This is a genomic window from Citrobacter sp. GW821-FHT02E08, assembly GCF_059421685.1.
This window is the reverse complement of the sequence record NZ_JBWKVL010000022.1, coordinates 1-42,541: the sequence shown is the minus strand read 5'-3', so window position 1 is coordinate 42,541 and position 42,541 is coordinate 1. Positions and strand designations below refer to the sequence as shown.

At 52.8% G+C, this 42,541-nt stretch carries 36 protein-coding genes, 2 tRNA genes and 4 pseudogenes; 27 read left to right on the top strand and 15 right to left on the bottom strand.

Going from position 1 to position 42,541, the window contains the following annotated elements:
- Position 1: 1 nt before the first annotated feature.
- Together AC07UY_RS20735 and orn are read right to left on the bottom strand one after the other, a co-directional pair.
- Positions 2-77: transfer RNA gene (locus AC07UY_RS20735), tRNA-Gly, on the bottom strand.
- A gap of 207 nt (positions 78-284) precedes the next feature.
- Entirely contained in the window at positions 285-830 is a 546-nt protein-coding gene (gene orn, locus AC07UY_RS20730; RefSeq protein ID WP_192610815.1) for an oligoribonuclease, read from the bottom strand.
- A 106-nt stretch (positions 831-936) separates the two neighbouring features.
- Between orn and rsgA the strand changes: the two genes are divergently transcribed.
- The 3 genes from rsgA (at position 937) to mscM (ending at position 6,398) form a co-directional block, all read left to right on the top strand.
- Positions 937-1,989 carry a small ribosomal subunit biogenesis GTPase RsgA gene (rsgA, locus tag AC07UY_RS20725; RefSeq protein WP_494661657.1) on the top strand — a complete coding sequence of 351 codons (1,053 nt, stop codon included), beginning with the start codon at positions 937-939 and terminating at the stop codon, positions 1,987-1,989.
- Between the two features lie 95 nt (positions 1,990-2,084).
- Positions 2,085-3,053 carry an archaetidylserine decarboxylase gene (gene asd, locus AC07UY_RS20720; protein ID WP_192610813.1) on the top strand — a complete coding sequence of 323 codons (969 nt, stop codon included), beginning with the start codon at positions 2,085-2,087 and terminating at the stop codon, positions 3,051-3,053.
- 18 nt (positions 3,054-3,071) lie between these two features.
- Positions 3,072-6,398, top strand: a complete 3,327-nt coding sequence (gene mscM, locus AC07UY_RS20715) for a miniconductance mechanosensitive channel MscM (protein WP_494661658.1) — start codon at positions 3,072-3,074, stop codon at positions 6,396-6,398.
- A 45-nt stretch (positions 6,399-6,443) separates the two neighbouring features.
- On the opposite strand, the gene yjeM is transcribed toward mscM, so the two are convergent.
- A complete protein-coding gene (gene yjeM / locus AC07UY_RS20710) occupies positions 6,444-7,946 on the bottom strand; it encodes a glutamate/gamma-aminobutyrate family transporter YjeM (protein WP_494661659.1) in 1,503 nt (500 codons plus the stop codon).
- Between the two features lie 207 nt (positions 7,947-8,153).
- The gene (gene epmA / locus AC07UY_RS20705; protein ID WP_494661660.1) at positions 8,154-9,131 is read right to left on the bottom strand and encodes an elongation factor P--(R)-beta-lysine ligase; all 978 of its coding nucleotides are present in this window, start codon (positions 9,129-9,131) and stop codon (positions 8,154-8,156) included.
- Between the two features lie 322 nt (positions 9,132-9,453).
- Between epmA and frdA the strand changes: the two genes are divergently transcribed.
- The 6 genes from frdA (at position 9,454) to AC07UY_RS20675 (ending at position 14,632) form a co-directional block, all read left to right on the top strand.
- Positions 9,454-11,244: a fumarate reductase (quinol) flavoprotein subunit gene (gene frdA / locus AC07UY_RS20700; protein WP_494661661.1), complete on the top strand. Its 1,791-nt coding sequence runs from the start codon at positions 9,454-9,456 to the stop codon at positions 11,242-11,244.
- A complete protein-coding gene (frdB, locus tag AC07UY_RS20695) occupies positions 11,237-11,971 on the top strand; it encodes a fumarate reductase iron-sulfur protein (RefSeq protein WP_203359186.1) in 735 nt (244 codons plus the stop codon). The genes frdA and frdB overlap by 8 nt, the downstream gene beginning before the upstream one ends.
- 10 nt (positions 11,972-11,981) lie before the next feature.
- Positions 11,982-12,377, top strand: a complete 396-nt coding sequence (gene frdC, locus AC07UY_RS20690) for a fumarate reductase subunit FrdC (RefSeq protein WP_203359187.1) — start codon at positions 11,982-11,984, stop codon at positions 12,375-12,377.
- 10 nt (positions 12,378-12,387) lie between these two features.
- Positions 12,388-12,747 carry a fumarate reductase subunit FrdD gene (gene frdD, locus AC07UY_RS20685; RefSeq protein WP_271445162.1) on the top strand — a complete coding sequence of 120 codons (360 nt, stop codon included), beginning with the start codon at positions 12,388-12,390 and terminating at the stop codon, positions 12,745-12,747.
- Positions 12,748-12,890: 143 nt separating this feature from the next.
- Complete coding sequence (gene ampC, locus AC07UY_RS20680; protein WP_494701860.1) at positions 12,891-14,036, top strand: CMY2/MIR/ACT/EC family class C beta-lactamase; 1,146 nt, start codon at positions 12,891-12,893, stop codon at positions 14,034-14,036.
- A 65-nt stretch (positions 14,037-14,101) separates the two neighbouring features.
- Positions 14,102-14,632 (top strand): lipocalin family protein, encoded by a 531-nt coding sequence (locus AC07UY_RS20675; RefSeq protein ID WP_494661663.1) that lies wholly within the window; start codon positions 14,102-14,104, stop codon positions 14,630-14,632.
- On the opposite strand, the gene sugE is transcribed toward AC07UY_RS20675, so the two are convergent.
- On the bottom strand, positions 14,629-14,946 hold the full coding sequence (gene sugE / locus AC07UY_RS20670; protein WP_494661664.1) for a quaternary ammonium compound efflux SMR transporter SugE: 318 nt from the start codon (positions 14,944-14,946) through the stop codon (positions 14,629-14,631). The genes AC07UY_RS20675 and sugE overlap by 4 nt on opposite strands.
- 255 nt (positions 14,947-15,201) lie before the next feature.
- Between sugE and AC07UY_RS20665 the strand changes: the two genes are divergently transcribed.
- A complete protein-coding gene (locus AC07UY_RS20665) occupies positions 15,202-15,795 on the top strand; it encodes a LuxR C-terminal-related transcriptional regulator (RefSeq protein WP_494661665.1) in 594 nt (197 codons plus the stop codon).
- Between the two features lie 41 nt (positions 15,796-15,836).
- Here AC07UY_RS20665 and ecnB read toward each other — a convergent pair whose 3' ends face one another.
- From ecnB to efp, 3 genes are all read right to left on the bottom strand, one after another.
- Positions 15,837-15,983, bottom strand: a complete 147-nt coding sequence (ecnB, locus tag AC07UY_RS20660) for a lipoprotein toxin entericidin B (RefSeq protein WP_192610802.1) — start codon at positions 15,981-15,983, stop codon at positions 15,837-15,839.
- A 105-nt stretch (positions 15,984-16,088) separates the two neighbouring features.
- Positions 16,089-16,223 (bottom strand): lipoprotein antitoxin entericidin A, encoded by a 135-nt coding sequence (gene ecnA / locus AC07UY_RS20655; protein WP_192610801.1) that lies wholly within the window; start codon positions 16,221-16,223, stop codon positions 16,089-16,091.
- Positions 16,224-16,284: 61 nt separating this feature from the next.
- Positions 16,285-16,851 carry an elongation factor P gene (gene efp / locus AC07UY_RS20650; protein WP_203359193.1) on the bottom strand — a complete coding sequence of 189 codons (567 nt, stop codon included), beginning with the start codon at positions 16,849-16,851 and terminating at the stop codon, positions 16,285-16,287.
- 40 nt (positions 16,852-16,891) lie between these two features.
- On the opposite strand from efp, the gene epmB reads away from it, so the two are divergent.
- Both epmB and yjeJ read left to right on the top strand, forming a co-directional pair.
- Positions 16,892-17,920, top strand: a complete 1,029-nt coding sequence (gene epmB, locus AC07UY_RS20645; protein ID WP_494661666.1) for an EF-P beta-lysylation protein EpmB — start codon at positions 16,892-16,894, stop codon at positions 17,918-17,920.
- Between the two features lie 136 nt (positions 17,921-18,056).
- Positions 18,057-18,914 carry a YjeJ family protein gene (gene yjeJ / locus AC07UY_RS20640; RefSeq protein ID WP_494701859.1) on the top strand — a complete coding sequence of 286 codons (858 nt, stop codon included), beginning with the start codon at positions 18,057-18,059 and terminating at the stop codon, positions 18,912-18,914.
- A 46-nt stretch (positions 18,915-18,960) separates the two neighbouring features.
- Here the strand turns inward: yjeJ and AC07UY_RS20635 are convergent, their stop codons facing one another.
- From AC07UY_RS20635 to AC07UY_RS20625, 3 genes are all read right to left on the bottom strand, one after another.
- Positions 18,961-19,314 carry a DUF4156 domain-containing protein gene (locus tag AC07UY_RS20635; protein WP_203359196.1) on the bottom strand — a complete coding sequence of 118 codons (354 nt, stop codon included), beginning with the start codon at positions 19,312-19,314 and terminating at the stop codon, positions 18,961-18,963.
- Positions 19,315-19,447: 133 nt separating this feature from the next.
- Entirely contained in the window at positions 19,448-21,091 is a 1,644-nt protein-coding gene (groL, locus tag AC07UY_RS20630; RefSeq protein ID WP_494701858.1) for a chaperonin GroEL, read from the bottom strand.
- Between the two features lie 43 nt (positions 21,092-21,134).
- A complete protein-coding gene (locus AC07UY_RS20625) occupies positions 21,135-21,428 on the bottom strand; it encodes a co-chaperone GroES (RefSeq protein ID WP_203359198.1) in 294 nt (97 codons plus the stop codon).
- Between the two features lie 276 nt (positions 21,429-21,704).
- On the opposite strand from AC07UY_RS20625, the gene yjeH reads away from it, so the two are divergent.
- Positions 21,705-22,955, top strand: a complete 1,251-nt coding sequence (gene yjeH / locus AC07UY_RS20620; protein WP_494661668.1) for an L-methionine/branched-chain amino acid transporter — start codon at positions 21,705-21,707, stop codon at positions 22,953-22,955.
- A gap of 70 nt (positions 22,956-23,025) precedes the next feature.
- On the opposite strand, the gene AC07UY_RS20615 is transcribed toward yjeH, so the two are convergent.
- Complete coding sequence (locus AC07UY_RS20615) at positions 23,026-23,502, bottom strand: FxsA family protein (RefSeq protein ID WP_203359200.1); 477 nt, start codon at positions 23,500-23,502, stop codon at positions 23,026-23,028.
- 338 nt (positions 23,503-23,840) lie between these two features.
- Between AC07UY_RS20615 and aspA the strand changes: the two genes are divergently transcribed.
- From aspA to AC07UY_RS20580, 7 genes and pseudogenes are all read left to right on the top strand, one after another.
- Complete coding sequence (gene aspA, locus AC07UY_RS20610) at positions 23,841-25,277, top strand: aspartate ammonia-lyase (protein ID WP_203359201.1); 1,437 nt, start codon at positions 23,841-23,843, stop codon at positions 25,275-25,277.
- A 114-nt stretch (positions 25,278-25,391) separates the two neighbouring features.
- Positions 25,392-26,693, top strand: coding sequence for an anaerobic C4-dicarboxylate transporter DcuA (gene dcuA, locus AC07UY_RS20605; protein ID WP_203359202.1), 1,302 nt, complete (start codon positions 25,392-25,394; stop codon positions 26,691-26,693).
- Positions 26,694-26,814: 121 nt separating this feature from the next.
- Complete coding sequence (gene cutA / locus AC07UY_RS20600) at positions 26,815-27,162, top strand: divalent cation tolerance protein CutA (protein ID WP_192610792.1); 348 nt, start codon at positions 26,815-26,817, stop codon at positions 27,160-27,162.
- Positions 27,138-28,847, top strand: coding sequence for a protein-disulfide reductase DsbD (locus AC07UY_RS20595; RefSeq protein ID WP_494701857.1), 1,710 nt, complete (start codon positions 27,138-27,140; stop codon positions 28,845-28,847). The genes cutA and AC07UY_RS20595 overlap by 25 nt, the downstream gene beginning before the upstream one ends.
- A 36-nt stretch (positions 28,848-28,883) precedes the next feature.
- Entirely contained in the window at positions 28,884-29,459 is a 576-nt protein-coding gene (locus AC07UY_RS20590; protein WP_203359205.1) for a transcriptional regulator, read from the top strand.
- 66 nt (positions 29,460-29,525) lie between these two features.
- Positions 29,526-30,563: pseudogene (locus AC07UY_RS20585) on the top strand (DUF1176 domain-containing protein); the annotation flags it as partial.
- A gap of 124 nt (positions 30,564-30,687) precedes the next feature.
- Positions 30,688-30,763 (top strand) — tRNA-Phe (locus tag AC07UY_RS20580).
- A 544-nt stretch (positions 30,764-31,307) separates the two neighbouring features.
- Here AC07UY_RS20580 and AC07UY_RS20575 read toward each other — a convergent pair.
- Both AC07UY_RS20575 and lpxA read right to left on the bottom strand, forming a co-directional pair.
- A pseudogene (locus AC07UY_RS20575) lies at positions 31,308-31,494 on the bottom strand (IS1 family transposase); the annotation flags it as partial.
- A gap of 51 nt (positions 31,495-31,545) precedes the next feature.
- On the bottom strand, positions 31,546-32,337 hold the full coding sequence (gene lpxA, locus AC07UY_RS20570) for an acyl-ACP--UDP-N-acetylglucosamine O-acyltransferase (RefSeq protein WP_494661670.1): 792 nt from the start codon (positions 32,335-32,337) through the stop codon (positions 31,546-31,548).
- A gap of 288 nt (positions 32,338-32,625) precedes the next feature.
- Here lpxA and AC07UY_RS20565 point away from each other — a divergent pair.
- Positions 32,626-33,025 (top strand): annotated as a pseudogene (locus AC07UY_RS20565) (transposase); the annotation flags it as partial.
- Between the two features lie 89 nt (positions 33,026-33,114).
- Positions 33,115-33,263: pseudogene (locus tag AC07UY_RS20560) on the top strand (transposase domain-containing protein); the annotation flags it as partial.
- 1,301 nt (positions 33,264-34,564) lie between these two features.
- On the opposite strand, the gene AC07UY_RS20555 reads toward AC07UY_RS20560, so the two are convergent.
- The gene (locus tag AC07UY_RS20555; RefSeq protein WP_494701856.1) at positions 34,565-36,190 is read right to left on the bottom strand and encodes an MltF family protein; all 1,626 of its coding nucleotides are present in this window, start codon (positions 36,188-36,190) and stop codon (positions 34,565-34,567) included.
- A gap of 334 nt (positions 36,191-36,524) precedes the next feature.
- Here AC07UY_RS20555 and AC07UY_RS20550 point away from each other — a divergent pair, with 334 nt between their 5' ends.
- From AC07UY_RS20550 to AC07UY_RS20530, 5 genes are all read left to right on the top strand, one after another.
- Positions 36,525-38,012, top strand: a complete 1,488-nt coding sequence (locus tag AC07UY_RS20550; RefSeq protein ID WP_494661672.1) for a sugar ABC transporter ATP-binding protein — start codon at positions 36,525-36,527, stop codon at positions 38,010-38,012.
- Positions 37,993-38,976 carry an ABC transporter permease gene (locus AC07UY_RS20545; protein ID WP_494661673.1) on the top strand — a complete coding sequence of 328 codons (984 nt, stop codon included), beginning with the start codon at positions 37,993-37,995 and terminating at the stop codon, positions 38,974-38,976. The genes AC07UY_RS20550 and AC07UY_RS20545 overlap by 20 nt, the downstream gene beginning before the upstream one ends.
- 66 nt (positions 38,977-39,042) lie before the next feature.
- Positions 39,043-39,996, top strand: coding sequence for a substrate-binding domain-containing protein (locus AC07UY_RS20540; RefSeq protein ID WP_494661674.1), 954 nt, complete (start codon positions 39,043-39,045; stop codon positions 39,994-39,996).
- A 71-nt stretch (positions 39,997-40,067) separates the two neighbouring features.
- Positions 40,068-41,132, top strand: coding sequence for a sugar phosphate isomerase/epimerase family protein (locus AC07UY_RS20535; RefSeq protein ID WP_494701855.1), 1,065 nt, complete (start codon positions 40,068-40,070; stop codon positions 41,130-41,132).
- The gene (locus AC07UY_RS20530; protein ID WP_494701854.1) at positions 41,129-42,265 is read left to right on the top strand and encodes a Gfo/Idh/MocA family protein; all 1,137 of its coding nucleotides are present in this window, start codon (positions 41,129-41,131) and stop codon (positions 42,263-42,265) included. Before AC07UY_RS20535 ends, AC07UY_RS20530 begins: the two co-directional genes overlap by 4 nt.
- Positions 42,266-42,541 lie beyond the last annotated feature (276 nt).

Genomic DNA, 42,541 nt, shown 5'->3' with positions numbered 1-42,541 from the left:
TTGGAGCGGGAAACGAGACTCGAACTCGCGACCCCGACCTTGGCAAGGTCGTGCTCTACCAACTGAGCTATTCCCGCAAATTTGTTGCTGTCGTAATTTGCATTTCTGCGTCGTTACGGGAGGCGCATTATACGAGAAATCCTTCCAGCTGCAACCCCCCTAAAAGCGATTTTTTTATTTTTTTGTTCAAGTGCCGAATTATTCACCAAAGCGCACAATTTAGCGGCAAAACAGCCATGACGCAAGTTCGTTGGCCGGATATCTGCGTTATCCGGCCCACACAATTACAGCTTAATAAAATGCTCGCGGTAGTACGCCAGTTCCGCCACCGACTCACGGATATCATCCATCGCCTGGTGTGTGCCCTGCTTGGTAAAGCCATCCAGAATTTCCGGCTTCCAGCGGCGCGCCAGCTCTTTCAACGTACTCACATCCAGGTAGCGGTAGTGGAAGTACGCCTCCAGTTCCGGCATGTATTTAAACAGGAAGCGACGATCCTGTCCGATACTGTTACCGCAAATGGGTGATTTTCCGGCGGGGACCCACTCTTTCAAAAATTCAATCGTCGCCAGTTCCGCTTCACGGTCGCCCACGGTACTTGCCTTCACACGATCTACCAGACCACTTCCGGTATGGGTACGCACGTTCCAGTCATCCATCAACGCCAGTTGTTCATCGGACTGATGCACTGCAATCGTCGGCCCTTCCGCCAGGATGTTCAGGTTGGCATCGGTCACCAGTGTCGCGATCTCAATGATGCGATCGCGCTCGGGATCCAGCCCCGTCATTTCAAGATCTATCCAAATGAGGTTGTTTTCATTGGCACTCATGCTATTTTCCACCCTTCAGAGGTCACGTTCAGTGTGACTATATTCATCTAAAATAGCGTGTATCATAGATGTTTTGCCCACAATGGGCGACCAGGAGCCAGTACGATTGAGTAAAAATAAACTCTCCAAAGGCCAACAGCGCCGCGTGAACGCCAATCACCAGCGTCGTCTTAAAACGTCCACGGAGAAGGCCGATTACGATGACAATCTGTTTGGCGAAACTGCTGAAGGCATTGTCATCAGCCGTTTTGGTATGCATGCCGACGTCGAATCCGCCAACGGTGAAGTACACCGTTGTAATATTCGTCGAACCATCCGTTCGCTGGTCACTGGCGATCGCGTAGTCTGGCGTCCAGGAAAAGCGGCGGCGGAAGGCGTAAACGTCAAAGGCATTGTCGAAGCAGTGCATGAACGTACCTCGGTGCTGACGCGCCCTGACTTTTATGACGGCGTAAAACCGATTGCCGCCAACATCGACCAAATCGTCATTGTCTCCGCCATTTTGCCGGAGCTGTCGCTTAATATTATCGACCGTTATCTGGTGGCTTGCGAAACGCTGCAGGTTGAACCGATTATCGTGCTCAACAAGATCGATCTGCTGGACGATGAAGGCATGGCCTTCGTTAACGAACAGATGGATATCTATCGCAACATTGGCTATCGCGTATTGATGGTATCAAGCCATACGAAAAATGGGCTGGAACCGCTTGAAGAGGCATTGACCGATCGTATTAGCATTTTTGCCGGTCAATCGGGCGTAGGAAAATCCAGTCTGCTCAATAACCTGCTCGGCCTGCAAAAAGAGATCCTGACCAACGATGTCTCCGACAACTCCGGTCTTGGACAGCACACGACCACCGCTTCTCGCTTGTACCACTTCCCGCACGGCGGTGATGTCATCGACTCCCCCGGCGTACGTGAGTTTGGGCTGTGGCATCTTGAGCCGGAACAAATCACGCACGGCTTTGTCGAATTTCATGACTATTTAGGGCATTGCAAATATCGCGACTGCAAACATGACGCGGATCCAGGCTGTGCTATCCGTGAGGCCGTAGAGAAAGGGACAATCGCCGAGACCCGCTTCGAAAATTATCATCGGATTCTGGAAAGCATGGCGCAGGTAAAAACGCGTAAAAACTTTTCTGATTCGGATAACTGACAACTAAGCTAAGCGTCGCTAGAATCGTCCCCCTTTTTCAGGATCCGGCGCGTATGCCGGATCAGGAACGACAAAACAATGGCCTGGAGGCTACCTTGTTAAACTCATTTAAACTTTCGCTACAGTACATTCTGCCGAAACTATGGCTCACTCGCCTGGCGGGTTGGGGCGCAAGCAAACGGGCGGGATGGCTGACCAAATTGGTTATCGACCTGTTCGTGAAGTACTACAAGGTCGATATGAATGAAGCACAGAAGCCGGACACCGCCAGCTATCGCACGTTTAACGACTTCTTTGTACGTCCGCTGCGTGACGATGTGCGCCCGGTAGATACTGACCCGAATATTCTGGTGATGCCGGCAGACGGCGTGATCAGCCAGTTAGGTCGCATCGAAGAAGACAAAATTCTGCAGGCCAAAGGACATAACTACAGCCTCGAGGCGCTGCTGGCCGGTAACTATCTGATGGCAGACCTGTTTCGCAACGGTTCGTTTGTCACCACTTACCTCTCCCCGCGTGACTATCACCGCGTACACATGCCGTGTAACGGTATTCTGCGTGAAATGATTTACGTGCCGGGCGATCTGTTCTCCGTCAACCATCTGACCGCGCAAAACGTCCCGAACCTGTTTGCCCGTAACGAGCGTGTCATTTGTCTGTTTGATACCGAATTTGGCCCGATGGCGCAGATCCTGGTCGGCGCAACCATCGTCGGTAGCATTGAAACCGTGTGGGCCGGAACCATCACACCACCACGTGAAGGCGTAATCAAACGCTGGACCTGGCCTGCGGGTGAAAGCGAAGGTTCTGTTGCGCTGTTGAAAGGCCAGGAAATGGGTCGCTTTAAGCTGGGCTCCACCGTCATCAACTTGTTTGCGCCAGGTAAAGTGAATCTGGTAGAGCAACTGCAAAGTCTGTCTGCGACCAAAATTGGTCAACCGCTGGCCACATCTACCGAGATGTTCACGCCGTCAGACGCGGCAACTGCGCCGGTTGCACAAGCGGAGATCGCCGCAGAACACGACGCCAACCCGCCAGTTGACGACAAAACAGAACAAAGCTAACAACAAAGGTAGACTGACGTGCGCCTGATTATCACTTTTCTGATGGCCTGGTGCCTCAGCCAGGGGGCGTACGCCGCGACGGCCCCCGACGCCAAACAAATCACCCAGGAACTGGAGCAGGCAAAAGCGGCGAAACCCGCCCAGCCAGAGGCCGTCGAGGCACTCCAGTCTGCGCTGAACGCGCTTGAGGAACGTAAAGGCTCCCTCGAGCGCGCCCAGCAATACCAGCAAGTCATCGACAATTTCCCAAAGCTGTCTGCGACATTACGCGCCCAGCTTAATAACCTGCGCGACGAACCACGCAACGTCCCACCGGGGATGTCCAGCGAGGCGCTGAACCAGGAGATCCTCCAGGTCAGCAGTCAATTGCTGGATAAAAGCCGCCAGGCTCAGCAGGAGCAGGAACGTGCCCGGGAAATTGCCGACTCACTGAGTCAACTTCCGCAGCAACAAACCGATGCCCGTCGCCAGTTGAATGATATTGAACGGCGACTCGGCACCGTTAGCGGCAACACCCCGCTAAATCAGGCGCAAAATTTTGGCATGCAGGCCGAATCCGCCAAACTGAAAGCCCTGGTGGATGAACTCGAGCTGGCGCAGCTTTCAGCAAATAATCGTCAGGAACTGGCGCGTATGCGCTCTGAATTGGCGGAAAAGCAGAGCCAACAGCTTGACGCTTATCTGCAAGCCTTACGCAATCAATTAAACAGCCAGCGCCAACGCGAAGCCGAACGCGCGCTGGAGAGTACCGAACTGCTGGCGGAAAACAGCGATGGTCTGCCCACAGGTATCGTCGATCAGTTCAAAGTAAACCGGGAACTGTCGCAGGCGCTCAACCAGCAAGCGCAGCGCATGGATCTGGTGGCCTCACAGCAGCGTCAGGCCACCAGTCAGACCCTGCAGGTACGCCAGGCGCTCAATACACTGCGGGAACAGGCACAATGGCTGGGCGTTTCCAATATGCTTGGCGAAGCGCTACGCGCCCAGGTTTCACGCCTGCCGGAAATGCCCAAACCGCAGCAGTTAGATACGGAAATGGCGCAGCTACGTGTGCACCGTATGCGCTATGAAGACCTGCTCAATAAGCAGCCTCAGTTGCGTCAGATCCATCAGGCTGACGGCAAGCCGCTCACCGCTGAACAAAACCGGATTCTGGACGCGCAGCTGCGCACCCAGCGCGAGCTGCTGAATTCCCTGCTACAGGGGGGAGACACGCTGATCCTTGAGTTGACCAAGCTGAAAGTCTCCAATAGCCAACTGGAAGATGCGCTCAAAGAGGTCAACGAAGCGACGCACCGCTATCTGTTCTGGACTTCCGATGTGAGTCCGATGTCACTCTCCTGGCCAATTGAGCTTGTTCAGGATCTGCGTCGGCTGATTTCACTGGATACCTTTAACCAACTTGGCAAGGCCAGCATCATGATGCTGACCAGTAAAGAGACGCTGCTGCCGTTGTTTGGCGCGCTGATCCTGGTCGGTTTTAGTCTTTACTCGCGTAAGCACTTCACCCGTTTTCTGGAACGTTCATCCGCCCGCGTTGGAAAAGTCACGCAGGATCACTTCTGGCTAACACTGCGCACCGTGTTCTGGTCAATACTGGTCGCCTCGCCGCTTCCGGTTCTGTGGGCCACGTTAGGGTTTGGACTGCGGGAAGCGTGGCCTTACCCGCTGGCCGTTGCGATAGGCGATGGCGTCACCGCTACAGTCCCTCTGCTGTGGGTGGTGATGATTTGCGCCGCCTTCGCGCGTCCAAACGGGTTGTTTGTGGCGCACTTTGGCTGGCCACGTCACCGTGTGGCGCGTGCGATGCGCTATTACCTGATGAGCATCGGCTTCATCGTGCCGCTCATTATGGCATTGATTATGTTTGATAATCTCAATGACCGGGAGTTCTCCGCCTCGTTGGGACGCCTCTGCTTCATGCTCATTTGCGGAGCACTGGCAATAGTGACCCTCAGCCTGAAACGTGCCGGTATCCCGCTGTATCTCGATAAAGAGGGCAGCGGCGAAAACATGGTCAACAGAATGCTGTGGAACCTGCTGATGGGCGCGCCGCTCGTCGCGATTTTTGCTGCCGTCGTGGGCTATCTGGCAACCGCGCAGGCGCTGCTGGCGCGACTGGAAACGTCGGTTGCCATCTGGTTCTTGCTGCTGGTGATATATCACGTCATCCGCCGCTGGATGCTGATTCAGCGGCGCCGGTTAGCGTTTGATCGCGCCAAACACCGCCGCGCCGAAATGCTGGCGCAGCGTGCGCGGGGTGAAGAAGAACAAGCACATTCGACCAGCCTTGAGGGAACCGTGGAGGTCGATGAAAGCGAAGTGGATCTCGACACCATCAGCGCCCAGTCACTGCGCCTGGTGCGTTCTATTCTGATGCTCATCGCGCTGTTATCGGTCATCGTGCTGTGGTCGGAAATCCATTCCGCCTTTGGCTTCCTTGAGAACATCTCGCTGTGGGATGTCACTTCTACGGTGCAGGGCGTAGAGAGCCTGGAGCCGATCACGCTGGGCGCCGTATTAATTTCGATTCTGGTGTTTATCATCACCACGCAGTTGGTTCGTAATTTGCCCGCGCTGCTGGAACTGGCGCTGCTCCAGCATCTGGATTTAACGCCAGGTACAGGCTATGCCATCACCACCATAACCAAATATCTGCTGATGCTGATTGGCGGACTGGTCGGTTTCTCAATGATTGGGATTGAGTGGTCAAAATTGCAGTGGCTGGTTGCGGCGCTCGGTGTTGGTCTGGGTTTTGGTTTGCAGGAAATCTTCGCCAACTTTATCTCAGGCCTGATCATTTTGTTCGAAAAACCGATTCGTATTGGCGATACGGTAACCATTCGCGACCTGACGGGCAGCGTGACGAAAATCAATACCCGCGCGACCACCATCAGCGACTGGGACCGTAAAGAGATCATCGTGCCCAACAAAGCGTTTATCACCGAGCAGTTTATTAACTGGTCACTCTCTGACTCTGTGACGCGTGTGGTGTTGACCATTCCGGCGCCTTCCAGCGCGAACAGCGAAGAGGTCACGCAAATTCTGCTGACGGCGGCACAGCGCTGCTCGTTGGTGATCGACAATCCGGCGCCGGAAGTGTTCCTGGTCGATCTCCAACAAGGGATTCAGATCTTCGAGCTGCGTATCTATGCCGCAGAGATGGGGCACCGTATGCCGCTGCGCCATGAAATCCACCAACTCATTCTGGCGGGCTTCCATGAACACGGTATTGATATGCCATTCCCACCATTCCAGATGCGTCTGGAAAGTTTGAACGGTACGAGGACAGGTAAAACGCTGACGTCTGCGGGTAAAAAGGGTCGTCCGGCGGGGAGTTTGTAAGCGTTAACTATGCCGGGCGGCGCTAATGCTGGCCCGGCATCCCTATTACTCCGTCACCCACTGCGGCAATTTTTCCATCCGACGGGTGTAGTTCTGGTAAATTATCATCGCCAGTAACGAGAAGAACACCGGACCGCCTGTCATCCATAAGGCGCTATTCCAGTCCCCTGCTTCAATCACTGGCTGAATGATGGTGAACACATTGGCAAACGCCACCACCAGCACAACCGTCCCGGTTGCCAGTAGTGTAGAAACCTTCGTTTTGAAGATCACAAACGGTCGTTCCAGCCCCTCACGAAACTTGAAGAAGGGAAACGCCAGCGCGAGGAACAGATACGGCAGCGTCATCGATACGTTGGCCATCAGCGTCAGTTTGTTATAAAACGCCGACGCGGTATCGCCGCCAAAAGAGACCAGCAGAATAAACAGGCTGACCAACAGACACTGCGCCCACATCGCATTGGCGGGCATCCCTGTCGAATTCAATTTCGTGACGGACGCAGGCCACAGCGCTTTCGGCGTCCCCTGAATAATCGCTTTCAGCGGTGAATAACTCAATGTGAAGAAGGCGCCGGTATAGGCAAGAAACATCGAGAGCCCGGTAATGCGTGCAAACCAGACGCCCAGCGTCATCGCCGCCTCGGGTGAAAGATTCAGCGCATTGCCCAACGTCATCCCCAGGCTTTCCATCAGAATGTAAGTGATGTTGCCGAGGTTCACAGAACCATTACTTAATACCTGCTGCCAGTTCGTACTGGCACCCCACAAGAATATCGCCAGAGAATAGCCGATTGAAATCACAATGGCCGCAAAGATAATTCCTTTGGCAAAGTTTTTTTCCGGTTTTTCTGTTTTATCGACCAGACCACCAACGGCTTCAATACCGCCGTAAGCGAAAATAGCGAAAACAACAAACGACAACATTGCCAGACCGGACTGATATCCAGGATTCGGTGAGGCGACAAAATTAATATCTTGCGCAAAATGCCCACCATTTAATAACAAAATAGCGACACTCACCAACAGAAAAACTAAATTAAGGCACATCACGGCAATACCGCCTACTGCGGTAATACGCGCAATTTTGTTAATCCCTCTGGCGGCAATGCCCGTCACCAGAATCATCCATCCCACGGCGAGCAGCCCAACAACCTGTGTTGGTTCAAGCCCGGCAAACTGCCAGTGCTGCGTCATGTCTGCGCCAAACAAGAATGTCGAGAAAGGAACCCAAATTTTAGCTGCGGTACTCACCATCCAGATAATATAGGAGGAGAACCACATAAAGGTACCGATAAATGCGTAGCGTGGCCCAACGCTATTATTCATCCACGAGTATATTCCGCCCTCTTCTTTTCGATAAGCGGAACCCATCTCGGCCATCATTAATGCAAAGGGAATAAAGAATAAGAGTGCAGAAAAAATATACCACGGGATGGCGCTATACCCCATTAAATAAAAAGCGGAGGGGCTATTTGCGAAACCAAAAACTGACGTAAATATCATCAGAATGAGGCCAATCAGGCTCATTTTTTTTATTGTTTGGGGCATTAAAATCTTCCTCACCGGGGAGAACGTTTTTCAAACGTCGCTCACCCATTTGCGCTGCCCCCTGTAGAGGTCAGCAATACGTAAATCAAAACAGGATTAAGGCCGGAACAATAGCAGATATCCAGAACCAAATTGTGGCTATTAGAGGTAAAAATGAACGTAGAGGCTGCAAAGCGGCGATTTAACCGCCGCCTTGCAGAAAGGCCGTTATGCGCGGTCGACGGTGAAAGCAATCACGTCTGCAAGGCTTTCAGCCCCTAATGCCAGCATCACCAGACGATCCACACCCAACGCCACACCGGAGCAATCCGGCATACCCACTTTTAAGGCTTCGAGTAAGTGAGTGTCGATAGGCTGCTGCGGCAGGCCGCGCGCCGCGCGCTTACGGTTGTCTTGTTCAAAGCGTTGCTGCTGCTCGCGAGCGTCCGTCAACTCATGAAAACCATTCGCCAGCTCAATACCTTTGAAATACACCTCAAAACGTTCAGCCACGCGGTGATCTTCAGTGCTGATTTGCGCCAGAGATGCCTGACTTGCCGGGAAATGGTACACAAACGTGGGCTTATCTTTACCAATATGCGGCTCGACGCCCATGGCAAACAGCAGTTGCAGCAACGTGTCCCTGTCTTCTTCTGTATCCGCGATATTGCTTAAATCCAGTTTGGCCGCGACTTCACGCAACTGGGTTTTATCGGCTGACAGTGGGTCAATTTCGAGATGGCGTTGAAACGCCTGCTGGTAAGAGAGGCTTTCTGCGGGCTGGCAATCAAGCACCTGTTGCAGCAGGTCATCCACTTCATTCATCAGGCGGTACATATCGTAGTGAGGACGATACCACTCAAGCATGGTGAATTCCGGGTTATGGTGACGTCCCATCTCTTCATTACGAAAACTACGGCATAGCTGAAAGACCGGACCGCATCCCGCCACCAGCAGGCGTTTCATGTGGTATTCCGGGCTGGTCATCAGGTAGAGGTTCATCCCCTGCGAATGACCAGGTCCAACGAAACGCGTCTCAAACGGGAACAAATGAATGTCTGTTACCGTCGCCTGACTCATGCAAGGCGTCTCAACCTCAAGCACTCCGCGATCGGCAAAGAAACGACGAATTTCCGTCATAATTGCCGCACGTTTCAACAGATTGGGGATGGACGCGCTCGGCTGCCAGGTGGCCGTTTCGCTCATGGTTCTTTCTCCGATATATGACAAGGGCACGAAGTCTACTCGTAACCTGTCAGGGAGACAAATTTAGTGCGGGAGCGCCTTATGTGGAATCGAGGGTTAAAAAACTGAAGATGGGTGCTTTAGTAATTAAATTAATCAGAATCAATGATAATTAGCGCCACTGATACGCTAAAAAAATCGAACACGTCAAATTTCCCTTCTATACCTGCGACTATACTACTGTACCTATAAAGGAGCAGTGGAATCGCATTCGCCATCCGCATATATCAGAGACTAAACTGACTGCGTGGTGGGCGAAATAACAACAATCTGGAGGAATGTCGTGCAAACCTTTCAAGCCGATCTTGCCATTATAGGCGCCGGTGGCGCGGGATTACGTGCTGCAATTGCTGCCGCACAAGCAAATCCCAACGCTAAAATCGCACTGATCTCAAAAGTGTACCCAATGCGCAGCCATACCGTTGCTGCCGAAGGTGGCTCTGCTGCTGTCGCGCAGGATCATGACAGCTTTGACTACCATTTTCACGATACGGTAGCGGGCGGAGACTGGCTGTGTGAGCAGGATGTCGTGGACTACTTTGTTCACCACTGCCCAACTGAAATGACGCAACTGGAGCAATGGGGTTGCCCGTGGAGCCGCCGTGAAGACGGAAGCGTCAACGTACGTCGCTTCGGCGGGATGAAAATTGAGCGTACCTGGTTCGCCGCGGATAAAACCGGCTTCCATATGCTCCACACCCTGTTCCAGACTTCCCTGCAGTTCCCACAAATTCAGCGTTTTGACGAACACTTCGTTCTGGACATCCTGGTAGACGACGGCCATGCCCGTGGTCTGGTCGCGATGAACATGATGGAAGGCACGCTGATGCAAATCCGTGCTAACGCGGTGGTGATGGCAACGGGCGGCGCTGGCCGTGTATACCGTTACAACACCAACGGCGGCATCGTAACCGGTGACGGTATGGGCATGGCGCTGAGCCACGGCGTTCCGCTGCGTGATATGGAGTTCGTTCAGTATCACCCGACCGGTTTGCCAGGCTCTGGTATCCTGATGACCGAAGGTTGCCGTGGTGAAGGCGGTATTCTGGTCAACAAAAACGGCTACCGTTATCTGCAAGACTACGGCATGGGTCCGGAAACCCCGCTGGGTGAGCCGAAGAACAAATACATGGAACTGGGTCCGCGCGACAAAGTTTCTCAGGCGTTCTGGCACGAATGGCGTAAAGGCAACACCATCTCCACTCCGCGTGGCGATGTGGTTCACCTCGACCTGCGTCACCTCGGCGAGAAAAAACTGCTCGAACGTTTACCGTTCATCTGCGAACTGGCAAAAGCCTATGTCGGCGTCGATCCGGTTAAAGAGCCAATTCCGGTTCGTCCGACCGCGCACTACACCATGGGTGGTATCGAAACCGATCAAAACTGCGAAAGCCGCATCAAAGGTCTGTTTGCCGTTGGCGAATGTTCCTCTGTGGGTCTGCATGGCGCCAACCGTCTGGGCTCTAACTCCCTGGCTGAACTGGTGGTCTTTGGCCGTCTGGCTGGTGAGCAAGCGATGGAACGTGCCTCTACGGCAGGTACCGCCAACAGCGCCGCGCTCGATGCGCAGGTTGCAGGCGTTGAACAGCGTCTGAAAGATCTGGTGAACCAGGAAGGTAACGAAAACTGGTCGAAGATCCGTGATGAAATGGGTCTGTCCATGGAAGAAGGTTGCGGTATCTACCGTACACCAGAACTCATGCAGAAAACGGTTGATAAGTTGGCTGAACTGCAGGAACGCTTCAAGCGCGTGCGTATTACCGACACCTCCAGCGTCTTCAATACCGACCTGCTGTACACCATCGAACTGGGCCACGGTCTGAATGTTGCTGAATGTATGGCGCACTCCGCTCTGGCGCGTAAAGAATCGCGCGGCGCGCATCAGCGTCTGGACGAAGGTTGCACCGAGCGTGACGACGTCAACTTCCTCAAACACACCCTCGCCTTCCGCGATGCTGATGGCACCACACGCCTGGACTACAGCGACGTGAAAATCACCACTCTGCCGCCAGCGAAACGTGTATATGGTGGCGAAGCGGAAGCAGCCGATAAGAAGGAGAAGGCGAATGGCTGAGATGAAAAACCTGAAAGTTGAGGTGGTGCGCTATAACCCGGAAGTGGATACCGCACCGCACAGTGCTTTCTATGATGTACCTTATGATGAAACAACGTCGCTGCTGGATGCGCTGGGCTACATCAAAGATAACCTGGCGCCAGATCTGAGCTACCGCTGGTCTTGCCGTATGGCGATCTGTGGCTCTTGCGGCATGATGGTCAACAACGTACCAAAACTGGCGTGCAAAACCTTCCTGCGTGAATACACCAACGGCATGAAGGTTGAAGCGCTGGGCAACTTCCCGATTGAGCGCGATCTGGTCGTCGACATGACGCACTTTATCGAAAGCCTGGAAGCCATCAAACCGTACATCATCGGTAACCCGCGCACACCGGATCAGGGTCCTAATACCCAGACTCCGGCGCAAATGGCGAAGTATCACCAGTTCTCAGGTTGCATCAACTGTGGTCTGTGTTACGCCGCGTGCCCGCAGTTCGGACTGAACCCTGAGTTCATCGGTCCGGCGGCGATTACGCTGGCGCATCGTTACAACGAAGATAGCCGTGACCACGGTAAGAAAGAGCGTATGGCTCAGTTGAATAGCCCGAACGGCGTTTGGTCCTGTACTTTCGTGGGCTACTGCTCCGAAGTTTGTCCGAAACACGTCGATCCGGCTGCGGCCATCCAGCAGGGTAAAGTAGAAAGTTCGAAAGACTTTCTTATCGCGACCCTGAAACCACGCTAAGGAGTGCAACATGACGACTAAACGCAAAGCCTATGTGCGGCCAATGACGTCCACCTGGTGGAAAAAGCTGCCGTTTTATCGCTTTTACATGCTGCGCGAAGGCACAGCAGTGCCGGCAGTCTGGTTCAGCATTGAACTGATTTTCGGCCTGTTTGCCCTCAAACACGGCGCAGAATCCTGGATGGGATTCGTTGGTTTTCTGCAAAATCCAGTGGTGGTGATCCTCAACCTGATCGCCCTGGCTGCAGCCTTGCTGCATACCAAGACCTGGTTTGAGCTGGCGCCTAAAGCTGCCAATATCATCGTAAAAGACGAAAAAATGGGGCCAGAGCCGATCATCAAAGGTCTCTGGGCGGTTACTGCAGTTGCGACTGTAGTTATTCTGTATGTTGCCCTGTACTGGTAAGGAGTCCGGGATGATTAATCCAAATCCAAAACGCTCTGACGAACCCGTATTCTGGGGACTGTTTGGTGCAGGTGGTATGTGGGGCGCGATCATTGCGCCGGTCATGGTTCTGCTGGTCGGCATTATGCTGCCACTGGGACTCTTCCCGGGCGATGCCCTGAGCTACGAACGTGTACTGGCCTTTGCACAAAGCTTTATTGGCCGCGCGTTCATGTTCCTGATGATCGTTCTGCCGCTGTGGTGTGGTTTACACCGTATGCACCACGCAATGCATGACCTGAAAATCCACGTGCCGGCTGGCAAGTGGGTGTTTTACGGTCTGGCTGCTATTCTGACCGTTGTGACACTGATTGCTATCGTCACGCTCTAATTAGCACCATCGTTATTCCGGCCCGCCACTGGCGGGCCGTTTTATTTCTACCGTCTCTTCTCCCTGCCATCATCGCAAATAGTGTAACCTACTGCCGCACTCTTCCCGGACATCCCCAGGGTCCTCTGTTACGGAAATACGCCATGATGAACAAAATCCTCTGCAGTGTGTTACTCCTTACTGCCTCCAGTTCAGTGCTTGCCACACCGCACACTGAGCAACACATCGCTGATGTTGTAAACCGCACCATTGCACCATTAATGAAAGAGCAGGCGATTCCGGGCATGGCCGTTGCGGTGATTTACCAGGGCAAGCCGAGGTACTTTACCTGGGGTAATGCCGACATCGCCAAAAACCGGCCCGTCACCCCACAAACCCTGTTTGAACTCGGTTCGGTGAGTAAAACATTCACCGGCGTGCTGGCGGGCGATGCTGTCGCTCGCGGTGAAATAAAACTCAGCGATCCGGCAACAAAATATTGGCCTGCGCTGAACGGTAAACAGTGGCAAGGCATCAGCCTGCTACATCTGGCAACCTATACCGCAGGGGGCTTACCGCTTCAGGTGCCGGATAGCGTGACGGATGAAGCCTCACTGCTTCACTACTATCAAACCTGGCTGCCGGAGTGGGCACCGGGCAACAAACGTCTGTATGCCAATGCCAGCATCGGCTTGTTTGGCGCGCTGGCGGTTAAACCTTCCGGAATGAGTTACGAAGAAGCGATAACCACGCGCGTCTTCAAACCGCTAAAACTCGCACACACCTGGATTACCGTCCCCACGTCAGAACAGAAAGATTACGCCTGGGGTTATCGCGAGGGTAAGCCAGTCCATGTTTCACCCGGTCCGCTGGATGCAGAGGCGTATGGTGTTAAATCCAGCATTGAAGATATGGCAAGCTGGGTGCTGGCCAACATGGACGCCTCCCACATTCAGGACAAAACGCTGCAGCAAGGCGTGGCGTTAGCCCAGTCGCGCTATTGGCGTATTGGCGAGATGTATCAGGGGTTAGGCTGGGAAATGCTGAACTGGCCGGTAGAGGGCGAAACCGTCATCAAGGGTAGCGATAATAAGATCGCGCTGGCAGCGCTGACAGCCGTGGAAATTAACCCGCCCGCGCCTGCAGTCAAATCCTCCTGGGTACATAAGACGGGGTCTACCGGCGGCTTTGGCAGTTACGTTGCTTTTATTCCAGAGAAAAACCTCGGTATCGTGATGCTGGCGAATAAAAGCTATCCTAATCCGGCACGTGTCGCGGCCGCCTACCGGATTCTGGCGTCTCTGCAGTAACTGTTGCTGCCCACCGTTTCCTTGCTGTCATCTACACTTAACAGAAAACCAGCAAGGAAACTCCCATGCGTATCCTGCCTGTTATCACCGCAGTGACAGCCGCGTTTTTAGTGGTTGCTTGCAGCTCACCCACGCCGCCGAAGGGTGTTACAGTCGTCAATAACTTTGATGTGAAACGCTATCTCGGCACCTGGTATGAAATTGCACGCTTTGATCATCGCTTCGAAAGAGGACTGGAAAAAGTCACCGCCACTTACAGCCTTCGCGATGACGGCGGCCTTAATGTGACCAACAAGGGCTACAATCCGGATCGGGAAATGTGGCAAAAAACGGAAGGAAAGGCCTGGTTTACTGGCGATCCCAGTCGGGCCGCGCTGAAAGTCTCGTTTTTTGGTCCGTTCTATGGCGGTTACAACGTCATCGCGCTTGACAGAGAATACCAGCACGCGCTGGTGTGCGGCCCGGATCGCGACTATTTGTGGATACTCGCGCGCACGCCGACCATCTCTGACGAAATGAAGCAGCAAATACTCGCCGTCGCGACCCGGGAAGGGTTTGATGTCAGTAAGTTAATCTGGGTGAAACAACCCCATTAATGGGTGCTGAGCTTCAGACCAATAATTCCCGCAACGATCAGCGTCAGGCTGGCCAGACGCATCGGGCTGGCGGACTCACCCAGTAAGATAATCCCGGTGATGGCCGCACCAACGGCGCCGATACCGGTCCAGATAGCATACGCAGTCCCAACGGGTAGGGTTTTCATTGCCCAGGAGAGCATCGCAATACTGACAACCATGGCGACGATGGTAATGACGCTCGGCGTCAGGCGGGTAAATCCGTGGGTATATTTGAGGCCAATCGCCCAGACAACTTCGAGCAGGCCAGCAATGAATAAAACGATCCAGGACATTTTAGGCTCCAGAGAGATGGGGCCGTCCCCGGTGAAAGATACGTTTGCAGGTCGTCCCACAAGCCGATGAATGAAAGGGTATTTTTGCCCGACAAAAAGTGAATTTCAATCTTTTTATTTCAGATCGCCTAAAAGCCTGAATTGGGTGCAATAAGCAACGCAGTTCCGGCATTTAGTACTCATCGGACGTCTCTATGATGAAACGCTTTCTGAAGTCAGGAAGCCTTTGGCCTCATTTTTGAATGCGATAATTTTATGTTGAAAATATTAGTGATTGACCGATGCCACTTTACCCGCACGGGGATAGAGGCCTGGCTTAATCATTCTGGTTTGTTTAATGGTTCGTTCCTGGTGTCAGGGTTAAATAATCTCTTGCTGGCAAAAGAACATATTCTGCAGTGGAAGCCTCATTTGATAATCGCTGATTTATATAGCTTTCTTAACGATTCTCATCCATTTCAGTCGATTGACCCCTTCTTTATGGCCTGCGGGATGGCGCCGCTGATCTTGCTGCAATCAGGCGGCGAATACCGAGCTTCAGCGTTCAGCGCGCGATATTCTGTCCATACCGTGTTATCAAAAAAAGCCACGCTGTATGCGCTCTCAAAAACGATTCACGCGGCGTTACGCGTGAGGCCGCTTTTAGACACGCCCAAAACGGCGACATCACTGCTGACGCCACAGGAAGAGAAAGTGTTAACGATGTGGATGGAAGGCGTGGGAAATAACGCGATTGCCAGTGCGCTCGGGATTCATGGCAAAACGGTATACACCTACAAACGCAACATTCGCATGAAACTGCACATGGATAATCGCTATTCGCCGTTTTTATCATTGCCAGAACGGTAAGATTAACGGCACGACACGCACAGCGGTCGTACCGTTCATGATTAATCCTGAGCTTTTGCCGCAGCCCCCGAGATAGCCTGGCCACCCTCGGAAATATCCTGACCAACGCCGCGCGTCGTATTACAGGCGGTTAATACAGAGGAAAGTACCAGAACAGAAAAGATTGCTGCAATTGTCTTCTTAACCATAGCGTCTTCCTTTTTAGCCAATGTTGTACGTATAGCTACTTAATAATAGACAACATCCCGTAACTTGACGGGAAACAGACTGTTTTTCAGACGAAGCGAAAAGACTTAGCTGGCAGCGTGGGAGATGGAATTGCCGAGATGTTTGATATCTTCGCCAAAGCCACGTGCGGTATTGCACCCTGTCAACAAGGTTGCGGTCAGTAAGACGAGTGTTACAAGACTGAGAAGACGTTTCATCATTCCTGCCCTGGAAAAATGTATGGCGCAGCAAACGCTGCACCATGAGATCAAGTAAGGCGTATTACTTCACGCGGGATACGTATTCACCAGAACGGGTATCCACTTTGATCACTTCGCCGATCTGAACGAACAGCGGAACTTTAACCACTGCGCCAGTAGACAGCGTTGCCGGTTTGCCGCCAGTACCTGCGGTATCACCTTTCAGGCCAGGGTCAGTTTCAATGATTTCCAGTTCAACAAAGTTCGGCGGGGTCACGGAGATAGGCTGGCCGTTCCACAGGGTCACGATGCACTCAGCCTGATCCAGCAGCCACTTGGCGCTGTCGCCTACCGCTTTCTCGTCAGCAGCCAGCTGTTCGAAAGTGGAGTTATTCATGAAATGGTAGAACTCACCGTCGTTGTACAGGTAAGTCAGGTTCATATCTACAACGTCTGCGCCTTCTGCAGAGTCGGTTGATTTGAAGGTTTTCTCTACGCGAGTACCGGTCAGCAGACGACGCAGCTTAACGCGGGCAAAAGCCTGGCCTTTGCCCGGTTTTACGAATTCACTGGCTTCAACCGCATAAGGTTCGCCGTCCATCATGATTTTAAGACCGGCACGAAAATCGTTGCTATAGTAAGTCGCCATAAGGCCCTCTGAAATTGTTAATTGGTAGCTTAGCCACAAAATGGCGCATATTGTAACCCTAAACACCCCATCCAGAGAAGATTGGTTAGTGCAACTTGCAGATGTTATAACCGATCCGGATGAACTGTTGCGTCTTTTAAATGTAGACGCTGATGAAAACTTGCTTGCAGGTCGCGAGGCAAAGCGTCTTTTTGCCTTGCGGGTTCCCCGTGCTTTTGTGGCGCGGATGGAAAAAGGCAATCCTGATGACCCGCTTTTACGCCAGGTACTCACTTCGCACGACGAGTTTGTCGCAGCACCGGGTTTTTCAACCGATCCGCTGGAAGAACAGCACAGCGTGGTACCAGGATTACTGCACAAATACCGTAACCGGGCGCTATTGCTGGTGAAAGGCGGCTGTGCGGTAAACTGTCGCTATTGTTTTCGCCGTCACTTCCCGTATGCGGAAAACCAGGGCAATAAGCGAAACTGGCAGGTGGCTCTTGATTACATCGCTGCGCATTCAGAGCTGGATGAAATCATCTTCTCCGGCGGCGATCCGCTGATGGCCAAAGACCACGAACTGGACTGGCTACTCACGCAACTAGAAGCGATACCGCACATTAAGCGTCTGCGTATTCATAGCCGTTTGCCGATCGTGATCCCCGCGCGGATTACAGAAGGACTCGTCGCCCGCTTTGCACAATCCACCCTGCAAATTTTGCTGGTGAACCATATCAACCATGCGCAGGAGATTGGCGACGATTTCCGCCAGGCGATGCGTAAGCTAAAAATGGCAGGCGTCACGCTGCTGAATCAGAGCGTGCTGCTGCGCGATATCAACGATAACGCGCAAACGCTGGCGAATCTCAGCAACGCGCTGTTTGATGCGGGCGTGATGCCCTACTACCTGCACGTGCTGGATAAGGTTCAGGGCGCGGCCCATTTTCTGGTCAGCGACGATGAAGCCCGCGCCATTATGCGTGAGCTGCTAACGCTGGTTTCCGGTTATATGGTGCCGAAACTGGCGCGGGAAATTGGCGGCGAACCGAGTAAAACGCCACTGGATTTGCAGTTAAGGCAGCGATAACTCCTCTCTTTTGACCCTGCGCGAAGCGCTTCGCGCAGGTTTCAAGTCCGGATACCGACTCTCACGAAACAAAGCCGGGTGTTATTTTAGCCCCCAATTATTTCGGGCAGAACAAACCTATCCAGAGAGAACCATCATGGCCTTAACACTCACCGGCATTAACACCGGCGTCATTCGAAACGGCAATCAGTTCCAGGCGCTGGCGCTTAACCTCAAGCATGAGCAGAACGAAACCTCGCTGATTTTTATTCCGGCGCTACAACTGCGCGATCTTTATCTCTGCTTCGAGCATCGTCTGCATTTGCAAAGCCTGCGGAATGCCAAAGAGAAAACGGCGTTCAAAAAAAGCCAGGATAGCGCCACGCAAGCGATGCTCAACAATATTCCGCCACTGACCCAAAAACAGCTGCTGGAAGCCGATATCCGCCTGCGGGTCGAGAAACTAGAGCCCCGCGCCAGCCACGCAGAAGGATTTCAGTTGGCGTTTTCACTGCAGGGCGGCCATTCACTGCTCCTCCAGCTTGAAGACGCGCAGATTGCGCTCGTCATCAGCGCCATTTCTCACGCCATTAATAACGCCGGCATGCATAAGTTATCGCTAAGGATCTCCTCACTGCTGGATTTTCTGCCCATGTACGATGCCGATATTAAAAGCAACGGTGAAATGGAGTATGACAACTACCCCCATCCGGCGTGGAAATTAGCGCTGTTCACGCATTATCTGGCACTGGTTTACCACTATACCGACAGCAATGGACAAGATTGCGCATGCGGCACCATCGTGAAATCCCGTATTCGGGGGGAAATGAAAGAGACCGAGGCAATAGCCCGGCGTTTACTGGCGTTCAGCCCGCGACTGAAAAAGCTGGAAGGAAAACCTTGTCGTATTACCGTGGCGACTATCGCATCCGGCGCGGGTCACTTTCCGCGAGAACGTTGCCTGAAAGCACTGCATCAGCTTTATCAGTCAACATTGGCCGCAACGGCAGAATAACAAAACGCCCTCAGGTTTCCGGAGGGCGCTTTCAATACTGAATAAATCAGTTCGGGCACTTATAAACCTGACCGTTCATTTCGCTGGCGGTCGGAACAAAGCTGGATAACATGCCCTGAGATGGGCTGCTCACGCCATAAATCACGTTGCCACCCATTGCTGCCGCCTGATTACGCAGGTCGTTCGCGGCGCCACGCATTGAGCCGCCCTCTTCGCCATGCTGACCAGAAAGCCAGTTACTTTGCTTACCGGTCGCCGTGCCAACCAACTGGCACTCAGCACCAGGCTTGTCTTCTACGAAGCGTACGCTTTGGCCGGCAGCGCTCAGTTCGTTGCTGGAGCTACAACCCGCCATCAGTAGCGCGGCACCGACGATCCCTGCTAAATATTTCACGTGCATGTTATTCCCCGTAATCAATGAGCTGGACGTAGATCGTCCGTGTGAGAATCTTATACTAAAAACATGACGAAAAGAAAAACCCCCGGGCATTTCTGCCCAGGGGTTTCTTGATGCTATGGGGTATAGCGCACGATTACATCATGCCGCCCATACCACCCATGCCGCCCATACCACCAGCAGCGCCTAAGTCAGCATCGCCTTTCGGCAGATCGGTAACCATGCACTCGGTGGTGATCATCAGACCAGCAACAGAAGCTGCGTACTGCAGAGCAGAACGGGTCACTTTGGTTGGATCCAGGATACCCATGTCGATCATGTTGCCGTATTCTTCAGTTGCAGCGTTGTAACCGTAGTTACCGTCGCCCGCTTTCACGGTGTTAGCCACAACAGACGGTTCTTCACCGCAGTTCAGCACGATCTGACGCAGCGGGGATTCCATTGCGCGCAGCGCAACTTTGATACCCACGTTCTGGTCTTCGTTCTGACCACGCAGATCGCCCAGTTTGGAGGCTACGCGAATCAGCGCAACACCACCACCAGCAACCACGCCTTCTTCTACTGCAGCACGGGTCGCGTGCAGAGCATCTTCAACGCGTGCTTTCTTCTCTTTCATTTCAACTTCGGTAGCTGCACCGACTTTGATAACGGCAACGCCGCCTGCCAGTTTCGCTACGCGCTCCTGCAGTTTTTCACGATCGTAGTCGGACGTTGCTTCTTCGATCTGCTGGCGAATCTGAGTCACACGACCCTGGATTGCGTCTTCGTCACCCACGCCATCAATGATGGTGGTGGTGTCTTTGTTGATCACAACGCGTTTTGCCTGACCCAGATCTTCCAGGGTCGCTTTTTCCAGTTCCATACCGATCTCTTCAGAGATTACGGTACCACCGGTCAGAGTAGCGATGTCCTGCAGCATTGCTTTACGACGGTCACCGAAGCCAGGTGCTTTAACAGCAGCCACTTTCACGATGCCGCGCATGGTGTTAACGACCAGCGTTGCCAGTGCTTCGCCTTCAACATCTTCAGCGATGATCAGCAGCGGTTTGCCTGCTTTAGCAACGGCTTCCAGAACCGGCAGCATTTCGCGGATGTTGGAGATTTTCTTGTCAGCCAGCAGGATGAACGGGCTTTCCAGTTCTACTGCGCCAGTTTCCGGCTTGTTGATGAAGTAAGGAGACAGGTAGCCGCGGTCAAACTGCATACCTTCAACCACGTCCAGTTCGTCCTGCAGACCGGTACCGTCTTCAACGGTGATCACGCCTTCTTTACCGACTTTGTCCATCGCTTCTGCGATCAGTTTACCTACGGTTTCGTCGGAGTTAGCGGAGATAGTACCAACCTGAGCGATAGCTTTAGAGTCAGAGCACGGTACAGACAGTGCTTTCAGCTCTTCAACCGCAGCAGCGACAGCTTTGTCGATACCACGTTTCAGATCCATCGGGTTCATGCCCGCAGCAACAGCTTTCAGGCCTTCAGTGATGATGGACTGAGCCAGTACGGTCGCGGTGGTGGTACCGTCGCCTGCAGCGTCGTTCGCTTTAGAGGCAACTTCTTTCACCATCTGCGCGCCCATGTTTTCGAACTTGTCTTCCAGTTCGATTTCACGTGCTACGGAAACACCATCTTTAGTGATGGTCGGTGCACCGAAAGATTTATCCAGAACCACGTTACGGCCTTTCGGACCGAGGGTAACTTTCACTGCATCTGCCAGTACGTTTACGCCGCGCAGCATTTTCACACGAGCGTCGTTACCGAATTTTACGTCTTTAGCTGCCATTATCTCTTTTCCTTAAATTCGTATGTTCAGTGTCGTTCGCGGATTACGCTTCAACAATTGCCAGAATGTCGCTTTCGGACATGATCAGCACTTCTTGGTTGTCGATCTTCTCGGACTTCACGCCGTAGCCATCGTTGAAAATAACGATGTCGCCGACTTTCACGTCCAGCGGCTGCACACTACCGTTTTCCAGGATGCGGCCCTTACCGACAGCGATGATTTCGCCACGAGTTGATTTACCTGCTGCAGAACCGGTCAGAACGATGCCGCCAGCTGATTTGGATTCAACTTCTTTACGTTTGACGATCACACGATCATGTAACGGACGAATACTCATTGATAGCTCTCCTTTGAGAAAGTCTTTATCAGTTATGGGTGACGCCGGCCCGTAAACGGATTTCCCGGCTAGTGACCAGAGAGATGGGGATGGGGTTATACCCCTTCAAGGGGGAAACTAAAAAAAAATTCTTATCAGGAGAAAATCCGGTCAAAACACCAACCCACCTCACATTTCGCACCAATTTCAGGGCCGCCGTCATCAGCAAATCTGATTGTGATACCATCGAAAATCTACGCAGTTGCCTGAATTTTAGGCGTAACCGGATAACGTTTCATGAGCGGACTAAAACAAGAGCTGGGACTGGCTCAGGGGATTGGCCTGTTATCGACATCATTATTAGGCACCGGTGTCTTTGCCGTTCCTGCACTGGCCGCACTTGTCGCGGGGAATAACAGCTTGTGGGCGTGGCCGATACTCATCGTGTTAGTTTTTCCGGTGGCCATCGTGTTTGCGATACTTGGCCGCCATTACCCCAGCGCCGGAGGCGTGGCGCATTTTGTTGGCATGGCGTTTGGGAATCATATGGAACGGGTGACCGGCTGGCTGTTTTTGTCGGTCATTCCCGTCGGTTTACCCGCCGCGCTCCATATTGCCGCAGGTTTTGGCCAGGCGATGTTTGGCTGGCACGGCGGGCAGTTGCTGCTGGCGGAACTGGGAACGCTTGTCCTGGTGTGGTACCTCGGTTCTCGCGGCGCCAGCTCAAGCGCGAACCTGCAAACCATCATCGCGGGTCTGATTGTGGCGCTGATTGTCGCCATCTGGTGGGCTGGCAAACTGCAACCCGCTGAAATCCCCTTCCCGGCGCCAGGCGATATCGACATGTCGGGACTGTTCTCTGCGCTGTCGGTGATGTTCTGGTGTTTTGTCGGCCTTGAAGCCTTCGCACACCTGGCGTCTGAATTCAAAAATCCTGAGCGCGACTTTCCGCGCGCCCTGATGATTGGCCTGGTGCTGGCGGGTTCAGTTTACTGGGCATGTACGGTGGTGGTGCTGCATTTTGGCGCCTACGGCGAGCAGATGGCGGCGGCGGCTTCGCTGCCTGAAATTGTCGTGCAGTTGTTTGGCGTCCAGGCGTTGTGGGTCGCCTGCGTTATTGGCTATCTGGCCTGTTTTGCCAGTCTGAACATTTATATTCAAAGTTTTGCCCGCCTGGTCTGGTCGCAAGCGCGAGACAAACCTGACCACTATCTGGCGCGCCTCTCCTCCCGCCAGATCCCGCACAATGCGCTGAATGCCGTCCTGGTATGTTGCGTTATCAGTACGTTATGTATTTATGCGCTCGACATCAACCTTGATGCGCTGATTGTCTACGCTAATGGCATCTTTATCATGATCTATCTGCTGTGCATGCTGGCAGGGTGTCGTTTACTGAAGGGACGCTATCGCGCGCTGGCGGTCATTGGCGGTTTGCTGTGCCTGCTTTTACTGGCGATGGTCGGCTGGAAAAGCCTGTACGCCATTATTATGCTGGCGGCGCTATGGCTGTTTTTGCCCAGGCGAAAACAGCCTGAAAGCCATTTATAGGCCGGATAAGCGCTGCGCCATCCGGCCTGGATGCCCGGTGGCGCTATACTTACCGGAACTACTACACTATTTAATCGCGGCGATCGTCTTTATGATCGATGCGATCGCGCTCCTCGTCCTTGCGCTGAAACTCGCCGTCAAACGTGTCGCCACCGCCGGTTCCGGCGCTAAAACCGCCGCCTGGCATCCGGGAGAAACGCAGGTGCGGCAGCAGTTTCATCGTCAGATGTTTCTGTACCGGCGGTAATAAAAGAAGAAGACCGAGGAAATCGGTGAAGAAACCCGGCAGGACCAGCAACAGACCGGCAATGATCAGCGACACGCTCTTGATCATCTCCGCAGCCGGGCTTTCTCCCGCTGCCATTTTCTGCTGCATCAGCAAAAAGTTTTTAAATCCTTGATTGCGCACCAGCGACATACCGACGATCGAAGAGAAGATCACCAGAATCAACGTCATCAGTACGCCCAGAACCTGGGAGACCTGGATAAAAATAGAAATCTCAATGTAAACATAGAGAAAGATGGCAATAAGTGGTATCCAGCGCAAAGGGTTCTCCTGTAGGTAACCGCTGTTTCAGCACGTCTGTTTGAATGATTGTGCAATTTGCATCCAACTTATATTGAGGTGCTTAGCAAAATTTCAAGCCATTTTTGGATATATTTATGGGAGTAATCCAAAAGGGGTGATCTATCTCACAAAATAATAAATAAGGAGTAATTAGCCACACTTAAAGTGATCCAGATTACGGTAGAAATCCTGAAGCAGCATATCATCTCGGACATCAGACCGATGTAGGGGATAATCGTCGGTCAGGAAACATTCGAAACCACATATATCCTGTGTGTTTAATGTAATTTTTTGGCAGCTTGAAAAAGAAGGTTCACATGTTAAACAACATTCGTATCGAAGAAGATTTGTTGGGTACCAGGGAAGTTCCAGCGGAAGCCTACTACGGTGTTCACACTCTGAGAGCGATTGAAAACTTCTACATTAGCAATAACAAAATCAGTGATATTCCTGAATTTGTTCGCGGTATGGTAATGGTGAAAAAGGCAGCGGCCCTGGCCAACAAAGAGCTGCAAACTATTCCTAAGAGTGTGGCAAATGCCATCATTGCCGCCTGTGATGAAGTTCTGAACAACGGCAAATGCATGGACCAGTTCCCGGTAGACGTTTACCAGGGCGGTGCAGGCACCTCCGTAAACATGAATACCAACGAAGTGCTGGCCAATATTGGGCTGGAACTGATGGGTCACCAGAAAGGTGAGTATCAGTACCTGAACCCGAACGACCACGTTAACAAATGTCAGTCCACCAACGACGCTTACCCGACCGGTTTCCGTATCGCGGTATACGCATCCCTCGTTAAACTGATTGATGCTATCAACCAGCTGCGCGAAGGCTTTGAGCGTAAAGCAGAAGAATTCCAGGGTATCCTGAAAATGGGTCGTACCCAGCTGCAAGATGCTGTGCCGATGACTCTGGGTCAGGAATTCCGTGCTTTCAGCGTACTGCTGAAAGAAGAAGTGAAAAACATTGGACATACCGCAGAACTGTTGCTGGAAGTTAACCTCGGCGCAACGGCAATCGGTACAGGTCTGAATACTCCTAAAGAGTACTCTCCATTAGCGGTACAGAAACTGGCTGAAGTCACTGGCTTTGCCTGTGTACCAGCTGAAGACCTGATTGAAGCGACCTCTGACTGCGGCGCTTATGTTATGGTACACAGCGCACTGAAACGTCTGGCTGTGAAGATGTCCAAAATCTGTAACGACCTGCGTTTGCTCTCTTCTGGCCCACGTGCCGGTCTGAACGAGATCAACCTGCCGGAACTGCAGGCGGGTTCTTCTATCATGCCAGCTAAAGTGAACCCGGTTATTCCAGAAGTCGTTAACCAGGTATGCTTTAAAGTTATTGGTAACGACATCACCGTGACCATGGCGTCTGAAGCAGGTCAGCTGCAGCTGAACGTAATGGAGCCGGTTATTGGTCAGGCAATGTTTGAATCTATCCATATCCTGAGCAACGCCTGCTACAACCTGCTGGAAAAATGCATTGACGGTATCACTGCTAATAAAGAAGTCTGTGAAGCATTCGTTTACAACTCAATCGGTATCGTCACTTACCTCAACCCGTTCATCGGCCACCACAACGGCGACATCGTTGGTAAAATCTGTGCTGAAACCGGTAAGAGTGTACGTGAAGTCGTACTGGAGCGCGGTCTGTTGACTGAAGCTGAGCTGGACGATATTTTCTCTGCACAGAACCTGATGCACCCTGCTTACAAAGCAAAACGCTATACTGATGAAAGCGAACAGTAATTGTACAGGGTAGTACCACAAGAGGCACGTCTGATGACGTGCCTTTTTTCTTATTAGAAGTTACTTAAAAACAACAATTTAATATCAACTTGTTAAACAACAAGGAAGGCTAATATGATAGTTGTAGAACTTATCATCGTTTTGCTGGCAATCTTTTTGGGCGCCAGACTTGGGGGCATTGGTATAGGATTTGCAGGTGGGCTTGGCGTTTTGGTTCTTGCAGCCATAGGCGTTAAGCCCGGTAATATCCCGTTCGATGTTATTTCCATCATCATGGCGGTTATCGCTGCCATCTCTGCCATGCAGGTCGCAGGCGGTCTGGACTATCTGGTTCACCAGACAGAAAAACTGCTGCGTAAAAACCCGAAATACATCACGATCCTCGCTCCGATTGTGACTTATTTCCTGACTATCTTTGCAGGTACAGGCAACATCTCTCTGGCAACTCTGCCAGTTATCGCTGAAGTGGCGAAGGAACAAGGGATCAAACCTTGCCGTCCGCTCTCCACTGCGGTGGTTTCTGCACAGATCGCCATTACCGCGTCGCCAATCTCTGCGGCGGTGGTCTACATGTCTTCCGTCATGGAAGGTCATGGCATCAGCTACATTCACCTGCTGTCCGTGGTCATTCCGTCCACCCTGCTGGCGGTGCTGGTGATGTCCTTCCTGGTCACCATGCTGTTTAACTCTAAACTTTCTGACGATCCGGTATACCGTAAACGTCTGGAAGAAGGTTTGGTTGAGCTGCGCGGCGAGCGTCAGGTTGAGATCAAGTCCGGTGCGAAATCATCCGTTTGGTTGTTCCTGCTGGGCGTAGTCTGTGTTGTGGCTTATGCCATCATCAACAGCCCGAGCCTTGGCCTGGTCGCTAAACCGCTGATGAACACCACCAACGCAATTCTGATCATCATGCTGAGCGTCGCGACGCTGACCACCATTATCTGCCGCGTTGAGACTGATTCCATCCTGAACTCCAGCACCTTCAAAGCAGGGATGAGCGCCTGTATTTGTATCCTGGGCGTGGCATGGCTGGGCGACACCTTCGTTTCTGCCAACATCGACTGGATCAAAGAGACTGCTGGTAGCGTAATTCAGGGTCATCCGTGGTTGCTGGCGGTGATCTTCTTCTTTGCTTCTGCACTGCTGTACTCTCAGGCTGCAACGGCTAAGGCACTGATGCCGATGGCGCTGGCGCTGAACGTTTCTCCGCTGACTGCTGTGGCTTCTTTCGCAGCTGTTTCCGGTCTGTTCATTCTGCCGACCTACCCGACGCTGGTTGCGGCGGTTCAGATGGATGACACCGGTACAACCCGTATCGGTAAGTTAGTCTTTAACCATCCGTTCTTCATCCCAGGTACGCTGGGCGTTGTGCTTGCTGTTTGCTTCGGCTTCCTGCTGGGCAGCTTCATGCTGTAAGTGTTACCCGCGGGGCGTTCATACGCCCCGCACTCCTTTCCCCGCTTTGACTAACATCCTTCCCTCGTCCGTTGTATAGTGACCACTCTCTTGCTGGTCATTCTGTCCTTTCGAGGTGTTTATGCTTGATGTTAACAGTCAGGATATGTCCATCCCCGATGCCGTTGTGGTGCTCTGTACTGCGCCGGATGAAGCAACAGCCCAGGACCTGGCAGCCAAAGTGCTGGCAGAAAAGCTGGCGGCATGCGCCACGCTTATCCCGGGAGCCACTTCCCTGTATTACTGGGAAGGGAAACTGGAACAGGAATACGAAGTGCAGATGATCTTCAAATCCTCGGTTTTGCACCAGCAAGCGCTTCTTGACTGCCTGAAGTCTCACCACCCCTATCAAACACCCGAACTTCTGGTTTTACCCGTTACTCACGGAGACAATGATTACCTCTCATGGCTCAACGCATCCTTACGCTGATCCTGCTGCTGTGCAGCACATCCGTCTTCGCCGGATTATTTGACGCGCCTGGTCGCTCGCAATTTGTGCCTGCCGACCAGGCATTTAGCTTTGATTTTCAGCAGAATCAGCATGACCTTAATCTCTCCTGGCAGGTGAAGGAAGGTTATTACCTTTATCGCAAGCAAATCACTATCACGCCGTCTCAGGCAGAGATTGCCGCGGTACAGCTTCCGGCTGGCGTCTGGCACGAAGACGAATTTTATGGCAAAAGCGAAATCTACCGCCAGCGGTTGACGATTCCGGTGACGGTCAACCAGGCAGCGTCTGGCGCGACATTAACTGTCGTCTATCAGGGATGCGCTGACGCCGGTTTCTGCTACCCGCCAGAGACCAAAACCGTGCCGCTGAGCCAGGTGCTTGCCAGTGCGGATGTGCAACCGGCGACGCCCTCTTCAGCAACGCAACCAGAAAACGCACCGCAACCAGACAGCCAACTGCCCTTTTCCGCATTGTGGGCATTGCTGATAGGGATTGGCATTGCGTTTACGCCATGCGTTCTGCCGATGTACCCGCTCATTTCCGGTATCGTGCTGGGCGGCAAACAGCGCCTCTCAACCGGACGCGCCCTGCTGCTGACCTTTATCTACGTTCAAGGGATGGCGCTGACCTACACCGCGCTTGGCCTGGTTGTCGCGGCTGCCGGATTACAGTTTCAGGCCGCGTTGCAGCATCCTTACGTCTTAATCGGCCTGGCGGTGATGTTTACCCTGCTGGCGCTGTCGATGTTTGGCCTGTTTACACTACAGCTCCCCTCTTCGCTGCAAACGCGCCTCACGCTGATGAGTAATCGTCAGCAGGGTGGATCGCCTGGCGGTGTGTTTGCGATGGGGGCGATTGCCGGGCTGATCTGCTCGCCGTGCACCACTGCGCCGTTAAGCGCTATTTTGCTGTATATCGCCCAGAGCGGAGACATGTGGTTCGGTGGCGGTACGCTCTATCTCTACGCGCTGGGAATGGGGTTACCGCTGATTCTGGTCACCGTCTTCGGCAACCGCCTGCTGCCAAAAAGCGGCCCGTGGATGGAACATGTCAAAACGGCCTTTGGGTTTGTCATCCTCGCGCTACCCGTGTTTTTGCTCGAGCGAATCATCGGTGACGAATGGGGCCTGCGTCTGTGGGCGCTACTGGGCGTTGCCTTCTTTGGCTGGGCATTTATCACCAGTCTGCAGGCAAAACGGCGCTGGATGCGCATGGTACAGATTATCCTGCTGGCCGCAGCGCTGGTCAGCGTGCGTCCGTTGCAGGACTGGGCGTTCGGTAACGCAACGGCGCAAACGCAGGCGCATCTGAACTTTACGCCTGTCGCCTCAGTCGATGACTTAACGCAGGCGCTGGCGCGCGCCAAAGGCAAACCCGTGATGCTGGATCTGTATGCCGACTGGTGCGTCGCCTGTAAAAAGTTCGAGAAATATACCTTCAGCGATCCGCAGGTACAGCAGGCATTAGGTGATACCGTGCTGTTACAGGCCAATGTCACCGCCAACAACGCGCAGGATGTGGCCTTACTGAAGCATCTCCATGTGCTGGGATTGCCCACAATTTTATTCTTTGACGCGCAGGGGAATGAACACCCACCAGCGCGGGTAACGGGCTTTATGGATGCGGCGACCTTTAGCGCACATTTGCGCGATCGGCAACCGTGAGCGACACTTGCAAAAGGAAAAACAGAGGAAATTACCGTGCAACGTGAAGATGTCCTGGGAGAAGCCCTAAAATTACTTGAGACTCAAGGGATAGCAACGACCACGCTGGAGATGGTCGCCGAAAGCGTTGATTATCCGCTCGACGAACTGCAACGTTTTTGGCCGGATAAAGAGGCGATTCTCTATGATGCGTTACGTCATCTGAGTCATCAGATAGAGACCTGGCGCCGTCAGCTTATACTGGATGAAACACTGAGTGCAGAGCAAAAGCTCCTGGCGCGCTACAGCGCCTTGTCAGAATGTATGATTAATCACCGCTATCCAGGCTGCCTGTTTATCGCCGCCTGCACGTTTTATCCTGATCCCTCCCATCCCATTCACCAACTGGCGGATCAACAAAAACGGGCGGCGCACGATTTTACCCACGAGTTGCTGACCACGCTGGAAATTGACGACCCGGCCATGGTCGCCCGGCAGATGGAGCTGGTGCTGGAGGGGTGTCTCAGCCGTATGCTGGTGAACCGCAGCCAGGCCGATGTCGATACTGCGCATCGCCTGGCGGAAGATATCCTGCGGTTTGCTCAGTGCCGTAAGTCGGGCGCGCTGACCTGATCCACCTATCGCTCCCCTTCTGATGCGCAGATAATTTCAGCAATACTGATACATAAAGGGAATTATATGCGCTGTCTCCCCCTCATTGCGGCAGCAGGATTGTTTTCAATCCCGCTCTTTGCCGCACCGTTAACGGGTTTTTCGTTTGACCACAAAGACTGGGAACTCTCCTGCGACAATATCGGCACCTGCCGTGCCGCAGGCTACGGCGTCAATACCGGAGAAATCAGTGTCTTATTGACCCGTCAGGCAGGCCCAGGGCAGCAGGTCACCGGACTGATGACCTTCGCACAAACCCAAAACGACATCCCTGCCAATGCCAGCGTGAGTATGTTCATTGATGGACAATCACAGGGAACACTCACGGCCAAAGACAGAGAGCATTTTCGTTTCAACAACTCGCAAATCACCGCCCTGCTTCAGGCGCTGATTCAGGACAAAAAAATTGAGATTGCGCTAAATGGGCAGCGCAAAACGCTCTCCAGCGCAGGTGCCAATGCCGTGTTGCTGAAAATGGATGAATTCCAGAAACGCATAGGAACCCAGAGTGCTCTGCTGCGTAAAGGCAAGGCCAGCGATGAAAACGTACTGGCGGGTGTTCCGGCACCTGTCATTATTGCCGCCCCCGTAACGCCCTCAGCACCAACAACGCCACTCACGGCAAATCAACGCACGTTATTAGAGAAAAAACTCACCAATGACTGCGATGACTGGAATAACGAGAATATCCCGGCCAAAGACCGCCAGTTAACGCTCACCGCCATTGATAAATCGCATACCCTGATCCAGGGACTCTGCTGGCGCGCCGCGTATAACGAAGGCTATGCCATGTGGGTGGTGGACAACACACTGACCAGCGACCCACAGCTCATCACGACCGATGCCACCAGCTATGCCGATGGCATGATTACATTCTTCAATAAAGGTCGCGGTATCGCCGACTGCGTCAGCGGAGAAGAGTGGGTGTGGGACGGCAAAACATTTGTGCCTAGCCTGAAATACACCACTGGCGACTGCCGGGAAATCGTCCTCGGCGGTACCTGGATGTTACCGACCTTTGTGAGTCAGGTTAAAGCGGCGCAAAAAGTCAGTGAGCATGACAACGCGCGGTGATTTTAAGCAAAATAATCCAATCAGCGACAGAATCGCCGCAAAGATAAGCAATCAGACAACAAAACGAGAAATCTGGTTGACGGGGGATACAGATTACGGTTTAATGCGCCCCGTTGCCCGGATAGCTCAGTCGGTAGAGCAGGGGATTGAAAATCCCCGTGTCCTTGGTTCGATTCCGAGTCCGGGCACCACTATTCTAAAGAACCCGCCCAAAAGGCGGGTTTTTGCTTTCTGGGGTTTCGGTAGATTTCTGTTCAGCGATGCCACCTGAAGCCAGTTCACTGACACCGACAAACGGTTTTAACATTCCCCCTCAGCATTCCACCTTCCTCCCTGGTCACCATGCCCCGGTTTGTTGGTCTGTAAGTTACCTCAAAGCACTATTCCCAACCTGTATACCTATCTGGTGGATTCATCACCACAAGGCAACCTCCGGTCATTGTCCGGTCTGGAGAAGGGAAGCATTCGCATTTCCCTTCTGATCTGGCAAAGCATTAGCGCAACAGATTCATATCCAGATTTTCGTGAATTGTCAGAATCACTTCACGCATGGTTGCAAAAATACTGTCTTCACCACGATCATAGAGTTTTGATCCTACTCACGTAACATCGATACTGAATGTCATTACAAATCATGAACCTATCACCAGGAAAAAACCGTTCTCGGATAAAAAGCTCACTAAAACATTTATTTCAGCACTTAAAAACAAGCTGGTGCAGACTGAGAGTCAGGCACAAAGGAAGCGAGGTTACACATCGTGGCGAGAGTTTTGTAGCGTGCGAACACGGCATTGTTCATCGAAAGGTCAACAATTTGCGCTTTCATACCATGCTGGCAGGCGCGATAAGCATATCCAAGCTGGAAGGTTCGGTTGCGCATTTGGCACCAATAACACTGATGTTTGGCTTCATACGTGAGGATTAAATCGCACCTTCCCTGGACTCGTCGCTTTACGCGGCGAGTCTTTTTAACTCATCTCACTATCCCTCGCGCCGAGTGCTCCCAAAACCTCTCAAATACAGTAGCGATGGCATAATCACTGAACAATGCCTTAACTGCTACCTTCACCTCATCAATCGATAAAGACTGCTGGTAAAGCATACTGTAAAGAGAAAGTACAAAATCCTGCTGTTCGAAGTCTAATGCCAGAAAGGCGAGTGCATTAACATTTATTCCTGCAGGTTTCGCATGATTCCCCCCCGCCATCACAAACGGTGGCACGTCTTGCACCACACCAGATTGGTCGACAATCTTTGCATGAGCACCCAGTACACAGAACTGGTGAATGGCACACATAAAACCAACCTGTGCCCCATCATCAAGCCTTACGTGCCCGGCAAGACCGCTGTGCTCCCCCACCAATGTACCGTTACCCACCACACAATCATGCCCAATATGGACGTTATTCAAAAGGCGGTTATCGTTACCAATCGTCGTGCAACTCAATCCCTGTATCGTCCCTCGATGTATCGTCACATTTTTGCCGAAGTGATTTCTGTCACCAATCACCACACAGGTGGATTCATTCTCGTATTTAAGATCCTGATTAATCTCACCTATAGAAGAAGATTGCCCAATCGTATTGTCGCGGCCAATGATCGTGCGACCATTAATGACAGAATACGCCCCAACTACAGTTCCTTCACCAATAACCACACCGGTGGAAATAATACAAAATGGACCAATGTTCACATGGGCACCAAGCACCACACCTGGCTCAACCACGCTATTACGGGCCACCCTAGCTTGCGGGGACATTAACATCAATATTTCCTGATGAAGACACAAGATGTACCGCATCATCATCGGTTAATTGTTAATCCAATCAGTGGATTAACAAACAGGGGACGTGAATGGAAAGAAAGCTTCGCCATTCGGAACATCGTTAAGGAGGGTAGATCCAGTGAAGGGCTTATCGACAGCGTTAGCATAATGAAATGTTATTCACATTACGCCATTTATTTTTTATTAATTTGAATGAACTTTATGAGTTTCGCGAGTGGGTAATGACTCTTCTTTAGGCGTTATTGAAAAAATTGAACTTTTGCCGGGTTGCAGGCTCAGATCACTCATCATCCTGATAAAACCGGCTATCCCGTGGCAAAGCAAACGTTCAGAATGGCCAACTGGAAGAACGACAACAAGACCCTCATCAACCGTGGCACTCACTTTCTGGTTGGACGAACCGGTCATTCAGGCTTGGTACGAAAGCGGCACGCCGTCATCACGGGACCGCCCGCAGCACTACTCTGACCTTGTCATCTCCACCGTACTGATGATCACTTGTTCAGACCTGTCATTAAACAATGTCACTGATGCAGAGGCGCTCCCTGGACTCATCCGCCAGACATACCGAAAAATCAACGCGGTTGCCGCCGATGGTGCTTACGATACGCGGCGTTGTCACGATGACCTTCGCCAGAAGAAAATCAGGGCACCTATCCCTCCCCGTACCGGAGTAATGCCGATTAGTTAAGGATCGATTGACCGATCCAGTGGCTGTGTAAAAATTCGGAAATCGTCCTTGTTTCTGAATTTTATATGCGTATCGCTCAGGTTCTTGAACTTGCCTCCCATGATGACTCATACCATAACCACATGACTTCTTTGTGGATTATCTCGACCCTGAACTTATCTCACGTTGCCAGGAAGAAACCGGGGCAGTCACGCTGCCTCAACGCCGCTTCCCGACTGGTGTGGACTGACGCTGCCTGGTGTATTCTGGCGCACCCCGGATATCGCCCCGTAATTCATGACGTTCTTCTCCCGGCTAATCAGTATGCGGCATAAAAAGTTCATCATGCCCTGGGGCGTGAAGCAAACACAGTGCCTGCAGCAGAAATGGCTTAGAAGTGTCTGATTATCTCTGGTAATTCATTATGGGTATGGCAGAGACCCTTTTACCGTTATGTTCTTTTTTTTCGTAAGCGTACGCCGTGCCGCCTCACTGATACCATGACACCATAGTGGAGGCGTTTGCTGAATTAATTCCGACACCGAATGCTTGACCAATAATTTTCAGTCGTAAAAATGAGAAAGCCCCAGCAATAAAACACCGGGGCTTTTAAGATACTTTCAAATTAATATTTAACATTCATCAACTTAATTATTTAATACTACTGCTATAGATGTACATGTTTTTACAGGATATATCGGTACTTCAGATGCTGCTATCCTCCTAAAATCCTATTAGATAAATTTCTATCCTGTTTATTTCATTGAGAATTATCCTGACGACTTTTCTCAATAAGTACATCGCCCGCGCGATATATACTCTTTGATGCGTTGCCTTACTATCTTCGCCGTCTTTTCGATGCCGTATCTGCTAGCTATCTAACCGCGAAATAACCATCAACAACAAGGCCTTACATCATCGCGCCATCATCCACATTATGCGATTGTAGAGATATACTACGTGACCTTAAAACCTCTTCACACGGGGCATAAACTTTCTGCTCAATATTGAAGAACCCAAACAAAAAACACTTCGTGGCCTTTATCGCATCTAACTTACTTAGCCTGGTAAGTCGTACCGCTTAATAACACTTTAACTTAATCCCACATCAGATATAAGGTCAATCTACTCGTTATTAATCGCCTGTCAACACTGTATTTTAATACAGTATTTATAAGATAATTCGTACCCGCATCACACGAAATAATCAAGACTCACTGACCTTTGGTTTGATGCACCCACAGCAAGACTGATACGGGAATTACGGGTGCAGATAGCGGTATTAATTCTAGTCAAATCAAGCACGCGTTTTGAAAATCCCCGTGTCCTTGGTTCGATTCCGAGTCCGGGCACCACTATTCTAAAGAACCCGCCCAAAAGGCGGGTTTTTGCTTTTTAGCGATCAGCCAGATTTCTGGTCGTGCTGTCCATAGGTTCTACCGCTTCCCCCTGCACTACATCCGAGTACTTTCCCTTAGCAACACACCGCTCCTCCGGTCCCTCTGCCCCGTTCTGCTGATTTTCAGACAGGGAGCATCACGGTTTGTCCGAGGTTTCTTTTTTTGCCTTATCCGTGGCCTTGTTGGTATGTTTCGGGGCGACGTCACTGAGTGAGTCCTCTGCGTCTTTCTCTTTACGCGCGACTTCGTCCATGATGAGTCGATAGGCGATGTAGTACTTGTAGATGTTACTCACGTAGGTGACCGTCTCAGCACCTATCTGCTCAGCGGCCAGATATTCCACGTTGCCAAACCAGACATCAGGATCAAAGCCGCGCGTCTTTGTTTCGGCGCGTAGCCGGGCAATGCGGGCTGCCCCCGCGTTGTATGAGGCAAACGAGAAGAGCGCCTTATCAAGCTGGGTCATCGGCTCATCACCGTAGTAATTGTCTATCATCCAGCGCATGTATTTCACCCCAGCATGAATGTTGGGATCCAGCTTCCGGATATCGCCCACTTTCATTTCCTTGCCCGTACGCGGCATCACCTGCATCACGCCAATGGCCCCCACATGGCTGCGGGCTGACTGGTTGAGCCGCGACTCCTGATAACCCTGAGCGGCCATCAGCAGCCAGTCCACGTCATAGCGATCGCCGTACTTTCTGAACAAAGCCACCATATTCAGCAGTTTGCGACGCTCCTTCTCCGCTGCGGCACTTTTGACATACTTTGCGCTCTTCAGATAGCGAAACAAAAGGATGTTACCCAGTTTGCTGCCCTGGCCATTTTCCTTAACGAAGTCATTCAGTAACGCGAGAAGTTCAGGGCTATTTTTGCGTACAGCCCACGCGATATTGGCATCGTCGCGCAACACGATATCCTCGTGTATCTGAATTTTTGGAAACACCTGTTTCCAAAACTCTGCTTTATGCCGATCGACGACGATCAGCGGGATAAGACCGGCATTCAGCATCTCGATAAGATCTTCATCCTCAAGTGATTCAGGGGCTTCCTCGAGAAAAACGGGGGGACGTGAGGCTTTAGCAAAGCGTGCATTAAGCGCCTTCAGGCTCTCGTAATAGCTTGATGAGGGACGCACAAACACCGTCTTACCCGAGAGTTGATCCAGGGTCTCTACCTTAGGGGAGTTGGGGCCCGAGAGCAGCAGTTCTTTGACATTGAGATACAGGGGGATGGTGAAATCCACGAGTTTCTGACGATCCGGGGTAATCGTCAGATTCGCAGCAGCGATATCTCCCCGCCCCTCGTTGAGGGCCATAAACAGCTGATCACGCGCCACCAGCACGAAGATAATGCGGACTTTGAGGTGACGTTGTTTTAGCTTGTCCTCCTTCAGTAACCTGGCGTTGAGTTCGCGCTCAAACGCCATAAACACATCATGGGTGGCTCCGCGCTGTGTTCCCTTGTTGATGAAGAAAAACGTCTTACTGTAAGTCGTCAGTACCCGGATCACCCGGCGATCGAGCATCCCTGGCAGATCCCCCACCCAGGGTTGCAGCAGTTCATCCATGTTGACTTCGAGCACCTCTCGCTCCTCCTGCTGAGGCTGATCACCTTCAGCAGAATCAGCGTTAGACTGGCCTTGCTCAGCAGTTACAGCAGGCGGCTGATTTTGCTCAGCAGAAGCAGCATACACGGGGGCGACGAGCAGCAGTGCGGTAATAAGGGCGATGAAAAAACGGTGAAACGAGAGGGCATTCATGGCGAGAGACTCCGCATGGCGCATCCTTTCATTTTAGCCAACACCGGAACTCTCTGACGTATATCTGGTGCACTTCGACAGTTTCCAGAAACTGCGTTACGCCAGTGATGACGCGTTTAAAAACCCAAATCTTGCGCCGCTCGGCAGAAATCATTGTCCTGACTTGCATTTTTATCCCTTGTGCACTGCACTCAAATTCAGGAGACAATCGACAACGCCGGGTGAGAATGATGGGGATCAGCGACGCAGCGTGGGAGGGAACGTATCGGCTTCCGGGAGGCATAAACCCCACCCGTTGTCATGGCATACACCTGAATAAACAAGGAATGTCCTTGTGAGCCTCGCCATTGAATTTGTCGGTATCTGCAAAGCATTTGGCCCGGTGCGCGTGTTGCATGGGGTGAGTTTTACGCTGGCGCCGGGAAAAATATATGGCCTGTTGGGGGAAAACGGCGCCGGTAAATCAACCCTGATGAAAATTCTCGCCGGTTACGAACAGGCCAGCGAGGGAGAAGTGCGTATTGACGGTACGGCCCGTCACTTCCGTTCTTCGCGTGACGCCGAACAAGCCGGGGTGGTATTGATCCATCAGGAATTCAATCTTGCCGAGCACCTCACGATTGCCCAAAATATTTTCCTCGGCCATGAATACAAACGGGGTTGGCTGCTGGATGAGCGCGCCATGGAACAGGCGAGCGCGCGCTGTCTTGCCGACGTCGGTCTCAGGATCTCCCCGAATACGCTGATACGGCGGCTGATCGTCGCAGAGAAGCAGTTGGTCGAGATAGCCAAAGCGTTATCACGCCAGGCGCGTTTGTTAATCATGGACGAACCCACCGCCACGCTGACCCCAGCGGAAACAGAACGATTATTCGCCCTGATAGGCAAGCTTAAGGAAGATGGGGTCACCATCATCTATATTTCTCACAAACTGGATGAGGTCAAACACCTCACCGATGAGGTCATCGTGATGCGCGATGGCCGCTTCGTTACCCGCGCCGCCACCGCCGATCTCACGCGCCAGCAGATGGCAAACCTGATGGTTGGGCGTGACATGTCCGACATGTTTCCCCCGAAGCGTTCACCTGCCAGAGAGGCGCCCATTGCCCTGGCCGTCGAGGGGCTGTCAGTACCTGGCTGGATCGACGAGCTCAGCTTTAACGTTCGCGCGGGCGAGATCCTCGGTTTCGCCGGTCTGGTCGGCGCCGGACGCACTGAGGCTTTTGAAGCCATCGTGGGGCTGCGGCCACGCAGTGCCGGTACACTGACGCTGGGAGGAAAAAAAGTTCGGCCCGGCAACCCACGCGACGCCATGCGTCATGGCCTCACGTATATGCCGGAAGATCGCAAAGGTAAGGGCTTGCATATCAATCTGGGGTTGAGTGAAAACCTGACGCTGATGACGCTGGAACGCTACGCCACGCCTTTACTCAATCAGCGCGCTGAGCGGGAAGCGCTTGAGCAGGCGGTAACGGTCTTTGGGCTAAAAGTGGGTGATCTTAGCGCCAGGGCGCGCATGCTCTCCGGGGGAAATCAACAAAAACTGGTGCTGGCCAAATACCTGCACCCGGACCCAAGCGTCATCGTGCTCGATGAGCCCACCCGTGGCGTTGATGTGGGGGCCAAAAGAGACATCTATTTTTTGATCCAACGACTTGCCACAGAAGGACGCGCCGTGATCGTCATCTCCAGCGAGTTGATAGAACTGATCGGTTTGTGCCATCGCGTACTGGTGTTACGTGCGGGGCGGTTGCAGGCAGAGCTTTGCGCTGAGAATCTGAACGAAGAGGAGCTGATCACCTATGCAACCGGCACCCGCTGATCTTTTCGTTGTCTTCCGTCGCACCTGGTCGCACCTTTCGGGATTTGGCCCACTGATTGGGTTGATTCTGTTGTGTATCACCGGCACCCTGCTTAACCCGGATTTTGCCACCCTCGACAACCTGATGAATGTACTGACCCGCACTGCGTTTATCGGCATCATCGCGGTGGGCATGACCTTTGTCATTATGTCCGGTGGTATCGATCTTTCGGTGGGCTCCATGGCCGCACTGATCGCAGGCTGTGTGATCCTGTTTATGAATCACTTCACCGGTAATCCCCTGACTGGCGTGGTGTTAGGGGCGTTGTTTGCTCTGGTGCTGGGCGCACTGTTTGGTTCCTTGCATGGCTTGCTGATTACCAAAGGGCAGATCGAAGCCTTTGTCGTCACCCTGGGCACCCTGGGTATCTTTCGGGCTTGCCTGACCTGGCTGGCGGATGGGGGTGCGCTCACGCTCGCTGACACTCAGGCGGATATCTACAGTCCTGTCTATTATGGCAGTTTGCTCGGCGTGCCCATCCCGGTGTGGGTATTTGCCATCGTGGCACTGGCGGGCGGGCTGCTACTCAACCGTACCGCTTTTGGCCGCTATGCGCAGGCCATCGGATCTAACGAGCAGGTCGCGCGTTATGCCGCGATCCGCGTCGATCGCATCAAGATCCTGACCTATGCGCTACTCGGTTTCTGTGTGGGGATCGCCACCTTGCTGTATGTTCCACGGCTGGGTTCCGCCACCCCGAGTACCGGCTTGTTGTGGGAGCTGGAAGCCATCGCTGCCGTGGTGGTGGGCGGAACGACCCTCAAGGGAGGGGAAGGACGCATTGTCGGTACGGTGATCGGCGCTATCCTGCTTTCCGTGATCAGTAACATTCTTAATCTCACCAGCATCATCAGCGTTTATCTCAACGCCGCCGTTCAGGGGGTGGTCATTATCATCGTCGCTTTTCTGCAACGCGGGCGCTGAGGGAGTGGTAACAGAGGAAATCCGCGGGCACGCGGGCAAACCGTTTGATTTACTGGAGATAACTTGATGAATAAAGCGCTTCGCATTATTGGTGCCAGTGTCCTTGCCTGCTCGCTCAACACTAGCTGGGCGGCAGAGAGTGTAACGCTGGGTGTCTCTATCCCCACGGCCACCCACAGCTTCACCTCCGGGATCGTCTGGTGGGCCAACAAGGCCAAAGCAGATTTGGAGAAAGAACATCCCGATCTCAAGGTCATCGTGAAAACGGCCGCCAACGCCCCCGAACAGGCTAATCAATTGCAGGATCTGTTAACGGTTAACAAAATGAACACCCTGGTGATTTTCCCCTTTGAATCCGCAACGCTGACCAAGCCGGTGGCGCAGGTGAAGGATAAAGGCGTGTACGTTACGGTCGTTGACAGAGGGTTGACTGACACCAAAGCCCAGGATGCTTACGTTGCCGGCGACAATACCGCATTTGGCAAACTGCCTGCCGAATATTTGGCGAAAGTCATGGACGGTAAAGGCGAACTGGTCGCCTTGCGCGGCATTCCGACCACGCTGGATAACGAGCGTTTTGACGCCTTCACTGCCGTTATCAAACAACACCCTGAAATGAAAATTCTTGATGCCAAATACGGCAACTGGAACCGGGATGACGCCTTCAAAGTGATGCAAGACTTCCTCACGCGCTATAAGCATATTGATGCCGTCTGGGCTGCCGATGATGATATGGCGGTGGGCGTGCTCAAGGCCATTGACCAGGCTAAACGTGATGACATCAAAATCGTCTTTGGTGGCGCCGGTGCCAAAGGGGCGATCAAAACGTTGATGGAGGGAAGCGATCCGCGCATCCAGGCGAATGTCTCCTATTCACCCAAGTTTATCTACGATGCGATCAAACTGACCGCAGAGGCGCGTCTGCAGGGCAAGGAACTGCCTGCCAAAACCATTATTCCTTCGGTGTTGATCACCAAAGAGAATGCCAAAGATTTCTACTTCCCTGATTCACCGTTCTGAGTTTATGTATAAGCGGGGTGTGTAGATCACCCCGCAACACCCACTTTCACCGCATGATGAAGGAGTTGCGCATGAAAACCCTCAAAGGACCGGCTGTCTTTCTTGCACAATTTATCGGTGACCGCCCTCCCTTCGATACGTTGCAGGGGCTGGCTGGCTGGGCCGCTGGTCTGGGGTTCAACGGGGTGCAGCTCCCCACCAATCATCCCCATCTGTTCGATTTGAACCTGGCGGCACACAGTCAAACCTATTGTGACGAGGTCGCCGGACAGCTTGCAGAGCATGGGCTCGCCATCACAGAGCTTTCTACTCACCTGCAGGGACAACTGGTAGCGGTGCATCCGGCCTATGATTCCCTGTTTGATCAGTTCGCTGCGCCAGAAGTGCGGGGGAAACCGACTGCACGTACCGAGTGGGCGGTGAATCAACTGATGGCGGCGGCGAAGGCCTCCCAGCGTCTGGGGTTAACGGCACATGCGACCTTTAGCGGCGCCCTCGCCTGGCCTTATCTTTATCCCTGGCCCCAGCGACCGGCAGGGCTTGTCGATGAAGCCTTTGCCGAGCTGGCACGTCGTTGGCGTCCTGTCCTGGATGCGTTTGATGAGCAGGGTGTTGACGTTTGTTATGAGCTACATCCCGGTGAAGATTTGCACGATGGGGTGACGTTCGAGCGTTTTCTGGCGGCACTGGATGCGCATCCGCGCGCCAATATCCTCTATGACCCCAGCCACTTCTTATTGCAACAACTTGATTATCTGGCGTTTATCGACATATACCATCAGCGGATCAAGGCGTTTCACGTGAAAGATGCCGAGTTTCGCCCCTCCGGGCGTCAGGGTGTGTATGGAGGGTATCAGGATTGGCTGGACCGTGCAGGGCGTTTTCGCTCACTCGGTGACGGCCAGATAGACTTTACGGCGATTTTCTCGAAGCTGACCCAGTATGACTATTCAGGCTGGGCCGTGCTGGAGTGGGAGTGTGCCCTTAAACACCCAGAGAGCGGTGCTGCTGAAGGGGCGCAATTTATCCGCCAGCACATCATTCGGGTGGCAGAACATGCCTTTGATGACTTTGCCGACAGCCGTCTCGATCCTGCTCAGTTGTCCACCTTGCTGGGACTGGGAGCAAAAACATGAATCGCCGTCTGCGTCTTGGCATGGTGGGCGGTGGACAAGGTGCCTTTATCGGTGCCGTACACCGAATGGCCGCACGGCTGGATGATCACTACGAACTGGTGGCGGCGGCCCTCTCTGGCGATCCCGACAGAGCGGCGGCCAGTGCGGCTGAACTGGGACTCCCGCGCAGTTACAGCGATTTTCGCGAAATGGCGCGGCTAGAGTCTGCTCGTCCGGACGGCATAGAAGTTGTCGCTATCGTGACACCGAATCATCTGCATGCCCCTGTAGCAACCGCTTTTCTTGACGCGGGTATCCATGTGATCTGCGATAAACCGCTGGCGCTGACGCTCGGGGAAGGAGAAGCACTGGCCGCACTGGCAAAACGGCAGCAGCGGCTGTTTGCCGTAACGCACACCTACAGCGGATACCCAATGGTGCGCCATGCCCGCGCTCTGGTGGCTGCAGGTGAACTTGGCGAGCTGCGTTATGTGCAGGTGGAATATCTTCAGGACTGGCTGGCAGAACCTCTGGAAGCCAGTGGTCATCGACAGGCGGCCTGGCGCACCGATCCCACGCGGGCCGGTCAGGCAGGTTGCCTGGGGGACATCGGTACCCATGCCTGGCATCTCGCCGCCTTTGTCAGTGGTCAGTTGCCGGAGGCGCTCAGCGCCGAGCTTCACACCTTTGTCCCCGGCAGGCGGGTTGACGATCATGTTCAGGTCTGGATGCGTTATCCCAATGGCGGCCGGGGTTCACTGATTGCAAGTCAGGTCGCCAGCGGCGAGGAAAACCGACTAGTGCTGCGTCTCTACGGCTCTCTAGCCAGTTTAGTCTTCAGTCAGGAGGAGCCGAACCAGCTTTGGTTTACCCCACTTGCGGGTCAGGCGCAACGGCTGACACGGGGACGCAGCGTAAGTCCTGCGGCAACACATGCCACTCGCGTACCAGCGGGTCATCCGGAGGGTTATCTGGAAGCTTTCGCTCAGCTGTATACCGATGCAGCACTGCGCATTCATGCCATGCAGGCTGGAGTTGCTCCCCCGCCTGAGACAGACGATCTTCCCTGTGTGGAAGAGGGGGTGAACGGCATGCGTTTTATTGATGCGGTGTTAGACAGTCACCGTGCAGGTGGTGCCTGGATACCGCTATAAATCCATTCCTCACCGAAATGGTGAGCTTCTGGACAGATGGTTTTCAACCGTAGTGTGCATGAGTTTTGGAAGAGTGGTTTTGTATCGTGCCAGATGGCACTGCACTTATCAGACTCACAGGCCGGATAAGACGCATAAACACCGCCATCCGGCATTTTCCGCAGATCGCAGACGCAAAAAAGCCCTGTACGTCAGTACAGGGCTTTTTGCTTATTTGATGCCTGGCAGTTCCCTACTCTCGCATGGGGAGACCCCACACTACCATCGGCGCTACGG

Bases quoted from the DNA above. Each gene is read 5' to 3' on its own strand.
- yjeH (WP_494661668.1), top strand. From the start codon at position 21,705: ATGAGCGGACTAAAACAAGAGCTGGGACTGGCTCAGGGGATTGGCCTG.
- AC07UY_RS20530 (WP_494701854.1), top strand. From the start codon at position 41,129: ATGAATCGCCGTCTGCGTCTTGGCATGGTGGGCGGTGGACAAGGTGCC.
- epmB (WP_494661666.1), top strand. From the start codon at position 16,892: ATGGCGCATATTGTAACCCTAAACACCCCATCCAGAGAAGATTGGTTA.
- lpxA (WP_494661670.1), bottom strand. From the start codon at position 32,337: ATGTTAATGTCCCCGCAAGCTAGGGTGGCCCGTAATAGCGTGGTTGAG.
- AC07UY_RS20555 (WP_494701856.1), bottom strand. From the start codon at position 36,190: ATGAATGCCCTCTCGTTTCACCGTTTTTTCATCGCCCTTATTACCGCA.
- AC07UY_RS20665 (WP_494661665.1), top strand. From the start codon at position 15,202: ATGTTGAAAATATTAGTGATTGACCGATGCCACTTTACCCGCACGGGG.
- AC07UY_RS20625 (WP_203359198.1), bottom strand. From the start codon at position 21,428: ATGAGTATTCGTCCGTTACATGATCGTGTGATCGTCAAACGTAAAGAA.
- AC07UY_RS20545 (WP_494661673.1), top strand. From the start codon at position 37,993: ATGCAACCGGCACCCGCTGATCTTTTCGTTGTCTTCCGTCGCACCTGG.
- AC07UY_RS20595 (WP_494701857.1), top strand. From the start codon at position 27,138: ATGGCTCAACGCATCCTTACGCTGATCCTGCTGCTGTGCAGCACATCC.
- yjeM (WP_494661659.1), bottom strand. From the start codon at position 7,946: ATGCCCCAAACAATAAAAAAAATGAGCCTGATTGGCCTCATTCTGATG.
- aspA (WP_203359201.1), top strand. From the start codon at position 23,841: ATGTTAAACAACATTCGTATCGAAGAAGATTTGTTGGGTACCAGGGAA.
- orn (WP_192610815.1), bottom strand. From the start codon at position 830: ATGAGTGCCAATGAAAACAACCTCATTTGGATAGATCTTGAAATGACG.
- sugE (WP_494661664.1), bottom strand. From the start codon at position 14,946: ATGTCCTGGATCGTTTTATTCATTGCTGGCCTGCTCGAAGTTGTCTGG.
- ampC (WP_494701860.1), top strand. From the start codon at position 12,891: ATGATGAACAAAATCCTCTGCAGTGTGTTACTCCTTACTGCCTCCAGT.
- dcuA (WP_203359202.1), top strand. From the start codon at position 25,392: ATGATAGTTGTAGAACTTATCATCGTTTTGCTGGCAATCTTTTTGGGC.
- frdB (WP_203359186.1), top strand. From the start codon at position 11,237: ATGGCTGAGATGAAAAACCTGAAAGTTGAGGTGGTGCGCTATAACCCG.
- AC07UY_RS20635 (WP_203359196.1), bottom strand. From the start codon at position 19,314: ATGCACGTGAAATATTTAGCAGGGATCGTCGGTGCCGCGCTACTGATG.
- epmA (WP_494661660.1), bottom strand. From the start codon at position 9,131: ATGAGCGAAACGGCCACCTGGCAGCCGAGCGCGTCCATCCCCAATCTG.
- frdC (WP_203359187.1), top strand. From the start codon at position 11,982: ATGACGACTAAACGCAAAGCCTATGTGCGGCCAATGACGTCCACCTGG.
- groL (WP_494701858.1), bottom strand. From the start codon at position 21,091: ATGGCAGCTAAAGACGTAAAATTCGGTAACGACGCTCGTGTGAAAATG.
- AC07UY_RS20535 (WP_494701855.1), top strand. From the start codon at position 40,068: ATGAAAACCCTCAAAGGACCGGCTGTCTTTCTTGCACAATTTATCGGT.
- yjeJ (WP_494701859.1), top strand. From the start codon at position 18,057: ATGGCCTTAACACTCACCGGCATTAACACCGGCGTCATTCGAAACGGC.
- ecnB (WP_192610802.1), bottom strand. From the start codon at position 15,983: ATGGTTAAGAAGACAATTGCAGCAATCTTTTCTGTTCTGGTACTTTCC.
- frdD (WP_271445162.1), top strand. From the start codon at position 12,388: ATGATTAATCCAAATCCAAAACGCTCTGACGAACCCGTATTCTGGGGA.
- efp (WP_203359193.1), bottom strand. From the start codon at position 16,851: ATGGCGACTTACTATAGCAACGATTTTCGTGCCGGTCTTAAAATCATG.
- AC07UY_RS20540 (WP_494661674.1), top strand. From the start codon at position 39,043: ATGAATAAAGCGCTTCGCATTATTGGTGCCAGTGTCCTTGCCTGCTCG.
- AC07UY_RS20675 (WP_494661663.1), top strand. From the start codon at position 14,102: ATGCGTATCCTGCCTGTTATCACCGCAGTGACAGCCGCGTTTTTAGTG.
- ecnA (WP_192610801.1), bottom strand. From the start codon at position 16,223: ATGATGAAACGTCTTCTCAGTCTTGTAACACTCGTCTTACTGACCGCA.
- cutA (WP_192610792.1), top strand. From the start codon at position 26,815: ATGCTTGATGTTAACAGTCAGGATATGTCCATCCCCGATGCCGTTGTG.